Source organism: Nostoc sp., from assembly GCF_036919615.1.
Lineage (GTDB): Bacteria > Cyanobacteriota > Cyanobacteriia > Cyanobacteriales > Nostocaceae > Nostoc.
Genome location: NZ_JBALCN010000078.1, coordinates 57,672 through 115,342, shown reverse-complemented (window position 1 = coordinate 115,342; position 57,671 = coordinate 57,672). Strand labels below are relative to the sequence as shown.

Annotated in this window: 54 protein-coding genes, 1 tRNA gene and 1 pseudogene (1 of these 56 only partly in view); 32 read left to right on the top strand and 24 right to left on the bottom strand. The window is 41.3% G+C overall.

Annotated features, from left to right (window positions below; all coding sequences use genetic code 11):
- The first annotated feature begins 62 nt into the window (after positions 1-62).
- From V7K48_RS22120 to V7K48_RS22095, 6 genes are all read left to right on the top strand, one after another.
- Positions 63-135, top strand: a tRNA-His gene (locus V7K48_RS22120).
- A 402-nt stretch (positions 136-537) separates the two neighbouring features.
- Positions 538-816 carry a helix-turn-helix domain-containing protein gene (locus tag V7K48_RS22115; RefSeq protein ID WP_335075355.1) on the top strand — a complete coding sequence of 93 codons (279 nt, stop codon included), beginning with the start codon at positions 538-540 and terminating at the stop codon, positions 814-816.
- Positions 817-828: 12 nt separating this feature from the next.
- Complete coding sequence (locus V7K48_RS22110) at positions 829-2,475, top strand: response regulator (RefSeq protein WP_335075353.1); 1,647 nt, start codon at positions 829-831, stop codon at positions 2,473-2,475.
- Between the two features lie 13 nt (positions 2,476-2,488).
- Positions 2,489-2,791, top strand: a complete 303-nt coding sequence (locus V7K48_RS22105; protein WP_335075351.1) for a PAS domain-containing protein — start codon at positions 2,489-2,491, stop codon at positions 2,789-2,791.
- A 99-nt stretch (positions 2,792-2,890) separates the two neighbouring features.
- A complete protein-coding gene (locus tag V7K48_RS22100) occupies positions 2,891-4,906 on the top strand; it encodes an ATP-binding protein (protein ID WP_442949457.1) in 2,016 nt (671 codons plus the stop codon).
- Positions 4,907-5,304: 398 nt separating this feature from the next.
- Entirely contained in the window at positions 5,305-7,725 is a 2,421-nt protein-coding gene (locus V7K48_RS22095) for a sucrose synthase (RefSeq protein ID WP_335075349.1), read from the top strand.
- A gap of 547 nt (positions 7,726-8,272) precedes the next feature.
- Here V7K48_RS22095 and V7K48_RS22090 read toward each other — a convergent pair.
- Positions 8,273-8,827 carry a peptidoglycan-binding domain-containing protein gene (locus tag V7K48_RS22090; protein WP_335075347.1) on the bottom strand — a complete coding sequence of 185 codons (555 nt, stop codon included), beginning with the start codon at positions 8,825-8,827 and terminating at the stop codon, positions 8,273-8,275.
- A gap of 883 nt (positions 8,828-9,710) precedes the next feature.
- On the opposite strand from V7K48_RS22090, the gene V7K48_RS22085 reads away from it, so the two are divergent.
- The gene (locus V7K48_RS22085) at positions 9,711-9,938 is read left to right on the top strand and encodes a hypothetical protein (RefSeq protein ID WP_335075345.1); all 228 of its coding nucleotides are present in this window, start codon (positions 9,711-9,713) and stop codon (positions 9,936-9,938) included.
- A 414-nt stretch (positions 9,939-10,352) separates the two neighbouring features.
- Here the strand turns inward: V7K48_RS22085 and V7K48_RS22080 are convergent, their stop codons facing one another.
- On the bottom strand, positions 10,353-10,655 hold the full coding sequence (locus V7K48_RS22080) for an acylphosphatase (RefSeq protein WP_335075343.1): 303 nt from the start codon (positions 10,653-10,655) through the stop codon (positions 10,353-10,355).
- Between the two features lie 422 nt (positions 10,656-11,077).
- Here V7K48_RS22080 and V7K48_RS22075 point away from each other — a divergent pair.
- The 4 genes and pseudogenes from V7K48_RS22075 to V7K48_RS22060 all read left to right on the top strand — a co-directional run bounded on the left by V7K48_RS22075 (position 11,078) and on the right by V7K48_RS22060 (position 15,353).
- A pseudogene (locus V7K48_RS22075) lies at positions 11,078-11,455 on the top strand (DUF1823 family protein).
- Between the two features lie 355 nt (positions 11,456-11,810).
- Complete coding sequence (locus tag V7K48_RS22070) at positions 11,811-13,469, top strand: alpha-amylase family glycosyl hydrolase (RefSeq protein WP_335075340.1); 1,659 nt, start codon at positions 11,811-11,813, stop codon at positions 13,467-13,469.
- Positions 13,470-13,666: 197 nt separating this feature from the next.
- Positions 13,667-14,722, top strand: a complete 1,056-nt coding sequence (locus V7K48_RS22065) for a 3-deoxy-7-phosphoheptulonate synthase (RefSeq protein WP_335075338.1) — start codon at positions 13,667-13,669, stop codon at positions 14,720-14,722.
- Positions 14,723-14,882: 160 nt separating this feature from the next.
- Complete coding sequence (locus tag V7K48_RS22060; protein ID WP_334974277.1) at positions 14,883-15,353, top strand: cupin domain-containing protein; 471 nt, start codon at positions 14,883-14,885, stop codon at positions 15,351-15,353.
- Positions 15,354-15,491: 138 nt separating this feature from the next.
- On the opposite strand, the gene V7K48_RS22055 is transcribed toward V7K48_RS22060, so the two are convergent.
- Positions 15,492-15,995 (bottom strand): 2TM domain-containing protein, encoded by a 504-nt coding sequence (locus tag V7K48_RS22055; RefSeq protein WP_335075336.1) that lies wholly within the window; start codon positions 15,993-15,995, stop codon positions 15,492-15,494.
- 550 nt (positions 15,996-16,545) lie between these two features.
- On the opposite strand from V7K48_RS22055, the gene V7K48_RS22050 reads away from it, so the two are divergent.
- The gene (locus V7K48_RS22050) at positions 16,546-17,643 is read left to right on the top strand and encodes a serine hydrolase domain-containing protein (RefSeq protein ID WP_335075334.1); all 1,098 of its coding nucleotides are present in this window, start codon (positions 16,546-16,548) and stop codon (positions 17,641-17,643) included.
- 137 nt (positions 17,644-17,780) lie between these two features.
- A complete protein-coding gene (locus V7K48_RS22045; RefSeq protein ID WP_335075331.1) occupies positions 17,781-18,032 on the top strand; it encodes a helix-turn-helix domain-containing protein in 252 nt (83 codons plus the stop codon).
- A 184-nt stretch (positions 18,033-18,216) separates the two neighbouring features.
- Here V7K48_RS22045 and V7K48_RS22040 read toward each other — a convergent pair whose 3' ends face one another.
- Together V7K48_RS22040 and V7K48_RS22035 are read right to left on the bottom strand one after the other, a co-directional pair.
- A complete protein-coding gene (locus tag V7K48_RS22040; protein WP_335075329.1) occupies positions 18,217-19,203 on the bottom strand; it encodes a DNA cytosine methyltransferase in 987 nt (328 codons plus the stop codon).
- A 76-nt stretch (positions 19,204-19,279) separates the two neighbouring features.
- Positions 19,280-20,080, bottom strand: coding sequence for a M15 family metallopeptidase (locus V7K48_RS22035; protein ID WP_335075327.1), 801 nt, complete (start codon positions 20,078-20,080; stop codon positions 19,280-19,282).
- Between the two features lie 102 nt (positions 20,081-20,182).
- Here V7K48_RS22035 and V7K48_RS22030 point away from each other — a divergent pair, with 102 nt between their 5' ends.
- A complete protein-coding gene (locus V7K48_RS22030; protein ID WP_335075403.1) occupies positions 20,183-21,100 on the top strand; it encodes an AEC family transporter in 918 nt (305 codons plus the stop codon).
- Positions 21,101-21,154: 54 nt separating this feature from the next.
- Here V7K48_RS22030 and V7K48_RS22025 read toward each other — a convergent pair whose 3' ends face one another.
- The 3 genes from V7K48_RS22025 to V7K48_RS22015 all read right to left on the bottom strand — a co-directional run bounded on the left by V7K48_RS22025 (position 21,155) and on the right by V7K48_RS22015 (position 25,308).
- On the bottom strand, positions 21,155-21,604 hold the full coding sequence (locus V7K48_RS22025; RefSeq protein ID WP_335075325.1) for a hypothetical protein: 450 nt from the start codon (positions 21,602-21,604) through the stop codon (positions 21,155-21,157).
- Between the two features lie 415 nt (positions 21,605-22,019).
- Entirely contained in the window at positions 22,020-22,676 is a 657-nt protein-coding gene (gene tsaB, locus V7K48_RS22020; RefSeq protein ID WP_335075323.1) for a tRNA (adenosine(37)-N6)-threonylcarbamoyltransferase complex dimerization subunit type 1 TsaB, read from the bottom strand.
- Between the two features lie 643 nt (positions 22,677-23,319).
- A complete protein-coding gene (locus V7K48_RS22015; RefSeq protein WP_335075322.1) occupies positions 23,320-25,308 on the bottom strand; it encodes a S8 family serine peptidase in 1,989 nt (662 codons plus the stop codon).
- 950 nt (positions 25,309-26,258) lie between these two features.
- On the opposite strand from V7K48_RS22015, the gene V7K48_RS22010 reads away from it, so the two are divergent.
- The 3 genes from V7K48_RS22010 to V7K48_RS22000 all read left to right on the top strand — a co-directional run bounded on the left by V7K48_RS22010 (position 26,259) and on the right by V7K48_RS22000 (position 27,989).
- Positions 26,259-26,843: a hypothetical protein gene (locus V7K48_RS22010; protein WP_335075321.1), complete on the top strand. Its 585-nt coding sequence runs from the start codon at positions 26,259-26,261 to the stop codon at positions 26,841-26,843.
- 106 nt (positions 26,844-26,949) lie between these two features.
- Positions 26,950-27,291: a hypothetical protein gene (locus tag V7K48_RS22005; RefSeq protein ID WP_335075320.1), complete on the top strand. Its 342-nt coding sequence runs from the start codon at positions 26,950-26,952 to the stop codon at positions 27,289-27,291.
- Positions 27,291-27,989, top strand: coding sequence for a DUF6745 domain-containing protein (locus V7K48_RS22000; RefSeq protein ID WP_335075319.1), 699 nt, complete (start codon positions 27,291-27,293; stop codon positions 27,987-27,989). Before V7K48_RS22005 ends, V7K48_RS22000 begins: the two co-directional genes overlap by 1 nt.
- Positions 27,990-28,535: 546 nt before the next feature.
- On the opposite strand, the gene V7K48_RS21995 is transcribed toward V7K48_RS22000, so the two are convergent.
- From V7K48_RS21995 to V7K48_RS21980, 4 genes are all read right to left on the bottom strand, one after another.
- A complete protein-coding gene (locus V7K48_RS21995) occupies positions 28,536-29,261 on the bottom strand; it encodes a gamma-glutamylcyclotransferase (RefSeq protein ID WP_335075318.1) in 726 nt (241 codons plus the stop codon).
- A 290-nt stretch (positions 29,262-29,551) separates the two neighbouring features.
- A complete protein-coding gene (locus V7K48_RS21990; protein ID WP_335075401.1) occupies positions 29,552-30,271 on the bottom strand; it encodes an SDR family NAD(P)-dependent oxidoreductase in 720 nt (239 codons plus the stop codon).
- Positions 30,272-30,571: 300 nt separating this feature from the next.
- Complete coding sequence (locus V7K48_RS21985; protein ID WP_335075317.1) at positions 30,572-31,594, bottom strand: serine hydrolase; 1,023 nt, start codon at positions 31,592-31,594, stop codon at positions 30,572-30,574.
- Positions 31,595-32,191: 597 nt separating this feature from the next.
- Complete coding sequence (locus V7K48_RS21980) at positions 32,192-32,314, bottom strand: hypothetical protein (protein ID WP_335075316.1); 123 nt, start codon at positions 32,312-32,314, stop codon at positions 32,192-32,194.
- Between the two features lie 515 nt (positions 32,315-32,829).
- Between V7K48_RS21980 and V7K48_RS21975 the strand changes: the two genes are divergently transcribed.
- On the top strand, positions 32,830-33,480 hold the full coding sequence (locus V7K48_RS21975; protein ID WP_335075315.1) for a cysteine hydrolase: 651 nt from the start codon (positions 32,830-32,832) through the stop codon (positions 33,478-33,480).
- A gap of 324 nt (positions 33,481-33,804) precedes the next feature.
- On the top strand, positions 33,805-34,545 hold the full coding sequence (locus V7K48_RS21970) for a sulfatase-like hydrolase/transferase (protein WP_335075314.1): 741 nt from the start codon (positions 33,805-33,807) through the stop codon (positions 34,543-34,545).
- 273 nt (positions 34,546-34,818) lie between these two features.
- Here V7K48_RS21970 and V7K48_RS21965 read toward each other — a convergent pair whose 3' ends face one another.
- Complete coding sequence (locus V7K48_RS21965) at positions 34,819-35,034, bottom strand: hypothetical protein (protein WP_335075313.1); 216 nt, start codon at positions 35,032-35,034, stop codon at positions 34,819-34,821.
- Positions 35,035-36,078: 1,044 nt separating this feature from the next.
- On the bottom strand, positions 36,079-36,243 hold the full coding sequence (locus tag V7K48_RS21955; RefSeq protein WP_335075312.1) for a hypothetical protein: 165 nt from the start codon (positions 36,241-36,243) through the stop codon (positions 36,079-36,081).
- 450 nt (positions 36,244-36,693) lie between these two features.
- Here V7K48_RS21955 and V7K48_RS21950 point away from each other — a divergent pair, with 450 nt between their 5' ends.
- Positions 36,694-36,894 carry a heavy-metal-associated domain-containing protein gene (locus V7K48_RS21950; protein WP_300423736.1) on the top strand — a complete coding sequence of 67 codons (201 nt, stop codon included), beginning with the start codon at positions 36,694-36,696 and terminating at the stop codon, positions 36,892-36,894.
- A gap of 274 nt (positions 36,895-37,168) precedes the next feature.
- On the opposite strand, the gene V7K48_RS21945 is transcribed toward V7K48_RS21950, so the two are convergent.
- The gene (locus V7K48_RS21945; RefSeq protein ID WP_335075311.1) at positions 37,169-38,131 is read right to left on the bottom strand and encodes a hypothetical protein; all 963 of its coding nucleotides are present in this window, start codon (positions 38,129-38,131) and stop codon (positions 37,169-37,171) included.
- 481 nt (positions 38,132-38,612) lie between these two features.
- Positions 38,613-39,017, bottom strand: a complete 405-nt coding sequence (locus V7K48_RS21940; RefSeq protein ID WP_335075310.1) for a pentapeptide repeat-containing protein — start codon at positions 39,015-39,017, stop codon at positions 38,613-38,615.
- Between the two features lie 447 nt (positions 39,018-39,464).
- Here V7K48_RS21940 and V7K48_RS21935 point away from each other — a divergent pair, with 447 nt between their 5' ends.
- The gene (locus V7K48_RS21935) at positions 39,465-39,653 is read left to right on the top strand and encodes a hypothetical protein (protein WP_335075309.1); all 189 of its coding nucleotides are present in this window, start codon (positions 39,465-39,467) and stop codon (positions 39,651-39,653) included.
- A 265-nt stretch (positions 39,654-39,918) separates the two neighbouring features.
- On the opposite strand, the gene ileS is transcribed toward V7K48_RS21935, so the two are convergent.
- A complete protein-coding gene (gene ileS / locus V7K48_RS21930; protein WP_335075308.1) occupies positions 39,919-42,849 on the bottom strand; it encodes an isoleucine--tRNA ligase in 2,931 nt (976 codons plus the stop codon).
- Positions 42,850-42,965: 116 nt separating this feature from the next.
- On the bottom strand, positions 42,966-43,169 hold the full coding sequence (locus tag V7K48_RS21925; protein WP_335075307.1) for a hypothetical protein: 204 nt from the start codon (positions 43,167-43,169) through the stop codon (positions 42,966-42,968).
- An 80-nt stretch (positions 43,170-43,249) separates the two neighbouring features.
- On the opposite strand from V7K48_RS21925, the gene V7K48_RS21920 reads away from it, so the two are divergent.
- The gene (locus tag V7K48_RS21920; RefSeq protein ID WP_335075306.1) at positions 43,250-43,381 is read left to right on the top strand and encodes a hypothetical protein; all 132 of its coding nucleotides are present in this window, start codon (positions 43,250-43,252) and stop codon (positions 43,379-43,381) included.
- 18 nt (positions 43,382-43,399) lie between these two features.
- Here the strand turns inward: V7K48_RS21920 and V7K48_RS21915 are convergent, their stop codons facing one another.
- From V7K48_RS21915 to V7K48_RS21905, 3 genes are all read right to left on the bottom strand, one after another.
- The gene (locus V7K48_RS21915; protein WP_335075305.1) at positions 43,400-43,837 is read right to left on the bottom strand and encodes a hypothetical protein; all 438 of its coding nucleotides are present in this window, start codon (positions 43,835-43,837) and stop codon (positions 43,400-43,402) included.
- A gap of 130 nt (positions 43,838-43,967) precedes the next feature.
- Positions 43,968-44,252 carry a hypothetical protein gene (locus tag V7K48_RS21910; protein ID WP_335075304.1) on the bottom strand — a complete coding sequence of 95 codons (285 nt, stop codon included), beginning with the start codon at positions 44,250-44,252 and terminating at the stop codon, positions 43,968-43,970.
- A gap of 154 nt (positions 44,253-44,406) precedes the next feature.
- Positions 44,407-44,787 (bottom strand): endonuclease domain-containing protein, encoded by a 381-nt coding sequence (locus tag V7K48_RS21905; RefSeq protein WP_335075303.1) that lies wholly within the window; start codon positions 44,785-44,787, stop codon positions 44,407-44,409.
- 329 nt (positions 44,788-45,116) lie between these two features.
- On the opposite strand from V7K48_RS21905, the gene V7K48_RS21900 reads away from it, so the two are divergent.
- The 5 genes from V7K48_RS21900 to V7K48_RS21880 all read left to right on the top strand — a co-directional run bounded on the left by V7K48_RS21900 (position 45,117) and on the right by V7K48_RS21880 (position 52,186).
- Complete coding sequence (locus V7K48_RS21900; RefSeq protein ID WP_335075302.1) at positions 45,117-48,905, top strand: CHAT domain-containing tetratricopeptide repeat protein; 3,789 nt, start codon at positions 45,117-45,119, stop codon at positions 48,903-48,905.
- A 3-nt stretch (positions 48,906-48,908) separates the two neighbouring features.
- A complete protein-coding gene (locus tag V7K48_RS21895; RefSeq protein WP_335075301.1) occupies positions 48,909-49,280 on the top strand; it encodes a hypothetical protein in 372 nt (123 codons plus the stop codon).
- Entirely contained in the window at positions 49,280-50,647 is a 1,368-nt protein-coding gene (locus V7K48_RS21890) for a hypothetical protein (RefSeq protein WP_335075300.1), read from the top strand. The genes V7K48_RS21895 and V7K48_RS21890 overlap by 1 nt, the downstream gene beginning before the upstream one ends.
- 339 nt (positions 50,648-50,986) lie before the next feature.
- On the top strand, positions 50,987-51,352 hold the full coding sequence (locus tag V7K48_RS21885; RefSeq protein WP_335075299.1) for a Lin0512 family protein: 366 nt from the start codon (positions 50,987-50,989) through the stop codon (positions 51,350-51,352).
- A 39-nt stretch (positions 51,353-51,391) separates the two neighbouring features.
- A complete protein-coding gene (locus tag V7K48_RS21880; RefSeq protein ID WP_335075298.1) occupies positions 51,392-52,186 on the top strand; it encodes a DUF3598 family protein in 795 nt (264 codons plus the stop codon).
- 78 nt (positions 52,187-52,264) lie between these two features.
- Here V7K48_RS21880 and V7K48_RS21875 read toward each other — a convergent pair whose 3' ends face one another.
- Positions 52,265-52,600: a hypothetical protein gene (locus V7K48_RS21875; RefSeq protein ID WP_335075297.1), complete on the bottom strand. Its 336-nt coding sequence runs from the start codon at positions 52,598-52,600 to the stop codon at positions 52,265-52,267.
- A 227-nt stretch (positions 52,601-52,827) separates the two neighbouring features.
- On the opposite strand from V7K48_RS21875, the gene V7K48_RS21870 reads away from it, so the two are divergent.
- Entirely contained in the window at positions 52,828-53,193 is a 366-nt protein-coding gene (locus V7K48_RS21870) for a Lin0512 family protein (RefSeq protein WP_335075296.1), read from the top strand.
- Between the two features lie 53 nt (positions 53,194-53,246).
- On the opposite strand, the gene V7K48_RS21865 is transcribed toward V7K48_RS21870, so the two are convergent.
- On the bottom strand, positions 53,247-54,017 hold the full coding sequence (locus tag V7K48_RS21865) for an alpha/beta fold hydrolase (protein ID WP_335075295.1): 771 nt from the start codon (positions 54,015-54,017) through the stop codon (positions 53,247-53,249).
- Positions 54,018-54,033: 16 nt separating this feature from the next.
- Positions 54,034-54,192, bottom strand: coding sequence for a hypothetical protein (locus V7K48_RS21860; RefSeq protein WP_335075294.1), 159 nt, complete (start codon positions 54,190-54,192; stop codon positions 54,034-54,036).
- Positions 54,193-54,336: 144 nt separating this feature from the next.
- Here V7K48_RS21860 and V7K48_RS21855 point away from each other — a divergent pair, with 144 nt between their 5' ends.
- The 4 genes from V7K48_RS21855 to V7K48_RS21840 all read left to right on the top strand — a co-directional run.
- Positions 54,337-56,265 (top strand): S9 family peptidase, encoded by a 1,929-nt coding sequence (locus V7K48_RS21855; protein WP_335075293.1) that lies wholly within the window; start codon positions 54,337-54,339, stop codon positions 56,263-56,265.
- Positions 56,252-56,806 (top strand): hypothetical protein, encoded by a 555-nt coding sequence (locus tag V7K48_RS21850; RefSeq protein WP_335075292.1) that lies wholly within the window; start codon positions 56,252-56,254, stop codon positions 56,804-56,806. Before V7K48_RS21855 ends, V7K48_RS21850 begins: the two co-directional genes overlap by 14 nt.
- 172 nt (positions 56,807-56,978) lie before the next feature.
- Entirely contained in the window at positions 56,979-57,317 is a 339-nt protein-coding gene (locus V7K48_RS21845) for a hypothetical protein (protein ID WP_335075291.1), read from the top strand.
- A gap of 306 nt (positions 57,318-57,623) precedes the next feature.
- Positions 57,624-57,671: the beginning of an AbrB family transcriptional regulator gene (locus V7K48_RS21840; RefSeq protein WP_335075290.1), read on the top strand. The gene runs 1,137 nt beyond the window's last position; 48 of the gene's 1,185 nt are visible here — the first part of the coding sequence; the start codon lies at positions 57,624-57,626; its stop codon lies off the right edge, out of view.

The window sequence follows — 57,671 nt, the reverse complement described above, 5'->3', positions numbered from 1 at the left end:
TTCCTTGAACAAAAACTCTTGATCGCTTGCCAAATAATTGCTATAATTCAAATTGTTGAATGGCGAGCGTAGCCAAGTGGTTAAGGCAGTGGTTTGTGGTACCACCATTCGTGGGTTCAATTCCCATCGTTCGCCCTAGATAATTTCATATTGATACTTATACTCCTGTAAAAGGTGGATTATATGGTGTGAACACTTATAACCATCACTTTAACAATAATCTGTCATCTATAGCTTTATAGACTTGGAAGAATTACAAGCCCCCGATAATTCTTTAGCTTATCTTATTAGGACTTATACAAAAATTGCTCTTAAGCTTAATTTATGGAACTGCCCTTGGACTTGGTGCAGTTCCTCATGGGGGAAACCCCTAAAATCGAACTGCTTCACCAAGGCGCTTTCTCTAGGAGAAGAAGTCGTAGAGTCTGTGTAAGTTCTACTTATAAAAGATTTGATGCTGATTAAATGAACATCTGCGGCTTTTAATAGAGAATGGGTCATATGACTTATCACTCTTTAATCGAAAGGGAATCGATTATGGCAGGTAGACCAAACTTCTCAAGCAGTCGTCAGGTTGAGGCTCAGACGCTGGTTCGTCAGCTAAGGCAATTGCTAGGACTTACACAGGAGCAATTTGCGGCTGAGGTTGGGGTAACGCTGGTGACGATCAACCGTTGGGAAAATAATCGAGCTAAACCGCTACCTCTGGCAATCAAGCAAATTAAAGCCAAGCTTCATGAGATGGAGGATTCACCCATTGAAGCCTATCGAACTGGTGCTCAATCTCTACTGCTCGATTACTTTGGCGAAGCGTGATCAGGGGAACGGATGCTGAATTTTCAAACCTTATTTGAATCAATACCGGGATTATATATTGTCTACTCACTCGACTTTGTGATTCTCGGAGGAAGTGATGCTTACTTCTGGGCAATGAAGACAAAACGAGAAGAGGTCGTTGGTCATTTTTTGTTTGAGGTTTTTCCAGACAATCCTGATGATCCAAATGCGAACGGTGTTCAGAATTTACGTGCCTCGTTGTTAAGCGTGCTGAAGCATCGCCAGCCTCACACGATCGCACTACAGAAGTATGACATTCGCCGCCCCCAATTAGAAGGCGGTGGTTTTGAGGAGCGGTACTGGACGCTAACCAACTCGCCAGTCTTTGATGAAAACGGTGAGATGACATACATTATTCATCGAGCCGAAGATGTCACCGAGTTTGTGCAGGTACAGCAGCAGCGAAATGAGCAGCCTCTGCTAAATCAATCACTCCAGACTCGCATCGAGCAGATGGAGATGGAAATCTACCTCAGAGCGCAGGAGTTAAAGCAGGTCAACGAACAACTGCAAGCAGCGAATCAGGCACTGTCAGAACTTGGCAATATCTCGGATGAGTTTCGCACGCCTTTAACGCTGATGTTGAGTCCGATCGAAGACCATGTTAGCAGATCATCTGATTCTAGTAAAGCGATCGCTTCAAACTGGAGTTCGCCTTCACCAATCAAGCCATCTGCCTTATCCGCCCGAATTTTGCTGGCAGATGACAACACCGACATGCGCGATTATCTGCGGCGATTGTTGAGTCAACGGTATGAGGTTGAGGCAGTCGCCGATGGAACTGCGGCTCTGGCTGCGATCCAAGCACAGCGCCCGGATTTGATTCTTAGTGATCTGATCATGCCGGGGCTGGATGGGTTTGAGTTGCTGCGTCAACTGCGGGCTGACCCCCAAACCAGCGAATTGCCCGTGATTTTGCTGTCAGCGCAGGCGGGCGAAGAGTCATGTGTGTCAGGATTGGCAGCCGAAGCCGATGATTATTTAATCAAACCGTTTTCGGCTCGTGAACTACTAACTCGTGTTGAGTCAACCTTAAAACTGGCAGAGATCCGCAAACAAGCGGCTCAAGCACTGCAAGCCAGTGAACAGCAGCTTAAACTCGCCCTTAAGAGCAGCAAACTCGGCTCCTGGCAATTTGATCTTCAAACAAACCTTCTGTCTACTTCTGACCAGTGCAAAGTGAACTATGGTCTACCCATTGAGGCTGATTTCTCGCACCAAGTTCTGATGGAGCGGATTCATCCAGAGGATCGGACTTGGGTACAGGCGGCAATTCAAGACTCGATTACCAACCGCAGCAATTACGATGTGGAGTACCGGACTGTTTGGGACGATGGCAGCACTCACTGGGTAATCGTTCGGGGGCATCCGATTTACGACGAGGCGGGTAATCCTGAGCGGATGGTCGGGATATCACTCGATATTACCAATCGCAAACAAGCCGAAGTTGACTTACGGGAAGCCCATGTGCAATGGGAGTCTGCTTTAGCGGCAGGAGCTATTTACACATGGCGGTGGAAGATTGCCGATAATCTAGTGATCGTGAATGCAGCCTTTGCTCACTTGTTTGGCGTTGACCCTTTGAAGGCAGCGATCGGCTTACCGATTGAAGTGTTTATACAGGCAATATCACGATGAAGACCGCCCACAAGTGGTTGCTGCAATTAACCAGGCGATTGAAACTGGTAAAGATTTTATTAGTGAATACCGTGTTTATACTGAGGCAGGAGAGGAGCGATGGCTTGCCGCACGCGGTCGAGTTGAATATACTGCTGATGGCAGACCGATTGCTTTTCCTGGGGCACTGGCAGACATCACTGAACGCAAACAAGCTGAATCCGCTTGGCGACAGATTTCCACCGAACTCGAACGACAACTGCGAAAGTTCGACGCGATCGCCTCTTCCGTACCCGATTTTATTTACACATTCGATCTGTCTGGACGGTTTACCTGACTTTTCACGGGATGTGGAAAAGGTTATTTTGAGGGTTTCTCAAACCCTAACTTTTACGTTACCTATTTTCATTAACTTAGAGTTATTGAGAATTAGACTGTGGAAAAAGCCACGCTGTTTCGTGGTTTGAGGACTTACCGTGAAAAGTCAGGACGGTTTACTTACGTCAATCAGCCGTTGCTCGACCTTTTGCAAAAAACTTCGGCTGAAGCACTGGGCAAAAACTTTTTTGACCTGGATTATCCAACCGATTTAGCAACTACACTCCAAAAACAGATTCAGCAAGTCATTGAGACACACCAACCGCTCAAAGATGAAACGCCGTACACGAGCACATTTGGCATGCGTGCCTATGAATACATTTTCGTCCCGCTTTTGGGACTAAATGGCATGGTAGAAGCGGTGGCAGGTGTGACGCGAGACATCACTGATCGCAAGCAAATCGAAGCGACTGTGAAAGCCAGCAACGAACGGCTGAAGCTGCTTTCAGAAGTCGCCAACGATCTCTTGCTCAACGAAGATCCTAAGGTGTTTTTAGCCAGTTTGTTTGAAAAGGTTTCGACTTATTTAGGACTTGAAGTTTACTTCAATTACTTGTTTCAAGAAGACCAGCAACGCCTTCAGCTACATACTCATGGAGGCATCTCAGAAGACGTTGCTTTATCTGCTAAATTTTTGGAGTTAGGGCAGGGGGTGGGTGGTTATATAGTGCAACATCGCCAGCCAGCTATCGTTGAAAATGCGCTCTCAACGACTGATCCACTTGCTGTTTCACTTCAGTTAATCGGTATCAGAGCTTATGCTAGTCATCCGCTGATTGTAGGCGATCGCGTTTTAGGCACCCTTGGACTGGGAACTCGTCAACGCGATTACTTTAAGAGCGACGAACTCGACCTAATGCAAACGGTTGCCAATCAAGTTGCGGCTGCCTTAGAGCGATCGCGCCTGCTTGCAGAGCTACAGGCACGAGCTGAAGCGTTAGATCAAACTAATCGCATTAAAGATGAGTTTCTAGCGGTTCTTTCCCATGAATTGCGTACTCCCCTGAATCCAATTCTGGGATGGTCAAAATTGTTGCAGGGGGGAAAGCTTAATGCTGAAAAAACGAATATTGCGATCGCCACGATTGAGCGCAACGCCCAGATCCAGGTGCAATTGATTGATGACTTGTTAGACATTTCTCGGATTCTGAGCGGCAAAATGAGCTTATCAGCCTCACCCATAGACCTCAGTGCAGTAATCTGCGCCGCGCTGGCAACGGTTCGGTTAGCTGCAGAAGCTAAATTAATCCAAATTCATCCGACCGTTTCACCCGTTCTGGGAGTGGTGGTTGGGGATGCAGGGAGATTGCAGCAGGTCGTGTGGAATCTTTTGTCGAATGCGATTAAGTTTACTCCTATTGGGGGGCAAGTCACGATTGCGCTATCTCAAGCTGAAAATCATGCCCAAATTCAAATCACCGATACTGGAAAAGGGATTCGTGCCGACTTTCTGCCCTACGTGTTTGAGCATTTCCGGCAAGAAGATGGCGCAACCACGCGCAAATTTGGTGGGCTAGGGTTGGGACTGGCGATCGTCCGCCAAATTGTGGAAATGCACGGTGGAACGGTCACAGTAGTCAGTCCAGGTGTTGGGCTAGGAGCAACATTTACTGTTCAAATTCCGCTTACGCCTCAGTTAACTGAAGCACCAACCTTAGATCAATCACCCGTTAAAGATAGTGATTTGAGTGGTATTCACATTTTAGTCGTCGATGATCAAACTGACTCGCAGGAGTTCATCGCTTTTGTTCTAGAGCAACATGGGGCGATCATTACTGCTGTTGCATCTGGGACTGATGCACTGCAAGCGATCGCTCAATCCATTCCCAACATAATCATCAGTGACATTGGGATGCCAGAGATGGATGGCTACATGCTGATGCGACAAATTCGTGCCCTTGGGCTTGAACAAGGGGGACAAATTCCTGCTATTGCCTTAACAGCTTATGCCGGAGAACTCGATCAGCAGCAAGCGATCGCAGCCGGATTTCAACGTCACGTCACCAAACCCATTGATCCAGAGGTTTTGGTGGCGATCGTCGTCGAAATGCGGACTTGTATGCTATTCCCTTAGTCGAATATTGGTGGGTAAAATTATGGCAGATAAACAAATTGCTGCTGCTGACAACTATCAAAAAAATAAAAATTGTATTCCTTTAGTTAGAGCCAAAAATACTGAGTCATAGATACTTTTAGTAAAGTAGAACCTAATTTAAGTACCATCTGAAAATTTGATACTTATAAAGACACAGATAAATCTAATTTATCTGTGTTATTTCGTATTTATATGTGGTCTAACAAAAGGTGGAGACTTATACCAATTTAAAAAATGATTGTGACAGATGGATTTACACAAGCCAAACCTAGAAGGCTATTCCCAATTCCATTATCTAAAATCTAAAATCCAAAATGGTATTACTTGTCTCGCCTTGAAAGTCAACAATGCAAACATCGTCATCTAATGGAGTTGCCATGTCTAAATTGCTTCAAGCAGTCTTAGATAGTGAAGAAAAAAGTGATTTGCGTTCCTTTCTTAGTGAATTACGCCAACAAGAAAAAAAGTACTTGCTGCGGAACGATATACTCAATGTATATAGTGAGTATTGCTCAAAGTCCCAGAAATCTGAGGCATTTTACACATCCTCTGAGTTAGGCAAACTTATTTACTATACTCAGGAGATTATTCAGGAGGACTCAAACTTCTGTTTGATCATCCGTTCTAAGATTGCCAGCCAAGAAGTTTATTGGTTGACATCAGACTTGAGCATTGAGCCGATGACGGTGCAAGATTTGTTGGATGTGCGCGATCGCTTGGTGAACAAATTTCATCCTAACGAGGGCGGCCTACTAGAATTGGACTTCGGCCCGTTTTATGACTACTCTCCAACAATCCGCGACCCCAAAAATATTGGTAAGGGGGTGCAATTCCTCAACCGCTACCTTTCCAGCCAACTATTTCAAGACTCCAAAGAATTGCTGGATAGCTTATTTAATTTCTTGCGCCTGCACCAATACAACGGTGTTCAACTGCTGATTAACGATCGCATTCAATCACAGCAGCAACTTTCCCAGCAAGTTAAAAAAGCCATAACTTTTGTTAGCGATCGCCCCAATGATGAACCCTACGAACAATTCCGATTCCAATTGCAAACAATGGGTTTTGAGCCAGGTTGGGGTAACACCGCAGCGCGAGTGCAGGAAACTTTAAATATTCTCGATGAATTGATTGATTCTGCTGATCCCCAGACCCTAGAAGCCTTAATTTCTCGTGTTCCGATGATTTTTAAAATCGTCTTGGTGTCAGTTCACGGTTGGTTTGGGCAAGAGGGCGTTTTGGGGCGTCCCGATACCGGCGGTCAGGTAGTTTACGTTCTTGACCAGGCAAAGAGCCTAGAGAAGCAGCTACAAGAAGATGTCCTGCTTGCAGGTTTAGAGGGATTGAATGTCCAGCCAAAGGTGATTATTCTCACCCGCTTGATTCCCAATAGTGATGGCACCCTGTGTAATCAACGACTGGAAAAAGTCCTCGGTACTGAAAACGCCTGGATTTTGCGAGTCCCTTTACGGGAATTTAATCCTAACATGACTCAAAACTGGATTTCCCGGTTTGAGTTTTGGCCTTATCTAGAAACCTACGCTATTGACTCAGAAAGAGAACTGCGGGCAGAATTTCACGGCACACCTGACTTAATAGTTGGTAATTATTCTGATGGGAATTTAGTGGCATTTTTACTGGCGCGACGGTTGAAAGTTACCCAATGCAATGTTGCCCATGCTTTGGAAAAATCTAAATATTTATTCAGTAACCTTTACTGGCAAGATTTAGAGGATAAATATCATTTTTCCTTACAATTCACAGCTGATTTGATTGCGATGAATGCTGCCAATTTTGTGATCAGTAGTACCTACCAAGAAATTGTCGGCACACCGGATAGTGTGGGACAGTACGAGTCTTATAAATGCTTCACTATGCCGGAGTTGTATCATGTGACCAATGGGATTGAATTATTTAGTCCCAAATTTAATGTCGTACCGCCTGGAGTCAACAAAAATTACTATTTCCCCTACTCGCAGACTCAAGACCGAGTGGAGAGCGATCGCCAACGCCTTGCAGAAACACTCTTTACTCTGGAAGACCCCGCGCAAATCTTTGGCAAACTCGACGATCCTAACAAGCGTCCTCTCTTCTCAATGGCGCGTCTTGACCAGATCAAAAACCTCACAGGTTTAGCTGAATGCTTTGGTAAAAGTAAAGAATTGCAGGAGCATTGCAACTTAATTTTGGTGGCAGGTAAGTTACGTGTAGAGGAATCAGGCGACAACGAAGAACGTGACGAAATTATCAAACTCTACCAAATAATTGACCAGTACAATCTTCACGGGAAGATTCGTTGGCTGGGTGTGCGCCTTTCCAAACCTGATTCTGGTGAAATTTACCGAGTGATTGCCGATCATCAGGGAATTTTTGTGCAACCAGCTTTATTTGAAGCTTTTGGTTTGACAATTTTAGAGTCGATGGTTTCAGGATTACCGACTTTTGCCACACAGTTCGGTGGTCCATTGGAGATTATTCAAGATAAGGTTAATGGCTTTTACATTAACCCAACGAATTTAGATGAGACATCTGCAAAAATTGTGGATTTTATCACTAAATGTGAACATAATCCTAACTCTTGGGATGAAATTTCGCAGCGAGGAATTGACCGAGTTTTCAGCAGTTACACTTGGAAAATTCACACTACCAAGTTGTTATCATTAGCACGGATTTATGGCTTCTGGAACTTTACATCTAAGGAAAACCGGGAAGATTTGTTGCGCTATATTGAAGCTTTGTTCTATTTAATTTACAAGCCAAGAGCGCAACAGCTATTAGAGCAGCACAAGTACCGATAATAAGTTAGAAAGGATAAGCTACTCCATATTTAACTCAATACGCTTAGGTTAAGGATTTTTGATATGTAGAGATGTTGCAATGCAACGTCTCTACAAAGGATTTCACACTTAACCCAAGCGTATTGACATTTACCTTGCATCATTTCTGGGCTGGAACCTTTGGCTGGCTTAGAACGTTATGGAAAATTAGATGTAGTTCAGCTTACAATACGCTTGGGTTAAAGCCAAAAACCAAAACCAGCGTAGGTTGGGGAGCCACTGCACCCTTGCGGTTTCCTGACTTAAAGCAAGTGGCGTTTGAGGAACAAAACCCTACATTTTTCGTGATTTGTTAGGTTTCATTTCCCTATGGGACGCTGTTCGCATTCGTTCAACCCAAGCGTATTGGATCAGCTTAATCAGTTAATAATTAAGAGTTAAGAATGAGCATTTTCAGCATTATTACTAATTTACAAAAGTGATTTTTTCTTATATTTTTACAAATGAATCAGGAATTATGAATAATACGAAGTTTCATAACTCCTAATTCATAACTCCCAACTCCTAACTAATTTGTCAACACCCGCCAAGTTCGTTGACCAACTACTCCATCCACTCCTAAATTCCGCTGATTTTGAAAGGCTTTGACAGCAGTCTCTGTCAGTGCCCCAAAAATACCATCCACTTTAACAGCATAACCGTTAGACACTAACAGCTGTTGTAAGGCTCTGACAGCAACACCAGAGCTACCGAAATACAGAATTGGCATCGGTTGGCTACTAAACTTTTGGAACCGTCCTGTAGCCTTTGTACGGACTTTACCTCCAGACTGAGAATACTTTTTAGACTCACCTAAGTTAGAAGAAGCTAGAAACTGATTATTTTTGCTGATTTTCTTAAGTATGTGTTCTTTGTCTACTGCAATCGCACAGGGAGAAGCCTGAGAAACCCCATCTGTCTGCATAAATTCAGGTGGTGTGACTTGAGCAGTTAGAGATAACTGACTCTGTTTTGACTGGTTTACGTCATTTTCCATCTGAAATAATTGCTGCTGTGGCAAATTGGGCCTAGATACTTGTCTTACTGTTAACACGCCCGTCATCATCAGGCCAATTTCAGTCATTGTAGTTCATTTTACTTCAAGCAATATTTTTTAACCAACAACATTGCTGCTGTGCGGCATAGTGCATACTGACTAAATAAAAAAGTTATGTACTAATTTTTTCAGATAATATTGTCATGATCATATTTGCTCACCTCCTATTCCATCTAAATTCCATCTAATCAGACTAATATCATTAGCTTGGTGCTTTTTTTATCTTTAATCAAGCCATCAACTTGTAAGATATAGTATCTAAATCAACGGTTTAGACAATAACATACTATATGATCATATGGGAATACCATCAAACAAATTTGTTTAGTTATCTTTGGATCAGGCTTGTATACTGATGCTGCTTTTCTCTTGTTTCTACTGCCAGCAAAAATATTACTGAATTTATAGAGTCACTTTTTTTAAGTATTGATTAATGCAACATTTAGCAATAATGATAAACTCTTAATTCCAAACAATTTGTCCTCCCTGAGAGTGGGTTATAAAATTTTTATCAATCACTGTTGGGCTGTTCCACAAAAACCAAAGCATAATCAGGGCGCTCATGTTGCCCACCACACAATAGTTATGTTTAATTCGCTTATATGCAAATTAGATGTTTTTCAGCTTATCTTGTAAGATACATACCGCTGCACATAAGTCAAAAGTCAAAAGTCAAAAGTCAAAAGTCAAAAGTCAAAAGTCAAAAGTCAAAAGAATTGTATTCCTTGATCTTGCGCCATTTGTAGACGCAGAGCGGCTTACCGGAGGGTATGGTATGTTTATTTATGCTGTGATGTACTAGGCTGTAAAATCTTTATATGTTAAATTTTATATAATTGGCATTTGCGATTTTCGTCAGGATTGCAGCTTTGCATAGTTTACTTTCAGCTTCTAAGTAATAAAAATCTTTATGAGTAGCTTAGTCTTATTATTAATTGGTTTAGGGATTTTTTTCTTAGCTTTGAGGACTAAAGACGAAATTCATCACATTGCAGCTATGTTAGCTGGGACAATTTCTCTAGTTTGGGGATTTGCTCTAGCTCCTTTGTCATTTCAATTGCTATTTGAGATAATCTCAGTTTTAGCAGCTTTCTTTGTTTGTATGCGATGTTTGGGTTGTGGTTTAAACCAAGATTGATTTTGAACTTGATGACTTATTAGCTTTATAACTTATTTATGAGACAAATTTAGTAATTGAGGATTCATTTATTTTACCAGATAAACCTCAACAACTGGTAAGACAAAATCTAACTTTTTCAAAGCATAATTAGCAGTCATAACCTCAATCAAGCTAAATCATTGTTTGCTCGTTCTTAATTTCAGCTTTTATTACTTTCAAAGTTATGAAATTTACCTATATTTGTTTATTACGTTTCAGCTTTTTTGTTGAGGATATAATCCAAACTTTTGTGCGATCGCTACTTTTTTAAAATCCGAGACCAAAAGTCACTGGTACAATTTTTTGGCGCGACTCTGAGTGATCGCCTTTTAGTACTATAGCAATCCGATTTAATTGCGTGAAAAAATTAGTGATGGAAGAGCAATAATATCCTTACTCAATCCGCTTAACTTCAAATCTTCGCAACCCTTCCGGTACTTCATACTCAATCACAATATCTTTAACCACAGCAGCAGGTGGGCCAGAGTAACACCAGCGAACCATTTCATCTACAACCTCTCGCGCCCCTTCAAAGACTGCCTCTACTCGACTATCGGGGAGATTCCGCACCCAACCAGTTAATCCCAACTGGCTAGCTGTATCCACAGTGGCGTAACGATAGCCCACTCCTTGAACTCGGCCAGAAATGAATACATGGGCGCGGATAATTTTTGGCAGTGCTGTGGAATTCTGCATAGACTGGTCTAATCTTTACGATCCCAGTCTACCTAGTTTGTGTATACACAACCTGTTTTTAACTCCAACTCGCAAAATTAATCCTGGTCTTCGTCATCGTCACTGTGATGTCTGTACTGGCGATCGCAATTATCCCACTCTTGATCATGTCGTTTCTGCTTGCCACCAACTATATTTCTGAGCAGACCTCTATTCTCATAATGTTTTTCATGAGTTGGCGAATCTCCTTATTTAGGGTCACTTTAGTAGTTTGTCTAATGCTTGTGGCAGATAAATCTTCCCGCAGATGTACAAAAAAATAAAATTATTCCTATCTTTGAGAATGTAGCAGGGTAGTGATAAAGTATTTTTTACTACCTACTAATTGTTGTGAATTTAATTAATCAGTAATCAGTTTTTCAACTTGGACTTTTGAATTATTTATGTCTAATCTGCTACCACTCAATCCAGAAACAATTTGGGCAATTCTTGACGATAAACTTGATGATGTCACAGTCAACTAGTTGCTATGGCATTATTTAGGCTATCGCTATGATTCTTCAACTGCACAATGGGACACTAGCCTAGTTGCACCAGAATGGCAGGATGAGTATCCACAACCACCAGATTTCATTGAATCTCGCCCTGCAACAGTCAAGTTGACTCGTTCCATTCCGGCTGAAAATAAACAAATGCTAAAAGAAAAATTGGGCTTCAAAGGTTACAAAATTGGTGAATTCGGGCCTCGGCAAACTCGCAGGGCGACGGCGGCAAATTGGTTGTTAAGTTATCTGCAACAAACTAACGGCAAAATAGAGTAATCTTATCAGTAGATATTTGGCAAAAAATATCTTATTTTTACCGAATATCTGCTGTATTAGAAGTAAATGAAAATCTATTAATTTATTTGCTAAATTTGCTATCTGATGCAATTATATTTTCATTTTATTAGTATTAATGGCAAAATACGCTTCACAGTAAATCTTGATTTTTGTTAATCAACAAATACTATAAACAGTCAAATATCAAAAAAATACAGTTATTTTTATAAAACATTTATAAATTATTCCTGAAGATAGAAGCACTCCTTATCTAATTATTTCTCTAGAGCGATTTGCAAATTTAATTGAGCATCAGAGAATATTTCTATCAACCCTTGATATTACAAACACTTTTATGGCAAAGCCAATTGAATTTAATTTATTTGCACCTTACAACAAAGGAGCCGCATTAATTGGTTCTTTTTCTGATTGGCAAGAAATTCCAATGGAAAAAGGTGATGATGGTTATTTTCGTATAAGTGTTGAACTAGAAGACGACGTTTATAAATATAAATTTCGTGTCCAGTCAAATTCATGGTTTTTTGAACCAGAACAGTGGGTTGATGTCACAGACCCTTATGCAACTGATATAGATGAACAAAGTGGAAAAGATGATGGTGTTATTCGGGTCAAAGATGGCAAAAGGATTACTGATACCTATATTTGGCAACATGATGATAAACCTTTACCTGCTGACTATGAATTGGTAATTTATGAATTGCATGTCGGTGACTTTTCTGGTGGCGAGGATGATCCTTATGCACGAGGCAAGTATAAACACGTTGTTGAAAAGTTAGATTATCTATGTGAACTAGGAATCAATGCTATTGAGTTGATGCCACTTAAAGAATATCCTGGTGATTATAGTTGGGGTTATAATCCCCGCCACTTCTTTGCAACAGAATCTAGTTATGGTTCAACTGCTGAGTTAAAAAAATTGATTGATGAGTGTCATGCCAAAGGTATTCGTGTAATTCTTGACGGTATTTATAACCACTCAGAATCATCTGCTCCTTTAACACAAATTGACCACGATTATTGGTATCATCACTCTCCCCGTGACCCTGATAATAACTGGGGCCCTGAGTTTAATTATGAACATTATGACGAAAAATTAGATATTCATCCTGCGTGGAAATTTATTGGTGAGACAATCCGTTTTTGGATTGGGGAATATCATCTTGATGGTATTCGCTATGATGCAGCACGGCAAATTGCTAACTACGATTTCATGCACTGGATTGTTCAGGAAGCCAAAAAAACTGCTAGCATGAAGCCTTTTTACAACGTTGCCGAACACATTCCTGAAACTCCCAGCATTACCAATGTAGATGGGCCAATGGATGGTTGCTGGCATGACAGTTTCTATCACTGCATTTTAGAACATATCTGCGGTGATACATTTGATTTAGAGCGTCTCAAAGATGTCATTGACTGCAAGCGCCAAGGCTTCTTGGGTGCCACCAATGTCGTAAATTACCTCACCAACCACGACCATAACCATGTCATGGTTGAATTGGGAAACCGTGAAATTTTTGCTGAAGAAGCCTTTAGGCGGGCTAAATTAGGAGTAGCCATCCTGATGACTGCTGTTGGTGTACCTTTGATTTGGATGGGAGAGGAATTTGGCGAGTACAAACCTCAACAACCTGAATCAGCCAAAATTGATTGGACGCTGTTAGGTAATGATTTAAATCGTGGTTTATTTGAATTTTACAAAGGCTTAACCAACCTGCGTAAAAATAATCATGCCCTCTACACAGAAAATATTGATTTTATCCATGAAAATCCAGAAGCAAAAGTACTAGCTTATAGCCGTTGGAATGATGAAGGTTCTCGTGTAGTCGTGGTAGCTAATTTTTCAGAAAACTTTCTAGGTGACTATCATGTTCCTAACTTAGCAAGCAGTGGTACATGGCACGAGTGGACAGCCAATTATGATGTCGAAGCTGATGACGATGGCATCATAGCTGATTTGGGGCCATACGAAGCCAAAGTGTTTGTATGGCAGTAATGATATACACTACCGCTGAGTCAGTAGTCCAATAGCAAAGAAAAGGGGAAAGTATTTCCCCTTTTTCAGTTATTATCTTACTCACATACAGTCTAATTAGAAATTTGTCAAGCATAAAACAGGCTATTTTAAAATGTCATGGGTTTGTGTTACACTTTTGAGTTGAAGTGCGGATATAAAATTGCCAGAGCATCCCCATGCACAACAAATTATTAAATAGTAATATCGACAATGCTAACATTGAGAATGATCGCATTTTATTAACTCCCAATGAAGTCAAATCAAAATTACCTTTAACACAATTAGCTGAACAAAGAGTTTTAGCATATAGGCAGGAAATAGAAAATATCCTGGATTTTCAAGATCGCCGAAAATTTATAGTAGTTGGCCCATGCTCAATCCACGACCCAAAAGCAGCGCTTGAATATTCTCAGAGATTGAAAATATTGGCCGAGCGAGTCAAAGATAACCTGCTACTAATTATGCGAGTGTACTTTGAAAAACCAAGAACAACCGTAGGCTGGAAAGGGTTAATTAATGATCCAGATATGGATGATTCTTTCCATGTAGAAAATGGGTTATTAATTGCTCGGAACCTGTTATTAAAAATTACAGAGTTGGGATTACCTGCTGGTACAGAAGCACTAGATCCAATCATACCTCAATACATTAGTGAACTGATTACATGGTCTGCTATTGGAGCGCGTACGACCGAATCACAAACTCACCGCGAAATGGCAAGTGGACTTTCGATGCCTGTGGGTTTTAAAAACGGTACTGACGGCAATATTCAAGTAGCTTTGAATGCCCTACAATCAGCCAGAAACCCGCATAATTTTTTGGGAATTAATCAAAACGGACAGGTCAGCGTCTTTAAAACTAAAGGTAATGCCTACGGTCATGTAATTTTAAGGGGTGGTAGTCAACCCAACTTTGAAGCAGCAAATGTCAAACTGGTAGAAGAGAAATTAAAACAGGCAAATTTACCACCGAGAATTGTTATCGACTGTAGCCACGGAAATACCAATAAAGATTACAAATTACAAGGTGCTGTCTTAGAAAATATTATTCAGCAAATAGTGGATGGTAATACATCAATAGTTGGCATGATGCTGGAATCGAATTTGTATGAAGGTAGTCAGCCAATTACTGGGAAAGAAGAATTAAAATATGGTATTTCTGTAACTGACAAATGTATTAGCTGGGAAGAAACTGAAAAAATTATTTTGGCTATTCACCAAAAACTTAAATAAAGACCAAGAACAAATTAAGCTACGATCGCATATCTCAGCTACTATGTCTTAGTTAGTCAGTATCTTGTACTATGATTTTTGAGACTGATAGTGTCATGAATAAAAAATACCATCAATCTCTTCGCTTACCTGCGGCATCTAAGGAGAAACGTTAATTATCATGACTTTACCTGTTAAAGAGATTATATTAGCACCAGGAGAAGGTAATCACTTAACCATAAGTAATACAGAGGTAATATTTAAAGCAGTTGGTGCTGATACTCATGGTCATTTAGGTTTATTTGAATACTTAATACAACCAGGAGGAATTGCACCAGAACTACACCTTCACCGTCTGATGGAGGAAATGTTTTATGTTGTGGAGGGAGAAGTCGAAATCCAAGCTGGAGACCGGATTGTCCAAGGTCAACCAGGAACATTTGTACTTGTTCCTCGCAATACGCCACACACATTTGCTAACCGTGGAACAAAACCTGCAAAGTTACTGATTATGTTCTCTCCAGGTGGGGAACGCGAAAAGTATTTTCAGGGCTTGGCTTCCCTACTTCAGGATGGACAAAAACCAGACCGGGAAGCCTTGCGAGAATTGATGCGTCGATTTGACCAGGAGCCAGTAGAAAATTTACAATGACACGTTAGCAGGATGCCTAAGTACAGGTCATATCATATCCGGCTGATTAGTTGTCATTGCCAGCAAAGCGTGGCATCTCTAAATTCTTGCGATTGCTTCAGTCTTGTAGGGGTACACTTACGCAAACAAGCAAATCTACTAAGCCTGTAATACCTTAAACCACTTATTCAAAACTGTACTGATGGTTTTCTTAATCTGATGCTTACGACTCCACTTCTGGAATGCCATTTCATATTCTTCGCCTTTGATTTGAAAAGTATTCCAAACATCAAGCCCTACTGGCAATCCGCAGAATAGCAAAATGTACAGCGACCAAGAAATTCCGCCACCAGTGATTAAATCGATCAGTATCAAAAAACCATTGAAAATTGCATAATTGCCTAGACGTTTCTGAAATTTTCTGATGCGGTAGATGTCAAAAGCTTTTCGCTGTTGAACTTGACCCTGTTGTACTATCCAATCACGTTCTGCTAATTTTAAATAATCAGGTGAAATTTCTAACTCAGCAGCAATTTCTAATATCTGCTCATAAGAAAATTCTGTGTCTTTGTCATCAGCTTGACGAGCGATCGCTAAGTGCAGAATTTGTTGGACATCTTCTTGGCTATAAGAGCGGAGGCTCTTGGGTTCAAATGCCGTCATAATTCTTTCTCTTATATTACTTTTAATAGAAATTTGCTGCCCGATAGATTTTAAGCAGCTACACCACTACTATTTCCCTTATTCCTACATTAGCAAATCTAGATGCTGTCCCGCATCTAATGTATTGGATTTTTAACTTTGAGTAAAACGCGTCAATCCCTGCTCCACTTTTGATTGTCGAAGGGTCGAAGTGCGAGCTACGCTTAGAGGTTGTTTTAAAAGTGTTTACCTATAACTTTAGGCACCTTGAGATCCCCCCTAACCCCCCTTAAAAAGGGGGGGATCTGAGTCAAAGTTCCCCAATTTATCGGGGAGCCACTCTTGTTGCATGTGGCGTGGGTTTAGAGGGATCTAAAACTTTTGATACCAAAAAGAGAACTTTTCAAACATCCTCTTACGCTAATAACCAGGTAAGTATCAAAAACCTCTAAGCGTAGCCATCAGAAGCTAAAACTCAGAATTTAGGACATGTGACTGGAGACTAAGAGAAAGAAGAATTAAAATACATTTTGAATTTGAAATTATTTTGTCTCGCCATCGCCAAACAAAAATGAGGTCAATCGTGATTGACAACTATATTCGAGCCACAATGACTAAAAACCAGATTCCTGGACTTTCTGTTGTAGTGGTGCAGGAAGGTGAAGCTGTTTTAGTTAAGGGCTATGGACTGGCTAATGTTGAACACTCTGTTCCAGCAACTGAACACACAGTTTATGAAATTGCGTCTGTCGGTAAAACTTTCACCGCTACAGTCACAATGATGCTGGTGGAGCAAGGGATAATTTCGCTAGAAGAAGCGATCACAGACTATCTCGATCATTTACCCCTAACGTGGCAAAATGTCACAATCGAGCATATTCTGTCTCATCAGTCTGGAATTCCTAGCTATACTGATGCTCCAAACTACTGGGAAATTACCCATCTTGATTTATCTAAATCTGAAATTTTGGCTCTAGTTACTCACCTACCCCTCAAATTCCAACCGGGTGAGTTTAGCGCCTATGACAACACAGGTTACTATCTATTGGGTTTGATCCTAGAAAAGATAACTGGACAAGCTTATGGAGATTTGTTGCGCGATCGGATTTTTGCTCCTTTGGGAATGAATGCAACCGTGATGAATGATCCCAGTGACATAGTGCCACACCGGGCGGCTGGCTATCGGTTGCCAAACAGCAAACTCATTAACAAACCTTATTACAGTCCCTCAGTCACCTATTCTGCTGGAGGTCAACTCTCCAGTGTGGAAGATATGGTGAAGTGGGAACAGGCGCTTTGTGGTGCAACTTTGCTAAAGCAATCAACCCTTGAGAAAATGTGGACTCCTCATTTTCCCAATCATTGCCCTGATTGGGAAAAGTTGAGATATGTTGCAGGTTTAGGTTGGTGGGTATTGAACTATGGCGATCGCCGGGTAGTTGGTCATAATGGTTCAATATTAGGATTCGCAAGTAACATTACCCGCTTTATTGATCACAAAATTACCGTTATTTTACTTTGCAATCTAGATCAAATTTCCCGACCAGATGCGATCGCTAAAGAAATCGCGGGCTATTACTGTCCAGCCCTTAGGGAAATAGCGCTTCAGCCTCCATTAGAGGAGTTGGGGAAGATGGGAACAAAGGTGAAAATAATTAATGACAAATAACTCTTACCTCTAAATCAACTTTTTATTGAGGCACCTGAGCAGGTTTCAAATTTCGGACTTTGTAGAAGGTTTCCAAGCTAATTTTGAATACTTTAGTCTGTAGAACTTTTGTATTCAAAATTCTACGCTTTTTCTTCATGCAGCCCAGTAAATTAGACCAAATTTTAGGACTAGAACTACAACGTCGTCGCACAGAGAAAGGTTGGTCACAGGAGTATCTCGCAGAAGTGACAGGTCTGCACAGGACTTACATCAGCCAGCTTGAGCGAGGGCTAAAAAGTCCATCTGTTAGAGTTCTCAACCATATTACCAATGCTTTAGGTATAACAATGAGTGAGTTTTTACAACCTGTAGAGGAATCCCTGAGTGTTGACGGACAACGAAATTGAAAGATTAAGCCAAGCCATTATTGCTACCATTGCATCTCCACTCATCGGCTCGATAGAAGATTATACGTGGGAAGCAATTTTTCATTATGTTAAGGATATTCCTTTATCAGATCCCGCTTTGGGACGTAGCAAACTTCTCGATGATGCTGTTGATCTGGTGACTAAAACTGGTTGGTCACTCAAATCACTCCAACTGAATAGCCTCAACTTTACAAGTCCATTTTTGTTTGTCATTCAGAGAGCAGATGTCATTAAGAAGTCTATACAACTGGGTTTTCCTGGTCTCGCTGTAGTGTTTTTTAGGAGCTAATTCAGAAGGTAAGTCCCTAGCATCTTGTCCTTCACAAAGAGCGCGAACTCTCGAAAATTGAATTGGACTCAAAGCACGAGCAACATGATTAACAATTTTTATGCTTTCATGACGCATCATCGCTTGATATGTAGTTTGTGGAGGAGAGGGATAAACTTCAGCGTCATAGTCTTGTCCTGCATCTAGTGGTGGTAATTCTCCAATCGCATCTCTGACTGTGACAAGTGGAGAAATATTTGCCTCTAATAAATTAAGCTGATTACAAGATTTTGTGGTTCTATAGTCACTCCTAATATCACCAAAATGTGTTGGTTCAGGAAAATGAAGTGAGTGATCGAGGCTAGCTAGAAAAAAAGCTCTGGTTCTCGTTTGTGGTATTCCATAATATGCAGCATTTAATGATGAAGAGATAACTTTATAGCCCAATGATTCAAGTTTTTCTGTTATTTCTTCCCTAATTACGCCATTGTAAGCTTTCAAGATTTCAGGCACGTTCTCCATTACGACATAAAGGGGTCTAAACTCCTCTACGAATTCCAAAAACGTTCGATATAGCAGGTTACGGGAATCATTGAGGTAGCGATAACCAGCAGGAATATTTCTGGAAAATCCCTGACATGGAGGACCACCAATCAATAGTATTGGTGCTTCTCGCCGCAAGCCCAACGCTAATCGTAAGTCATCAGGACTAACCTGACGTATGTCCTGATGAATGATTTTAGTTTTTCGGTAATTGTGCTTGTAGGTCGCCAAGGCTTTTGCATTTATATCGATTGCACATAGAGATTCAAAGCCCGCCATCTGAAAGCCTTTTGTCAAGCCACCAGCACCAGCAAATAAGTCAATAATCTTGTGTGTCATTTATGAATACTATAGTATTCATAACCTATCGTCAAGCAACTCCTTTATAAAAAGATAGTAATTTTTAGATCAATTTTTATTGAGATATCTTAGCGGGTTTCAAGTTTCTGGCTTTGTAAAACATTTCTAAACTATCGCGATCGCCTACAAAACGCCAGTGCCAAGGCTCATAACTCACACCTTGAAGATTATCTTTAGGAAATGACATTTCAAAGCTGAAACGCGCTGCATTTGCTTGCAGCCACCGATAAGCCTTGGTATTGTCAAAGTTAGTTTGGAGATTAGTTGCTGGTACTGCTCCGTCTCCAATATCTACAGCATAACCTGTGTGATGTTCGCTATGACCAGGAGGAGCGCTGAGGGCAGCTCGTTGTGCTGGCGTCTGATTTCGCTGGGCACTGACAGCAAAAAACAACTGCTCCTGATCTTTGACTGAGCGAAAGCCAGAAATTGGTACTAAAATTACACCTGCACTCCGCGCTGCTGTTACCATTTCCTCAAACTTTTGAGCGGCAGCTTTTCGCATTCTAATGCCCCTATTTGCGGAGATGGTTATTAGTTCTGACTCAGGGGCTTCTGGGTATAGAAAATGCCCTAACACAGTATTGACATTACCAGATTCTGTAGTCGGTGTAGGTACAGAACTAGTGACCGAGGGTTGAAAATCGGCGGTTTTTTTGGGTGCAGTGACGAAAAACAAAAAACCGCTAATTAAAGCTAGCAGGACAAATCCCGTTACTCCCCCAATCAGCACAATTCGGGGTTGCAACCAGATTTTAGATGTTGCATCAGGGGTATCGCGTACAGCCACTGGAATATCATCACCAAGGTCATTCGATGAGTTTTGCGGTTTTCCAGAAAACCCAGCCTTATTCAAGGGTAAACTCCTGTTTTTGTGGGATAGCCATAACAGATTTTGCACTGGACAAAAGTAGACGTAACAGGTAGCATTTTACATCTGTGGTTCTTAGGCGCAATCTTGACAAACCTTTTAGAACTATACGTCAAGCTGGGAGGATTAGTCCTGGTAGGTTTTATTCTGGGACGCAAACTACCTGTGACAGTTCCTACACATTTAGGACAGTTTCTTTTTTGGGTGGGAGTACCCATCAGCATAGTATCGTTTTTGCGTCAATCTAGCTTGTCGGGGCAAATTTGGATTGCACCTGCCTTCGCTTACCTAGCCATTTTACTAGGAGCATTTTTAGCTTGGTTAGCGATTAAAGCACAAGCCTATTTTAAAAATACTTTCACCCAACCACCAACTCAGGCTAGCTTGATATTAGCGGCAATGCTGGGTAACACAGGTTATCTTGGCTTTCCCATTACCTTAGCAATAGTAGGTAAGGAATACTTTGCTTGGGCGCTATTTTACGATTTGTTAGGTTCATTCCCAGGAACTTATGGCTTGGGTGTGTTACTAGCAGCGCGTTTTGGCGGTGGTATCCATAATCATTGGCAGATTGCTAGGGCCATCTTAATTAATCCTGCCCTGTGGGGTTTCGGATTTGGCTTGCTGTTTCGGCAGGTGACAATTCCCACAGTAGCGGAATTCTGCCTAGAGAAATTTGCTTGGAGTGTCGTAGCTTTATCTTTGATCTTAATTGGAATACGACTAGCGCTGCTGAACTCTTGGCGTAGCCTACCACAAGCAGGGATGAGCTTAGGAATCAAAATGCTGCTAGTTCCCTTGATATTGGGCAGCATTTTACCACTGTTTGGATTAACTGGGCCGATCGCAAAGATCATCGTCCTACAAATGGCCATGCCTCCAGCTTTCGCCACACTGGTAATTGCTGAGACATTCAATCTTGATCGCGAGCTGGCAGTGACTGCCTTAGCTGCTGGGGCTATAGTATTGCTGGTTACTCTGCCAGTTTGGCTATGGCTGTTTTGATTTTAGATTCATCCACTGTGATGCGATCGCATAAAACCCCAGCAAAAATGCATATTATCGTTCTAATTTAAGCGCGTTTAGAACATGCTTTTGAAATTCTACTAATCCGCCTCGGCTCCCCCAATGTTCGTTGAATGTAGGGGTTTCCAACTTCATCACTTTACCGCCTTCAAGATGGACATCATAACCAAATATCATTTTTTGTTTTGGAGGTACACTCCAATAATCTGCTATCCAAACTACTTCAACGAGACGAGAGATACCAAATTCTCCATGATCTTCATCCAAAGTATTGTTCAGAAGTTTGACAATATGCGTTACTTTGGTACGCTGTCTTAAAAGAATGAGTTCGCTTTCCTGTGGTTTAAGGGCGTTCTTTGCTTGTTCTTTTTTCCAATTTAATTGAAAAATGTTTAAAACCGGGCCAACATTTTGATAAGCCCAATATTTATCATCACCCTGATGATTTACATTTTTAGTCCATTTTAGTTGTGTCAAATCCATAACTTTAATCTCTATTAGAACAAAAAACTTTATATATCAATTATTTCCCACATCGTATTCTCTACAAACTATTGCTGTCATTTGAAGAAAACGAGGATTTCTGAAAAATAACATTAGGTCTTTTCAGAAAATTTACTGAAGGATTATCATTGAGAAGTTGTAATTTTTTCAACGAGTTTCATGGAATTTACCATCCCTCTATAGGTCAATACGGTTCACTTAAGAAGAATCGTAGGTTGGGTTAAGCGCAGCGCAAGCCAACAAAATCTTGAGAATGTTGGGTTTCGTTCCTCAACCCAACCTACGTCAGTTTTAGTTTTTAGCCTTAACTGAACTGTATTGCTCTATAGGTAAGTTATTTCTGCGCGATTCCTTAGCATTATTAGAGCGTGGCAAAGGAATCGACGTATATCAGTTAAACTTCTACTGGATGCTGCCCATAATATGGCAAAGCCTCTGACCAATTAGGACACTTGCCCTCTTGCCAATCGAGATTAGCTAGTTCTAAAATACTGGTTACTGTCGCTGCTAACCCAGATTGGGCTTGAATTAGCTGATAATCAGTATTCCAATTCGCTAAGGTTTTCTGCCATACTTCTGGTGTCAACACTCTATCTGACAAACACACTCTTAGTTTAGAAGTATCTGGCTCAAACTGATAAATAGCAGCAAAAATTTGACCTCGTTGTGCTGGCATTTCCACAGCAAGAATTTTTGGATTTTGACTTTTACCTGCTTCTGACCAAGCTACAGCAGCCAAAGTTGAAATCGCAAATACAGGAATATCTAACTGTTGCCCTAAAGTCCGAGCAGTAACAACACCAATCCGAGTTCCTGTAAAGCCACCAGGCCCTTTTGCAACTGCGATAAACGACAAATCTGCCCAAGTTTGCGGTTTGATAAATTCAATTAAATATTGATGTATTAGGCTAGATAAATCACGCCCCAAATTCCAAACTTGAGCGCGAGTCTCACTAGCAAAATTACTAATTGCCAAACCCAATTCGGGAGTGGTGGTGTGTAATGCCAAGGCGGATTTATTTATTGCAAGGTGTTCTAGTTCTGTTGTCAAAGTTACTTAAAATATCTATTTTTATAGAGTTAACGTGATTTATTCAAGCATATAACATAGAGGTTCTTAATTGAATAGACTATACTTCTTTTCTTGTACTATGGACAGAAGTCTCAGAGGATGTTTGAAAAGTATTAGGCGAATAGAATGAGACTGTTGGCGAATTGATAAAGGGTCAGCCCTTTTGGGGAAGTCAAAAGCCAAAAGTCAAAAGTCAAAATTAAGATTAAGAACCACCAAAATAAATTTAGTTGCTCTGAGTCAACTGACGTAGTATTTCTTGTACTACGTATCTCAAAATACATTTTTTTATTTTCCATAAAGAAATTTAGGGGCTTGTACCTTTTTCTTTCTGGTCACATCAAGGGCAGGGGAAGCAGGGGAGCGTCTCAGCTTATCTGCTTTGTTGGGTTGAGGAACGAAACCCAACATTTACTTCTTGTTAATATTGGGTTTCACTGGCGTACCCCTACGGGGAAGCAAGCTACAACCCAACCTACATTGATAGATTTTATTATAAGTAATCACCCGAATATGATACAAGAGGTTTTACTACGCAAAACCTGTCCCTCTCCGTCGGGCGAGAGGGACAGAGTTGAACTTTAGTTCAAGGCAGGGAGAGGTTTATCGAACTCACGTTGCCTTAAAATCCAATTTCAATGGTCAAGCTCCGAATCTTTCCTGTATCTGCGTCAGCTTTATCTGCAACTTGAAGAGTCCAGGTTCCTTGGGGACTTTTACCCTTAAAGGCAGCAAGTTTAAGGGTATTTACCTCATCATAGGTTGTTTTAATATTATCTGTAGCTCCGCCCTGGCGATCGTGCAGAATTATCGGAAGTATGCCTATTTGCACTGGGGGGAGGAGAGTAACTACAAGGTCACCAATATAAGTATGCTCGATGTCTACATTAACTTTGATGGATTTCATCAGGCTGGTATTAGCGATCGCCAATGACAATGTTGATATTTGCAAGTCGTTAATTGGGATATCTTGCACTGCCTTGAAAATGCTGATGGGCGATGTTTGAGCTGGCTTGGCCAATTCTACAGCTTTGAGAGCATTGATTCGACCGTAACCGTAGAAGGGGCTGCGACCATTAGCATCATATTTACCTCCAGCTTGATCAATGCGATCGCTGGAGCGTTTAATAATGTCTCGCACTTCGTCCCAACGCAGATTTGGGTTTCTGGCAATAATCAGGGCTACTACACCAGCTGCACCCGGACAAGAACTGGAAGTTCCGCCAAATTCATTCGTGTAGTTGCCTCCGGCATCACCCAGACTTAGATTAAGCGAATTATAGCCAACTACACCAGAGCGATCGGTTGTCCAAATTCCAGAGGTTTGAGAACTATCACCATTGTTACTGGGGAAGGCGCACCAAACCGCCTGACCAAAGTCGCTGTAAGCGCTTCTCCTGCCAAAGTCGTTACAAGCTGCCACAGCAATCACCTTTTGGTAGCTGGCGTAGCCGTCGTTATCCACGCTTTCGTTACCATTGCCAGCCGCGAATAAAATTACACATCCCTTGCCGTTGCGTCCTTTATTGATTGCAAAATCCATAGCAAGTCGTGTGGAGTCAGGCAGAGGTACTTTTTGGTTGTGTACAGGATCGTTTGGCTCAAACCAAGTACCATCTGCTGGCCCCCAGCTACAAGAAATGACATCAGCACCATTTTGAGCCGCCCAAATAAAAGCATCTGCTTCATCCTGTGACCCCAGCGCCGAAGCTAAACGAATCGGCATGAGCTTTGCACCCGGTGCCACTCCAGATGCACCAAAGTTGCCGTTTGCACAAGCTACTCCAGCACAGGCTGTACCGTGGTTATTGTCGTTTCCCGGTCTGGGATTGTTAGTTTTACGTGTAACATCACGCGGGGCAACAATTTTTCCAGAGGAACGGAACTCTTCATGATCGAGATCCACACCGTCGTCGATAATTGCAATAATCGTCCCTGTGCCATCGCTCAACTTCCAAGCTGCCTCAACGTTGGCATGGGCGTTAATTACCTTACCATTAATTGTTGTTTGCTTTAAATGCCACTGCTGCGGGAAAACCTGACGTTGGCGTGATTCACGCGCTAGTTCAGGATGGCACAGTTCTACTGATTGCTCATTCAGAAGTCTCTCGGCGATGTCAAAGACGGCTATACCAGTATTTGTTGGTGCATTGACAAAGTAAGCATTTCGTGCATATTCAAGTTGGCGTTTAATTGTTAAGCCGTAACGTCCTAATACTTCTTGGCAGACCCTTGACTCTTCTTCGTTATCGAATTTAACGAAGAGGTTTTCGGTGTAGACTACAGGTTGTTTGGATACTGGATCGACAAGAACACGTCCGGCAAATTGGACTTCAGACTCTTTGTTGAGAATTTCACGGGCGTGATCGCGCAAAGCGACACTCTGAGTCGGAACCTTCGTTCGCAGAATTTCTACACCCGCTTGCCGAAACCGCGTCACTAACTCGAATTGATTGAGGATACTACGAGCTGTGGGTGACATTGGTGCGACTTCAAATGGTCTTGCACCGACAAGAGTACTGCGGCTTTCAGTACGCACTACAACGTGTTCGTTACTGATAGCAAGTTCATACTGTTGACCGTTCTGTCCACCATAGCGAACCTGAACCATAGTTTAATCTCCTGGGATATTAAATGTCTTGAAAATTGGGTATTAGGCACTTATACTGAGCATCTCAACTTCTCTACGAGACGCTCTTGCGTTCGCTCGATGGAGCCGTTGCCGTAAAGCCTGCGGCATAGCTACGCTTAGGGCGCAGCCTAAGAAGAGAAGTATTGGGCATTAGGCATTGGGATGAGAAAAACCGCATCATGTGTTGTGTTCCCGCAGCGTGCGCTTTGCGCTTACGTTTAGTTTATAGATGCTTCTTATTTAATGTGTTATGTGTGACGGCAATTAAAAAGATACAGCTTAAACAGAATATAATCTCTCTAATATAAGTACAGTTTTGCCTAAAAGCGTAACGTTTTTAATGTAAACTGACACATTCACAATGCAGCCGACGCATTCACAATGTAAACTGACGCATTCACAATATAAACTGACGCATTCACAATGTAGCCGATGCATTCACAATGTAAACTGACGCATTCACAATGTAGCCAATGCATTCACAATGTAAGCTGACGCATTCACAATGTAGCCGACGCATTGGCATTGTAGGGTATTGCCAAATTTAATTTGCTACAAATGAATGAAATACTGTACTAATACCAGTTCTGTATTAAGATGCGCCAAATTATATGAGGAACGAACCGCAAAGGACGCATACCCCTACGGGGAAGCAAGCTACGCGTAGCGTCTCCTTGGCGCAGCCTCTCGTAGAGAAGAGTTGGACACAAAGAAAGAAATAAGAAGCCAAGAAAATTTGGCGCAGCTTCACAAATAAATGGTATAAGTTCATACAAGCGTTCGATTCGTCTTTCTAGAAAAAAGGGATTCAAAGTCAGGTTGCTTTAAAAATCTTCACTATCAATAGGGGCGTATAGCTTGCATCCCAATGAAAGATTTGTATTCCATACCACTGAAAAACGCTATAACATCATTAGAACTTGAGAAAGATGTTTGATTTTCCGGCTGAGTATTTTCTACAGGTGTACTCTTTACCCCTGATTGCTGAAGTGAGATTTCAAAAAGACTACTTTTCTGAGTATCCTGAACAAATTCGCGTTGGCAGCGAGCGCACTGCTGTATTCTACACTCGTAAGCCTGGATACTATGCAGTCCACTACAATCAACCCAACACCGTGACATCAGGAGCAATTTTACAACTTAACGAGGGTGCGATGTCTACGACGGGCGTGGGTGCGGCAGTTTTTCCAGGCGAACCCAATCAATCAGAACAGGGAACACTAAGTCCAATTTACACACTAGAACCCAATGGTTCGGTAGCAGTACCAACTGGACTGGTTTTCATCCGCTTTGCTGAAGGCGTTGATGTGGAGTCCCAGCGTCAGGTAATTAATCGAGCGGGTTACGAAGTAGCGCAAAGCCTTGACTATGCACCTCACGCCGCTTGGTTGCGGGCCCAATCAGGTAATATTGCTGATGCGATCGCTGGCATTCCTCAGTTAGAAGCGATACCTAAAGTTGAGAATATCGAACCTCAGATGCTTATGGAAAGAGGTTTGAGACTAGGGCGTTGATTTAGTTGCATATTTACTGTGTTGAGTATTAGACATGGCTGAAAAGCCAAAAAGTAGTATAGTACATATGTATATATGATGCCTAAGTTTTAGTTATGATCAAAAGATGTTTAACCACACCAATAACTCCCAAGCTAACCAAGCTAGTGTTCTCTACAGACATGGCGACGTTCTGATCAAACGTATTGCCAGTTTACCTGTCGGTGCTCAGAGGCGTGTAGGTGCTACTCTGGCTCATGGTGAAATCACAGGACACAGCCATCGCATTCAGCAATCCACTGCTGTTCAGTTGTGGGTACATGGTAGTGACCTTTTTCTTGAAGTTAAAGAACCAAGTGCCACTTTAGTTCATGAAGAACATCGGGCGATTGAATTACCCCAAGGGCTTTATCGCGTCTGGAGACAACGTGAATATCGACCTGATACTGACGTGGAGGTAATGGACTAATGCTGAAGATAATGTCGAAGGGACGTGTGCCGAAGAAACCAATTAAGCAGCGCCCAAACGAAAGCCATGAGCCTGTATCAGCTGAACATGCTCAAAAACTCATCCTTGAGCATCGCGCCTGGGATGGTATCCGCGTTTTAGGTCATCTGGATTTAAGCGGTGCGTTGGATCTTTACAATCTACCTGAAAATCTAACCTGTGAAAGTATTGATATCAGCGACTGTGTAAATCTCACTACCCTTCCCCAAGGACTCCACGTCACTTATTGGATCGAGTTGGCCGGAAGTGGGATTACCAGCTTATCTGCGGGGCATGGTTTTGTCTTGCGCTGGCGAGGCGTGCAGGTGAACGAGCGGATTGCCTTTGAATCTCAGTCGATAACGGGGCAGGATATCCTCAATATAGAGAATGTTGAATTGCGCCGCGTGCTGATTGAACGTCTGGGATACGAGACATTTTTGCAGCAAGTGGGAGGGTTGATCCGCGATCGCGATCGAGATGTTGGTGGGGAACGTCAACTAGTCTACATTCCTTTTGAAGATGACGAGCCGCTGATGGTTTTGAAAGTTACCTGTCCATCCACAGGACATATTCATATCTTGCGCGTTCCCCCGAACATGGGAAATTGCCATCAGGCAGCCGCCTGGATTGCAGGCTTTAATAACCCAGATGATTATAACCCTGCGATCGAGGCGTAATTTGATATCCTGACTGGACTAAAGCCCTGACTTTTCACAAGATGTGGAAAAGGGAGATTGGTTCGCGTATATTATTCACGAATCACTATGACTTTTTATATTTAGAAGTTTCCTCAACCAAATCTTTTAAACCCTGATTGAGAATTTCAATGGCACGATCTAACTATAGTAACTGAGTAATTATGAGCCAAAATCTCTTGCTGAATACTAGAAATTTGAAATATTCTTACAACACTTGCATTAAGCATTTTTTATTGCTCCAACTCCAAATTTTATCTTAGATACTATTTGCACATAAATTCTAAAAAGAAATTACCTTAGCGATTGAAGGGCCCGGCTAGTTACTACAAAACTTTCAGGAACAATGGAATGAGCTAGATCGCTGCGATCGCCTTTTATACCAATTTTTTGTGAAGCTGCACAAAATCAACCTTGGTAAGATTTAAGACTTAAGCCCTTGTTCTATGCAACCTCACAGATAATCGGCATTAGAAGCGATTCGTTGGTTAGAAACTGAACCCTCTATATTGGGGATGAGCGCTCACATCATGGCTGTTGCCCGTAAATAGGCGGTAAAGCAGAGCGATCGCTATTAACTAAAAGCGCTTGTTGTTTTGCCAGCACTTGTTTGCGTAACAAGAGTAATTGTCTATCTTTAATGCCTTCTGCGATTAATCCATCGACAGTTCTGATGAGATAATCAGCGCAGGAACCCAATTTTCCAGATGCGCTGGCAATACTATTAACAGTGGTTGTTAATGGGATCTGATGAACGTACCTGGGATGTTGACGATTGGCAACAAAGGCGATCGCTCGGAATTTCTGCGTACCGTCAAACACCTTTACCCAATGAGCAACGTAGACACCACCCAACATCTCCCGTCGCCAAATCAGCAGTAATTCGGATGCTACATCAGCAGCAGCAATGCGATAAATAATCCCACGACAACTACCACCCCGATCAAGTCCTAAGAGTAATCCAGGATTCTCTGGAGTTCCCCGACCGAGGATCATCCATGTACAGAAGCGCCGATGCCAACCATAAATGATCCCAGCACGGCGCTCGATGTATGTGATTAAAGGATTCCAAATCAGCGAACCGTAGGCAAATATCCAGATATCAGAATTTGGTGGTTGCTGTTGTAGTGTTTCATCGAGCGATCGCTGTAACTCATCTTCGCTCAAGGTAGTTAGCTTGATTCCAGAGTGTGATGCTTCTAATAGTCTCGTCTGTTGATTTCCAGCTTCGAGGTCGCTACGACTGAGTGACATAATCTAGATTATTTCCTTTTCTGTAAATATTCAGTAATTTCACTATTTATTTACCGGGTTCAAAATGTTTGACTTTTGATATCAAGTCCGGTTAATCACTTATGATTACCGGATCTGTGCAAAAATCGGAAAAGTCTCTTTCCCCCAGCTAAGAGCCCCCAGCAAGAACTGCGGTCTAAATGATAAGTCTTTGACCGAACATGATATGACTTCCCCGAACGCAAGAGCGTCTCCTTGGCGCAGCCTCTCGTAGAGAAGAGTTGGGGCTGACTCTTGGACTTTATGCTTGTTTAGAGTTCTTGTCCCGTTGGTCGGATGAGGATTTCGTTGACATTAACATGCGGTGGTTGGGTGAGAGCGTAAACGATCGCAGCAGCAATGTCTTCGCTTTGCAGAGGTGTAATTGACTTGCGTCGTTCTTCCATGCGTTGTTTGGCAACGAGATCAGTAATTTGGTTGTCAATTTCTGTATCTACCATACCTGCTTCAATAATAGTGACGCGGATGTTGTCCTTGTAGACTTCTTGGCGCAATGCTTCCGAGAGGGCATTCACACCCCATTTGGTAGCATTATAAACACCGATACCAGCCCGCGCTGTTCTACCAGCCACTGAGGAGATATTGACTATATGCCCGGATTTTTGCGCCTTCAAGAGAGGCAAAACAGCATGAGTAGCATATAGCAGTCCTAGTACGTTGAGGTCAAATGATCGCCGCCAATCTGAGCTATTCCCAGCTTCAATGGTGCCTAGTAAGGCAATCCCTGCATTATTCACAAGGATATCGACCCTTCCCAATTCTGTATTTGCCTTTGCCACCAAGTTATTTACCTGGGTTTCGTCAGTCATATCAGTAACAATAGGCAATGCCTTGCCACCACTAGCTTCGATGCGTTCTGCTAATGCCTGAATGCGATCGCCACGCCTAGCAGCGAGTACTACTGTTGCTCCAATTGAAGCCAAGGCGATCGCAGTTGCTTCTCCAATTCCCGCTGAAGCGCCAGTGACAATTGCTACTTTTCCTTCTAATTTACCTGTTATCTGATTATCTAGCTCCTTAGTAGTGGAAATATTCTCAAGTAATTTTTCCTGATTGGGATTATCTACTTTGGCAGATTTTTAAAAAAATAAATTCACTAGCAATGAACTAACAAATTTTAAAGTCGGTAAATAAAATTAGGGATAGCTTTTTCACAACTTACTCCCAAATATGCTATTAAACTACATAACTTTAACACCCTTAATTATCAATGTCAGTCTATTATTTTCATAAAATTTCAACTTGATTTTTTTCTAGATAAACGTCAATAATTAAGGTAGATGGCTGACTTTTGGTTGCTCGAAGTAGCCATACACCATCTGAGAAACTTGACGAATAAAAGCTGTTGCTCTCTCGTCATTATTCGGTCTTCGCACGAAAATTCCTGCCAAATAACGCTTACCTGATGGTGTTTCAATGATACCCGCATCGCCCAGTACAAACCTCAGAGTGCCTGTTTTATGAGCAATACTTGCCCCATAACCCAAACCAGACGGGAGTAAGCTTCTATTATGGCAACGAATCATGATACCTAAAACTTGAGAGCGACTTTGATCAGAAATTAACTGATTATTTGTAATCAAAGCTGACAATCGTACTAAGTCTTTTGCACTAGTTTTATTAGTTCCGTTAAAGTCTCCTAACATATTGTGAATCACAGTACTTTGCAATCCCCAAGTGCGAAACCGCTGATTTAAATTTGCCTTACCACCTAAACGGTCAATAATCATATTTGTAGCGGTGTTATCACTAATAGTCATCATTTTAGTTACAGTTTCCAAAAGACTAATCTTAGTTCCTACCCGCCGATACTGCATATCTCCAGAACCACCAGTAACATGTTTACGTTGCATCACCAATATTTCATTTAGTTTGATTCTCCCTGTATCTATTCCCTGAAACAAAGCAATCAAAATCGGATACTTAATTGTGCTTGCGGCGGAGAAAGCTTGACCACCATTGATATTTAAATAATCCCCTGTTTGTAAGTCCATAAAAAAGATTCCAGGAGTCAGGAATCTGTAGTGAGCCATTAATGCTTTAATTGGAGTTTGTAGTTCTGATATTTCTCGTCCTACAGGAACTATACCAGTGTATTTATGAGTATCTATTGGCTTAATAAAATCGCTTGAGGGAGTTGGGGGAATGAATTTCAGTTCTGGTAGTTGTAAATCTGATTGATTTCCACTCCCGCCATCTGCACTGTCAACTTGATTTGTGTTAATATTCGCTTTTACTGGCGACGACAATAGAAGAATACTTGTAAGACTAAGTAATAACCAGCGTAGTTTCATGTAGTGCTGTGAGGATAGAGGTGGATTTATTTACAGAGATTTTCCGGATAAGTAGAGGAAATCCGGATTGATTGACATAATATTCACTATAATTTTCCATGTCCAAATATTATAGATAACATAATTACCTGCAAGTTGGATAAAAAAAACTAGGAACTAAAAGTAAAATATAAGTATATAATTTTTACATATATTACATCAGCTAACTATATATAGGATTCCTATTTGATTTTTGAACAAAATTAGGTATTTTAGAGTGCGTTAGGATGAAATCCGTAACGCACCACTCGTAAGGATTTGGTGTGTTGTATCATATTCGCTTGATTCGTTATTATTCCGGGCATTTATGCAAAAATCTTAAAACCCTCTTTCCCCAGCTAAGAGCCCCCTACCCCCTGCGCTCTTAATGATAAGTCTTTTACCGAACATGATATTACTGGCGTGGCAAGACTAAAATAGTGTAATACCTAAAGGCTCATAGTAGCGATTTAGCCCCAAAAGACCATAAATATAATGCACAAATTTAACCTTACCACGCTACTACGTGTCTTTGAAAAAATCAAATAGTAGTCCTATATTTATACAAATAGTCAGAGGTTAAGATTGCAGTTTTAGTTTTACTAGCAGTGATTTATACATGGCGACATAAATGAAGAAAGCACCTGCAATTGAACCGATTAAAAAGCGAAAGCTAAAGACCAAAAAATGACCAATGTTCATAGGTAGTGGTTCCCAATACCCGTAATGGAAAACAGCCAAAATAATATTTGTCAAATTTCTCAAGAATATAAACAATAAATAATCAATTATTCCCTAATATTAACTTATCCTGTAAGATTATTGCTAATTATTAGCGTTAAGCTTACAATCACTGCCAGCCATGACCTTGGGTACTTTAGTTATTGCGCCTGCCTCGGCGCAGCGTTAAATACAAAACTAAATTAAGGATGTGATACGGAAAATTCTTGATAATACCAAGAGATATACGGAAAAATTATTTATAATCCTCCCGTAAAGGGTGGTTATATGGAAAAATTCGGTATAATACGCAAATAAGAATGTAAAAAAGAAGTTTTCCGTATATTCAGACAGGAGTTCGTTGTAATGCTTGATATATTAGGATTGAGAAAAAGATTGTACGGAAAATTTCCGTATAATAAATAGTTAGCCTGACTTGAACCTGTCTATGACTAACCTGCTACCCTCTATAATGTAAGGCTCAGGAGTTAAGAAAAATGGAAAAGGCATTTGGGCTAGAAGTTCCTGAAAATTTAGAGGATGCCTGCGAACTTAATCGAACAGCTTTGATCGTTTATGATATGCAAATAGGCATTTTTAGCCAGTTAAATGACGGCTCTAATATAAAAACCCAGGTCATAAAAGTTCTTCAAGCAGCGCGAGAAGTTGGTTTGCGCATATTTTTTATGCGTCACATGTCATTACCCAAAGAATTGTCGGGTGTCTTTCAACTGAAGACAGCTAAGGCATGGCAAAGAGTAACCTCAGTTGATGATGTAAAGCCTTGGTTTCTTCCTGACTCGCCCGGATTTCAATTAATTCCTGAAGTAACTCCACTTCCTTCCGAAGGAATTTTTGACAAAATCACGATGTCTGCATTTGAGGGAACGCCTCTCGACATTGCCTTACGCGATTGTGGGATTCAAACTGTAATTATAGTAGGTGTAGCAACTGAAATCGGGATTGAGCCGACAATTCGCCATGCTGCCGATCTTGGCTATATCCCAGTCATGGTCACTGATGCTTGTGGAGCAGGTAATGAAGAGGCTGGTCAGCGAGCCGTTGCTAGCCTTAAATTTATGGGAGATGCCTTCTTGACAACTGTAGAGGAAATATGCTTAATACTTCGCAAGAAAGCTAAAATCTAAAGCGATTTCAGGCACAATCATAATGCATAGTCTAACAAACGTGTTGCAGCTGAACTTATCAGCCTGCTTCGTTGAGTTGCAAAGGTGATCCGCCTCCGTTGAACACAATCGTTACGGAGGGACATCATGCAGGAATCCAGCGTTTATCGTTCGATCTGGAGAGAGGCTGAGAAAAAAAGACACGGCCGATCGCTATCAATCTCTTGCGTAGAGGAGTGGCGATCGACATTATTGCTCCTTCCACAGGCTTATCAATTGAGGAAGTCCAACAACTTCAGCAGCAACTAAACGAGTCTCGATAAAATTAGCCTGAATATTGATAAATTGGTAGCTAACGGACTGCGGTTTAACAACCTCACAACGCATCAGCTTTGTTCTCTCACAAGAGCATCTTTATTGACGGGATTAAATGCCCACTCTGCGGGTGTTGGTTGGGTTGCTGAGGGAAACCCTGGTTTTCCTGGTTATGCAGGTGAAATTCAGAGCAATGTTGTGACTCTGGCAGAAATTTTACGTAGCAATGGCTATTCTACCCTGCTGACAGGTAAGTGGCATTTGACTCAGACTTACGATCGCACCGCCACCGCTTCATTAAATTCCTGGCCGTTACAACGGGGGTTTGAACATTTATTTGGCTTCTTAGATGGATTAGAACATCCCCAGACACCCCATATTCTCTACGAAGACAATACGCCGATTTCAGTTGATCGCTATCCTAAGAATTTCCTCACCACCGATTACTGGACAGAAAAAGCGATCGCATTGCTCAAACAAGCAAAAACCAAGTCAAAAGACAAGCCATTTTTCTTGTATTTTGCCAACAATGCTGTTCACTCACCGTTTAATATTCATTCAGCAGACCTTGCCAAATACAAAGGCAAGTTTGATGTCGGCTGGGACGTACTACGCCAACAACGGTACCAGAAGCAACTTACATCAAAGCTAATTCCTGCCGACACTCAACTACCACCCCCAAATCCAGGCGTTAAAGCTTGGAATACACTATCAGCTGAGGATAAAAAGCTATTTGCTCTACCCTCCTGGAATTTATTAAGGAGAAAGTGAAACCGAAGACATTCCATACAGGTGAGTTGGTACTGGAACTAGACATTTTGCCCTTGGTGAGCGATCGCGATTACACCATCCAGGTGAAGGCTCAGTATAAAGCTCAGTAAAGATGCCCGTAGTCCGGTGTCATGGGATCTCTACAAAAAATATGGGGTCTTTAAATACACTGGTGCGATTGAGCAAGTCAAATACATACCGGGTTCACCCGCACCTGATGCCCAAGGGGAGTAGGGAGTAGAGAAGAGATATTTTTATACTTCGTTATGAACTTCATTCATCGCGTCTGTTGGATAAATATCTTTTTGTTTCAGTCTGCAAATAAAGCTGGTGTTGGCGTGATTGTGCTTCGTTGTAGTGCTTTTGATGATAGTCAATTAAAGGATGCGATCGCCATTTAAGATGATCCGCTGACTTTTTAACACATTTAGCTGACGTGGTATAAGGAATAAATACCCAACCGTTGATGAAAGCCTGAATGGCTTTCATCACCTAAATCCTCTAAGAGGATGTTTGAAAAATATTAGGCGAATAGAATGAGACTGTTGGCAAATTGATAAGGGGTCTAACCCCTCAGTCTGAATCTATCTTAATCTCTTTAATTTTCAGTGCGTTTCAACGCACTTTAGCTATTAGCCCGCAATTTATTGCAGGGCGGGAAAGCAACGCCAAACCAAGGTTTTAGTGGTGAGGGGTCTAATCCATCCTGGATTGACCAACAGTCTCATAGAATTCGCTACTAGACAAGTGTTCGCGTAGTGTCCCGTAAGGAAAGTCCACGGAGGTGGACTAATACAAAATGAAGGGTTTTCTAACCCACGGAGGTGGGTTTTGTCTGTGTAGCCGCGACTTCTAGTCACCAAGGCTAGTAATAAATTAGACTTTTCAAACAACCTCTAAGACTTAATCTACGTGAATACCTATTTTGTGCTGATATACTTTAATATCCTTTTTACATTCTATTCACAATTCTTAGACCCAAAATAGTTAAACTTCATACTCTAGAATATACTTTATCTATTAACTACAGAGTAAGAAACTATAGTATTTTTCTTCATAGCTTCTTGAATTTAATCTCATTAATTCTATCATTGTAGAATCAGCTTAAATGATTGATATTAAAGGAGTAGTTTCAAAACATAGTTGCATAAGACGTGAATAAGAAATGGGCTGTTAAACGACTTACAATCAATCTCACATCAGGTGAGGCTCAGAAGCTTGAAAAGTACTGTTCAATGACTGGAAGACCAGCAACTGATATAATTCGAGAGTTAATTCGCTCTCTGACAACCGAAATAACACAAAAACAAGATTGAGCAGTTCAACATATGCTAACTAAACTAACCAGAATAATTATTAATTCATAATTTTGGTTAAAAGCCCCTCGAAGTTTGGAGCGTGGGAAGTCAGCGCTCTAACTTCTCTCTTAATTTATTAATGGAGAAAATAAATTTATCACTCAATCAAGAAAGTGTGTTTATGTATGGGATTTTAATGATGAGTTAGTAATTATTAATTAGGAATTGTTTTGCATCAGCCCTTTTGTTCTGGGAGAATGTTATATTTTTGTACTTCATCCACAAGCGTCAGCGTTGTGCAGTCCATTACCGTAGGCGAGTCTTGTTCTTTCTCTGACACGCCTTCCACAGCGTCACTGAATATTTTTGGTGCGAAGCCCAAAGCATATCTATGCCACAAGATAGCTGCTTTTTGGATGTATATATGCTCTGAAAGTTGGGCATAAGTATCTGAAGCATAACAATAAGTTGAAAACTACAGATAAAAAGGTTTTGTGACTTACGTATAGACGCTTGTATGTTCAGGCAACGCTATGAGAACAACTGTATCAAACAAGAACGCCTATAGGAGAATCTGCAATGTCTAGTGGAATCTTCAGAACAAATGAAAAAAGCGGCTTTTTGGAAGTTAGTAGTACTAGGTGTATTTTCAGAAATTATTTTATATATTTTGGCATACTAATTTGTTTTATTGCCAGCAAACTCTGTTAACAAAGATTGATGTACAGCTATTATTTAATACTATCACTGTCATTCCCAATTACCTTACTTCAGTAAGATGTAAACTGACTATCTGAAGCGATATTATATTTATTAAATGGAAATTCTAATTGACGTAATGAGGTAAGTAATGGCAACTAAATTGAAAGTAACAAATATTAAAGGTGATGACTGCGTCCAAAAAATAACTAAATCTATTCAGACTATGGTATCTGATGCCAAAGTAGATGTGGATGTCAATGCAAAAACCATAACTGTAGATGGTTCGGCTTCTGAAGAGACAATTAAACAGATAGTTCAATCTGCTGGTTATACTATAGAGGGTTATTAATTATATTTCTAAATTTCTCAGGAGATTTAGAAATGTAATTTAGCTAGCACAAGTCTTTGATCATAATATATTCGCCCGTTTTGCGGGCGGAATATTATTAACACATTACTCTATTTGCTCAAGAATATTTTCCTTCTCTGACAGACTTGAAATAGTTAACTTATTTCGTTCCTGATTAGCTGTAACAAATACAGCTAAAGAGCGTAGGATTTTAAAAGTATTGCTGTATATTTATTTGATTTGACAAAACTGTTAAATTTTCCGGTACTCATTTTCAAAAACGAATTAACATTGGGTCATAAATTTGACACTCTTGAACCCCATAATTGTCCAGAATAGAACTAGCTTGATCAAGCTCATTGTCTGTGCCACTAACGATAAGTAGGTAATTGCCTTGATCAATTTGCTCGTTATAAAAGCGTGCCCACTCATCTGCTATTCCTAGCCTCATCGCGTCAAAACGCTCACTTAAATTAACGCCTGTTGACCCAATCAATTGAGAAAAGTCTTTGCAAATTAAGGAAATCTGGTTTACTGGAAAACCTGCGACAGACATATCGTTAATTGCCGCATCAACATTATCTATATGATTAAAGTAACTAATAGCATACTTAGATAAAATCCCACTTTTATTAGGAATTGCAGTAGCAGAAGTTGTTGTGGTCAGATAATTTGTAGGTAACTGCTCATTATTGAGATACTCGTAAATGCCAAACTCTTCAATACCCCAACGCTGTAGAATTGCTTCTACTTTAGTAATTTCAACAGATGTACAATCCACGATTATTAAATAGTGTCCATCCTCTACTCGCTCGTTATATGCTCTAGCTTGCTCTTCCGACATTCCCCAACCAACTAATGCACCAGCAAAAGTCCCAGTAGCAGCGCCAATACCTGCCCCTACAAGGGTTGTAACCAAGGCAGTTGCTGCTGCGCCAGCCAGCATTATTGGCCCAACTCCAGGGATTGCTAAAGTACCAAGACCTACTAATAAACCAGTCAACCCACCAACAGCACCCCCTGAAAGCCCTCCTACTGTTGCACCTTCGTCAGCTTTATCACCAGTGCGCTCTTTAATTTGATCATCGGCGATTTCATGATTGCGGTCTGCATTCTGTACAACTACAGATACTTTCTCCATTGCCAAACCAGAATCTCTTAACTCATGTAGCGCCTGTTCTACATCTCGACGATGAGTAAATACGCCTACAGCACGTTGATATTGTTTTAAAACCATTATTACTCCTTGGTCGCAGGCGAAAATTGACATCTCGACTCCGCTCAATATTAAAGCCGAGCGGAGTCGTTCGCGTAGCGTTCGCACCAGAGGCTTTAACTTTCCATAAGTTTAGTATTTTACTACTTATAATCTCAAATACGAGTTTGTTTAACTGAAAATTATCTTAAGTAATAAAATATATTTGCTCTTTGCTGCAATCACTACCCCTAAGACTCGAATGGTACGAAGATAAGGTAGTCCGGCTTGAGGCAGTCGGCAGAAGGAAAAGATAAAAAAGCCTGAAAAGCTCTTGCAGCACAAGATTTTAAAACTCTAGCAAGACTGCCTTACCCCAACAAATAACTAAACAAGCATGCCATTTGCTATAGAAATATTACGCTACAGTTTGTAATCGGTAATCTTATCGTCCTACTCACACTGGACAACTGCTCATTTACGTTGAGCGCAGAGTCAAATCAATGTTTAGTAACTAGACGGCTCAGTACAGTATAACTTTTTTGAGATCAACCCCAGTCAATACAGCACCCTCCAAGTTAGCATTATCAAGCTTGGCATTAGTCAGCTTGGCATTTGTTAAGTTAGTAGCGCTTAAGTCAATATCACTTGCAAATACTTGGCTCAAGTTGGCACCAGTCAGATTAGCACTGGTCAGATCAGCACCTTCTAAATTAGCTCCCTTGAAGTTAGCTCCCTTTAAATTTGCATTTCTTAAATCAGCACCGATTAAATGAGCTGAACGCAGGTCTGCTCCTGCCAATTCACACCCGGGACATTTACCTGTTTTCAGTAACTGTCTAATATGGACAGGATTTGCAGCTTGCACCGGAACAGCAGAAAAGATCGTACTTACTAATGCTGCGGTAGCTAAAATCTTCAGTTTCATCTTCCTTACCTCAAAACGGTTAGATACTATTAATCGAAATTTTTGACTGAATAGGTTAACAATATCTATAAACAGATTGACTCAATTGATAGGCTTTTGCCATTACACCGCAGGCTTAGTCAAAGGGTGAAATTCGTTCTTGTATTGTTTAAGCAGTCTTGCCAAACTTCCCTCTATGGTTGCAGTTTTAAGATTAAATCACTCTGTAATCAGTAATAAATTTGGTATTTTTTCCCATTCGACTCAACTAATTTCCCATTCCCCATCTTTGATCGCAATCCTCCATTGTGGAAATTTTGCAAGCAGTTTGTTAACGATTATCTGCTGAGAGCAGGATCATCCCCGCAGTACTCCACAAGAAACTTAAAGCCTGAATTTTGCTTCAGTATCCCGGCCATTTTAGGCATTTACAAGTAATAAAATTCCCAGTCGTCGATAAAAGCTTTCTTGGCTGCCGCGCCAAATTCTCGTGGTTTTGGCAATAATATCCTTGAAACCCAACAAGCCCAAGGTAGAGAAGAGGCTGCGCTATACGCGGCATCGTCTCTCCAACTCTACAAGACGTTACACCAAGGTAGAAGACCGCACTGGCTAGGCTACAGAGGGGCGGACTTCATGAAGTTAAAAAGCATTTAGTCTATTAAGCTACAGCTTTGTGTGTGAGTTCGTGACTTCTAGTACACCACGGCGTAAATAGAGCAACCATTTAAAAACTTTAAAAATCCTATTCCATAATACTTTTGACTTTTGATCCTTCTCTACCTTGGGTGCGCCAACGCTTAAGGCGCACCCAAGGTAGAAAAGCTATGCCGCAGGCTTTACGACTGCGCTCAGAGTCAACTTTTGGCTTTTGACTTCCGCCTTGCAGTACTAGTTTGTTAACGCCGTGGGATTTTTGCTTTTAGAACTCTCCAGCTAAGGCTGCAACACATCGTTCGCAAATTAGCGGATGTTCTGCTGATTCTCCCACGTAAGTAGAGTAGTTCCAACAGCGATCGCATTTTTCCCCATCTGCTTTCACTACCCCAATTCCCCAATCTTCCGTCTGCGCTGTATATTCTAATCCTTGCAATCCCTCAGCAGAATCTAATAATTCCACCTGGGAAGTTAGCAATAAATACCGCAGTTCGTCAATACCATTACCATTAGCTGGGTTAAAGGCTTTGATAGCATCGCCTAACTGTTTGTGAGGTATATGAATCAAAGCTTTCGCTTCCAGGGAAGAACCAATCATTTTTTCTATCCTGGCTTGTTCTAACACCTTATTAACATCGGTGCAGAGTTGTCGCAGTTTTTTCCAGATGTCCTCTCGCCACATCATTTCATATATTTCCGGAGGTTCTGCTTCGTTTCGGTATGTCCAGCGTTCATCCAACTGCACCCAACCAGATTCAAACACTGATTTTGGGAAGTTAGGATTTTTATCTTTGTAGGGGAGATATTGCCAGATATCTTCGGCGGTGTGGCATAATACTGGAGCGATCGCTCGTGCTAAATTTTCCAAAGCTATCTTCAGCACTGTTTGACAACTGCGACGGCGGAAAGCATCGGTTGCACTGATGTACAACCTATCTTTGGCAACATCTAAATAAAAGTTGGATAAATCCACCACACAGAAATTCTGCACCGTTTGGAAAAAGCGGAAGAATTGGAAACTCTCAAAGGCAACGGTTACTTCTTCAAACACCTCGGTGATCCGGTGCAGCATATAACGGTCAAGTTCTGGCAATTCCTCGAAGGGGACTGCATCTTTTTCCGGGTCAAAATCATCCAAGCTACCCAACAAAAACCGCGCTGTATTGCGAATTTTGCCTCTGACATCGTTCAGTTGCTTAATAATGTTTTTACCAATGCGGACATCGCTGGAGTAGTCTACTGATGATACCCACAATCTCAATACATCTACACCATAAGGCGGTTCTACTTTTTGATTTTTCCCGCCTTCAATGATTGTATTTGGGTCAACCACATTTCCTTCTGACTTACTCATCTTCCGCCCTTGTTCGTCCAAAGCAAAGCCATGAGTTAGTACAGTTTTGTAAGGCGCAATGTCATTCACCGCTACACTGGTAAGCAAGCTTGACTGAAACCAGCCGCGATGTTGGTCGGAACCTTCCAAATACATATCAGCGGGGTAGCGTAACTCTGGACGCTGTTGGACGACAGATGCCCAAGATGAGCCAGAATCAAACCATACATCCATTGTGTCTGTACCTTTGCGGTAAGACTTACCATTTTGGCGATAGGATTCTGGTAATAACTCTTCAACTGATAATTCCCACCAAGCATCAGAACCAATTTCTGCGATAATTCCTTGGACGTGGTTGATAATTTCCTGATTTAGCAGTGGTTCTCCGGTGGCTTCATCGTAGAAAACGGGAATGGGTACGCCCCAACTCCGCTGACGGGAGATACACCAATCGGAACGTTCCGCCACCATTGGCGTGATCCGATTTTCACCTTGGGCTGGAATCCATTTTACTGTTGCGATCGCTTTTAGCGCTTCTTCTCGAAATCCTTCCACGGAAGCAAACCATTGTTCAGTTGCACGGAAAATCGTCGGCTTCTTCGTCCGCCAATCATAAGGATACTTGTGAGGGTATGCTTCTTCCTTTAACAAGGAACCAGCCGCTGTTAAGGCATCAATTACCGCTTGATTACCATCACCCAGCACATTCAACCCTGCAAATTCTCCCGCTTCTTCGGTAAAATTGCCATTGTCATCCACTGGTGCAAGGATAGGCAAACCGTAGTGCTGACCAACAATGTAGTCTTCTTGACCATGACCCGGTGCAGTATGTACCAATCCAGTACCTGACTCAATAGTAATGTAATCACCACCGACTACAATCGGACTTTCACGGTCGAATAGAGGATGACGGTAAGTAGTATGTTCTAAATCATTTCCCTTAAACGTGGCTTTGAGAGTTAACTCAACTCCCAACGTCGAAGATAAACGTTCCACTAAATCAGCAGCAACGATGAGATATTTAAAATTACTCTGCGCCTCCACCTCTGGACGTGAAACTTCTACCACTGCATAGTTCAAATCTGCATTCACCGCCACAGCCAAATTCGCCGGAATTGTCCAAGGTGTAGTTGTCCAGATAGCCACACCCAAATCTGACTGATATTCCGCCAACAGTGGTTTTACAGCTTCTGCCAAACTTGTGACTGGAAAAGCTGCATAGATACTGCGAGAAATGTGACCTTCTGGATATTCCAACTCAGCTTCAGCCAAAGCAGTGTGAGAACTCGGACTCCAGTGAACTGGCTTCAAACCGCGATAGATGTAGCCTTTCAAGAACATCTGACCAAACACGCCAATTTGAGCCGCTTCATATTCCGGCTTCAGAGTTAGATAAGGGTTATCCCAATCACCCCAAATACCGTAGCGTTTAAAACTTTTACACTGGTTATCTATGGTAGTTAGGGCAAATTCCTTCGCTTTTAAGCGCAGTTGTAAAGGTGTTAAATTTTGCCGTTCTGCTGACTTCATATTCTGCAAAACTTTCAACTCAATTGGCAACCCGTGACAATCCCAACCAGGGACGTAGCGAACTTTACGCCCTTGCAGCAGTTGGTAGCGATTAATAATATCTTTAAGAATTTTATTTAAAGCATGACCAATATGGAGTGAGCCATTAGCGTAGGGAGGCCCATCGTGCAGTATAAATAATTCGCCGGGGTTATTTTTAGAGAGGCGATCGTAAATTTTATTTTCTTCCCAAAATTTTTGGATTTCAGGCTCACGCTTGATGGCGTTTGCCCGCATATCAAAGTTAGTCTTGGGTAGGTTTACAGTATCTTTGTAACTTCCTGGTTCGGTCACAGTCTCATGCCTAGAATTAGGTGTGCAGGTTCTATTAATTATAGAAGATAGCCTAAAAACCAAAATTTGCTTTTTGAACGCGAGTTTGATAAACCTCTCCCTACCTTGAATTTTCGTTAATAAAGTTGCAAATAAAAGATAGGATTCCACAAGGGCGACGCCGATAGCGTTCGCGCAGCGTCTCGTAGAGAAGCGGTAGCGAGTCTTCGTTCGCGCAGCGTCTCGTAGAGAGCGTCATAGCCCGTCGTAGACATCGCTACTATAAAATTCAGATGGATTAAAGGTAGGTTAGGTTGACGTAAGGAAACCCAACTTAACATTTAATAATGCACAAATTTAGCCCTGATATTATGTCCGGCAAATTACTTGTAATATCTCATTGCAAGTGCAACGAAGTGAAATGAAGCAATCACAAGGGTTTGGAGATTGCTTCTCTACGAGACGCTACCGCGAACACTTCGTACCCTTCGGGAACGCCAAGGGCGAACGCAATAACAATTGTTCAACCGGACATGATATGACACGGCACTAGATTTATGCAAGAAGTGGATTATTGCAGCAAAGGAGTTGTGCGGTTACCGTTAATTGACGCATTCGCAATTGCAGCTTGAGCAGGTTGACTGGCCAGAACCGCTACAATTGGAGCAGCTTTTGAACTAGATTGTTTATTTCTTTTTCCATTAGAGCCGCCAGCCTTGGAATACTGTATACTGTTTCTGCCGTAGACAGTTGCAACTCCACTTAGCATTCGTTCAGACATTTCGGAGAGGGCTTTATCCATCTGGATTATTGTTTTACGCGATTCTTCAAGATTGGACACAAGCGTGTTATGAGCTTCTAAGGTCACACGGGTAGTGTTGATGAGGTGGTTGTAGGCTTCAATGGTTAATCCATGTCCTAAATCCAGATTTTCATCAACGGATTTAAGCAAGGCGAGACGAAGTTGGGCTTTCTCAACAGCAGCAGAACCACGAGTTCTTAAAGACATGAGATATCCTTTTTTTTAAGAATTCCTTTTTCAACATAGTGGAGTATCCTTTTGCCTGAGATGGGTAGTTTTGTGTATTTATTTCATTAAAAGTTCAACGAAATAATTACAAGTTTGTCTGTATTTTTACTCATTTTTCAGATCGATTTTTTGTTTGAGAATAAGTGCAATCAACAAATGCGTAGGCGTAGCCAGCCGTAGGCATCGCCGAATCAACAAATGCGATCGCTAAATCAACAAATGCGAACACCAAATCAACAAATGCGATCGCTAAATTAACAAATGCGAACACCAAATCAACAAATACGATCGCCGAATCAACAAATGCGATCACTAAATCAACAAATGCGATCGCTGAATCAACAAATGCGATCGCTAAATCAACAAATGCGTAGGCGTAGCTAACCGCAGGCATCGTCAAAATAACATTATAAAGAGGAAACTAGAACATCTAATTCCCTCCCCTTTATAAGCTACGGTGTACACACAAGTCGGATTACCCCCCTTAATCCCCCCTTGTAAAGGGGGGAAAAAAGAAATCTAGTTCCCTCCCCTTTATAAGGGGAGGGTTAGGGTGGGGTAACTTCCCTCAACCTACAAATAACTTCTCTAATCTGCTCCACCACACCATCAATATCTTGATAAACTTCTTGATTTGTAAATCTCAAAATACTTGTACCTTTTGATTCCAAAAATGCTTGGCGATCGCGGTCATATTCTGGAACTCCATCTTGATAGTGACTATCACCATCAATTTCTATGGCAAGTCTCAATTCCGAAGAATAAAAATCTACTACAAATCTGTCAATACTGTATTGTCTGCGAAATTTACAGCTTTCAATTTGTTGATTTCTAAGTTTTGCCCAAACTATTTTTTCAGATGGGGGTATATTGTTTCTGAGAGTTTGCCGTTTTTGCTTTTCTGAGGTTTGGTTATACAGTTTTGTCATCAGCGTTTTCATATTCCTGGACTGTGCTTATTATTCCCAGGATTACCCCCCTTAATCCCCCCTTGGAAAGGGGGGAAAATAAATCTAGTTCCCTCCCCTTGTAAAGGGGAGGGTTAGGGTGGGGTAATTCGAGGACTGGTAGTGATTCGATAACTTGTGTGTACACCCTAGCTAATACATCGGGGAGGGTTAGGAAGGAATAATTCAATAACTTGCGTGTACACCGTAGCCTTTTTAAGGAGGATCTAAAACTTTTTACCCCTCATTTTCAGAAATTGAGGATAATACTGTTGGAGCTTTATCAAGATGCGTCTAACTCACACCTGCTCATGAACGAACAGCGTTTACAAGCTTATTATCAGCTAATTCAAACCCTGCTAGAGTGCCCTAGCGGGGAAGAACCAGAGATATTATCAGCGAATACAGAATTGCTAGATGCTGACTTTGTGCAGGTTGTTGTAGCAGCAGCAGAGCATTTTGCCCAGCAGGGAGAGGAAAATACTGCCGAGTGGTTGAGAAACTTAGCAACATATCTCACTACCCCAGAAACTACCCCCATGACTGAAGAAGATGTAGAGATTTACGAGCAATTTATACTAGAAATACTGCAAGCAACAGCAGAGAACAACGGCGATGGTGAAGTAATTTACCCATTGCTGGCAGCAAATACCAATAAACTCAATCATATTTTTGCAGAATTATTGCGACGTTGGGCAACAAATACACTGGTAGAAGCGGAACCAGATACAGCAACATACATCGCCGCAGTGATTGGTAATTTTAGTGTTCTGATTAGCAATTTTCCCTTGGGTAGCAAAGCCAGCAACATGGAAATTGCTATTACTGGCTACGAAATTGCCTTAACTGTTTATACCCGCAGGACCTTTCCTGTTGATTGGGCAACGGCACAAAATAATCTAGGGCTTGCTTACAGTAACAGAATATTAGGAGAGAGGGCGGAGAATATTGAACATGCGATCGCTGCATATTCTGCTGCATTGGAAGTCAGAACCCGCATTGCGTTACCCCAACAATGGGCAACAACGCAAAATAATCTGGGGAATGCTTACTCTGAGAGAATATTAGGAGAAAGAGCAAAAAATGTTGAAAGTGCGATCGCTGCATATTTTGCCGCACTGAAAGTCAGAATCCGCAGTGTCTTTCCTGTTGATTGGGCAATGACGGAAAATAATCTGGGGACTGCTTACACTAACAGAATATTAGGAGAACGAAAGGAAAATATTGAAAGTGCGATCGCTGCTTATACCGCCGCACTAGAAGTATTAACCCGCAATACTTTTCCTGGTGATTGGGCAACCGCGCAAAATAATCTGGGGAATGCTTACATCAACAGAATATTAGGAGAGAAAGCCAAAAATATTGAAAGCGCGATCGCTGCTTATTCTGCTGCACTGGAAGTATATACTCACAACACCTTTCCTGCTGATTGGGGAACAACGCAAAATAATCTGGGGAATGCTTACATCAATAGAATATTAGGAGAGAGAGCGGAGAATATTGAAAGTGCGATCGCTGCTTATACTAACGCACTCGAAGTCAGAATCCGCACTGCCTTTCCTGTTGATTGGGCAATGACGCAAAATAATCTAGGGAATGCTTACGGTAATAGAATATTAGGAGAGAGAGCGAAAAATATTGAAAGTGCGGTCGCTGCTTTTACTGCCGCACTAGAAGTATATACCCGTAGCACCTTTCCCGAACAATGGGCGATGATGCAAAATAATCTGGGGCTTGCTTACTCTGACAGAATATTAGGAGAGAGAGCCAAAAATATTGAAAGTGCGATCACTGCATATTCTGCCGCCCTGCAAGTGTTAACCCGTAGCGCCTTTCCTGTTAATTGGGCAGCCGTGCAAAATAATCTGGGGAGTGCTTACAGTTGTAGAATATTAGGAAAGAGAGCCGAGAATATTGAAAGTGCAATCGCTGCTTATACTAACGCACTCGAAGTCAGAACCCGCAGTACCTTTCCTGTTGATTGGGCAATGACGCAAAATAATTTGGGGCGTGCTTACTTTGACAGAGACATTGCTAAATCATGGGATAATGTTGCCCAATCTGGAACGAATTTTCAATGGTTTGAACCACCAATTTATTCCGCATTTATTCAACGCTCTAACAAAATATTAGGAGAGAGGGCCAAGAATATTGAAAATGCGATTGCTGCTTATTCTGCCGCCCTACAAGTATTAACCCACAGTGCTTTTCCACAATTATGGGCATCTGTGCAAATGAATCTAGGGAATGCTTACCGTTACAGAATATTCGGAGAACAAGCCAAGAATATTGAAAGTGCGATTGCTGCTTATACTGCCGCTCTACAAGTATATACCTGTAGCGCTTTTCCCCAAAACTATGCAGAAACTTTGTTCAATCTTGGCAGTTTATATCAAGGCGAAAAACAATTTCGTTTAGCTTACAATATTTTTGCCGATGCGGTAGAAACAGTAGAATATTTGCGAGGAGAAATTATTTCTGGTGATGAAAATAAACGTAAACAAGCAGAAGAGTGGAATAAACTTTATCTTGGCATGGTAGAAACTTGCTTAGAACTAAGCAACATCATCGCAGCTATTGAATACATTGAACGCAGCAAAACCCGAAACTTAGTTGAACTTATCCTGCTTCGTGACAGCAAAACTATTTTCTCTCCAGAAGTTATTACTCTACTAGAACAACTTCGAGACAAAATAACTAGCGAGCAGTATCAACTCCAGAATGGCAAAGCTGAAAACGCAACAGCCTTAGCTCAACATCTCCAACAACTACGACAGCAGCGCCAAAAACTACAAGATAGCTATTTACCGATTGGTTCTGGCTTCAAGTTTGACCAATTTAAAGTAATTTTAGATGACAGTACAGTAATTATAGAATGGTATATCACAACAGATAAAATTATAGCTTTTGTTATTAAGTCCCAAGGGCAAAAAATAATAGTTGTTCCATCCCAAACACAAGATTTAAAGAGCCTAATTTATTGGACAAATGAATATCTAAGTGACTACTACAACTCAAAATACCAATATAAAGTTAAATGGCAGAATCAGTTAGAAGAACGGCTGAAAAAATTAGCAGAAATCCTACACCTTGAGGAAATATTAACCCACATCCCCAAACACTATGACAGATTAATTCTCATTCCCCATCGCTTCTTACACCTCTTCCCTCTCCATGCTTTACCTGTAAAGGAATCGTACTTAATTGACTTATTCTCCAATGGCGTAAGCTATGCACCTAGTTGTCAAATATTGCAACAAGTGCAACTGCGTCAACATCCTGATTTTAAATCTCTGTTTGCCATACAAACTCCAACAACAGACTTATATGAAAAAGATTTAGGAGCAGTTGCAGCCATCAAGAAACAGTTTGCCGATTCTTATATTTTGAAGCAAGACCAAGCCAAAAAATCAGCAATTATCAGCTTTGATGAAAATCCTCACAGTGTCGCACTACATGAAAAATTGCTCAAAGCTAACTGTGCCTTTGTCTTCTGCCACGGGTACTTTAACCGTAATTCTCCCCTAGATTCTGGGCTACTATTTGCAGATAGTTTTGTTTCTTCAGAGTTAGTTAAGGTAGACTCCAAACGTTATATACCTGTACCTGAAGAAGATGATAAAGCAGTGGATTTGACTAAATGCCTAACTTTGGCAGATATTATTACTCACGTCAAATTAGAACACTGTCGCCTAGTCACTCTCTCTGCTTGCGAAACTGGTGTTATAGATTCCAGAAACACTAGTGATGAATACATTGGTTTACCCAGTGGTTTCTTGTTAGCTGGTAGCACCAATGTAGTCAGTAGCCTCTGGAGTGTAGATGCAACTGCTACAGCTTTATTAATGATTAAATTTTACGAAGAACTACAGCAGCAAAGTAATATTGTATTAGCTTTAAATACAGCACAACGTTGGTTAAGAAATACATCAGTGCAGGAATTTAGGGCTTGGCTAAGAAAATCAAACCTAGATGAAGATTGGCAAGATGAACTAGATGAACAATTTTTGCAAATACAACAACAGCAAGGAAGTACAACTAAAATATTTGAATCACCTTTTTATTGGTCAGCTTTTTGTGCAATTGGTAAAGGAGTTTAACAAATGTCGGTTTCTGAAAGAACAATAAAAGCTTTTATTCAAATCATTGAAACTCAATCCATTTTATTTTCTACTAAAGACTGGGCAGATTTACATGAACTAGCCAGTAATTTACCAGAAGATACAGAAGAAATATCTACAATAATCCGAAATTGGTTAAAACTAGAACAACGTAATCAAATTCAAGAAGCTTTTGAAATTCAAAGGAAAAATATATCTTCTTCATTTTCCTTTTCCAATCAGCAATTGGGAATTGCTAATAGTAAATCACCCACGCCAGTCGATCAACCTAGCGAATCATCTAAGAAACTCATAGAAAATGCTGTAAAAAACAACTCTCCTTTGTCTGAAAACACGAAACCCGACAAAAAATAGTGAAGAATTTCAGCCTCAGCCTCTATGCTTTTCATCTCCACCACACCCTAACTGAACTTCCCGGTGAAGTTGTAAGAGATGCTAATCTCTTGTGGGAAAATCTCGTGAAAGTGGGTGAAGGTTCGCTTCCCTTTGTTGGGTTGAAAAATTTACGCTCAAAATTAATTTGTTATCAAAATGGTAAATACGACCCGAAGCGGGAAATAGGAAGAATACCAGAACGGTTAATTGATGCTCAAGATTTAGATTTGGGTAGTCTCCCCACAATAGAAGGCTTTAAAATTAATGCTAATCTTCAGCCTTTCTTGCTTAACGATACCTACGCAGTTGATTTAACTCTCGTTGCAGAATCACTAAATATCCCCATAGATATATCACAACTGCAACATTTTAAACCAAGTTCCCTACTACCATCTAATATTCAAGCATCTTTAGGACAAACATTATCGATTTATGGAGAAGTAGAGCCAAGTGAAAACTGTGATACACTAGCTGAAAAATTAGCCATAGCGTTAGTAGCTGGCACAAATTTAAATCCGGTACGATCGCAACAAGGAAAACTGTTTGGTAGTCTTTTATTTGAATACCAAGCACTTGACCCGAATGAACCAGATAATCCTGCCAAACAATGTCATATTTTAATAATTATTAATAATAGTCAAGTTACAACAGCAACACTTGCAGCAGAAGCCTATGACTGGTTGCTAAATTTACTTTGTAGCTACCATAAAATACGTTACATTTATCAATTAGCTCGTCAACGCTATCGAGAAGTGAGAACAATTTATAGTGAGCTAGAAAATAAAATCCAAATATTTAATAGCTTGATATCTAAAAATCAAACACAATTATCTGGCTTAAAAAGCTTAATGGGAGAAATACCTCAAAAAAACTTTGATTACATTAGATGCTTGCAAGATTTACAAATACACCACACAGCAATCACTACTAATATTACTAATTACAGAATTTGTTTAGAGAAGATTCAAACTATTGATAGCGGGAATAGCCCCCAATCATGGCAAGATTTTCTTAATAAAGACTGTAAAAAATGGCAAGAACAAATCCAAACAGATATTAACTATCTGACTCCCGGTCAAGAATTGTTTGGAAAATTCGTTGATACAATTCGCGGTATAGTAGAAATAAAACAAACTGAGAGCGATCGCTCCCTAGAAAACAAAATCCAAGTACTAGGTATAGGCTTTGGCGGTGGTGCGATCGCCTCTGGCATATTCACAACACACATTGATAAAATTAATCTTCCGTTAATACCAAAACATCCCCTTTACGCATCGTTAACTTTAAGCATCATTGCTACCTTGATATTTATCGCTTTAGGTTGGCTGTTTACCAAAGGTAAATAAAGTAAATTCTTCGGAGAAACTATGCAAATAAAAGACATTATTCTTCCCTGGATTACCCCCCTTAATCCCCCCTTGTAAAGGGGGGAAACAAGAGATTCTCGTTCCCTCTCTTCACAAATTGACAACTCGATTGGTACGAGAAATCTTGTAAAGGGGGGAAAAAGAAATCTAGTTCCCTCCCCTTATAAAGGGGAGGGTTAGGGAGGGGTAATTCGAGGACTGGTAGTGATTCGATAACTTGTATGTACACCGTAGGCTTAATAAAGTTCCGGTTAGGCTGGGTAAAACCTTGGTTAATCAGCTATTTCAGACTTGTGTATACACCGTAGGGAGGTAGCAATGGCGCGTAAACGGTTGATTATCGAGATGGGGATGGGAATAGATCAGCATGGACAAGAACCAACTGTAGCAGCATCTAGGGCGGTACGGAATGCGATCGCTCACAATGCTTTACCTGGTGTTTGGGAAGTTGCAGGTTTAAGTCACCCGAATGAAATGATTATAGAAGTTCAGGTAGCAGTGCCATATCCAGAACAAGTTAGAGAAGAAGAGGTATTAGCTGTCCTACCATTTGGGAGAAAAACTTTGATCGTAGAATCTGGGGGGATGATAGTTCAAGGGCGGGCGATTCCCGAACTCAACGATAAAAATGACGAAATGTTGATTGCGATCGCTGCTGTTACAGTTCTGATCGAAAATCAGTAAGTGAGGTCAAAGCTACAACATTTACTTATACTTAAAAAAATGACGCATCTCCAAGAGCAACACTGGAAAAAATTATTTGGATACCTCCCCACAGAAGGCCAGTCTAAGTATGGTACATGGACTTTTTACTCCCCAGAAAAAGAAGTCATCAAGTCTTCTCAAGGTATCAGAAATTTACGTCCCAATGGCGATAAAACGGTAATTACTCACACAAATCAGTTCCCTTCACCAGACGGGAGTACGTTAGAAAAACAATGGCAAATTGAGAAAGAAACTTGTAATCAGCCTGATGGATTATTGCATCCAGCAGACCCATCTAAAAGGGGATTAGCTCTTGTTGATTATGGTTCCAGTGCTTGGGTTGCCAGAAAACTGGAATCGGGACGTAGTTTCTCAGTTGAGTTATTTTTAAAGCATAAAGATTGGAATACTAGCATAGCTAGTATCTATACAGAAAATGGAGATTTAGAGAAAATTCTATATCTGCGCGAACATTTAAATAGTTTTCTTGACAGCAGAACAAGCGAGGAAATAACCAGTCTGTCAGGAAGTTGGATTGGCACAAAAGAATCTATCACCTCTGATTTAAAAGTTTCAGATGCAGAAGAAATTCGCGAGATTATTTTAGACCCTACTAATGGGAAAAATGACACTTTCTACTTACCCGATGGTGTCGTTGTGAATATTCCTAAAAAGTTGCGTGTGGGAGAGGAGTTTGAGATAGTAGCCGGAAAACTGGTTGCCGAAAATGAGTATAAACGCCTTACTGCTAAATATGATCATTCAGGTGCATTTATATTGTTGATTTCTGAAATATTTCGGTTACAAAATTAGCAGTTACAGTTGAGTGATAATTACCAGTTTTGACATTTTTCTGACATATTTGGCGCTCCCAACTACAGAACTTCTATTTCACCAAGCAAGGAGCGATCGCCTGTGGTGGCGGTAGCCCATCGCAGGCATTATGCTTACAAGTGCTTTAAATCTTGTATAACTAGTTGCTACTCTTGCTGCCGCTGCATTATCAATTATCAGCCATGCTTCATAGATAGTCTGCTGTCTACGCTCTCGACTTTCTAATAAATATAAGCATGGGGCAGCTGCGATCGCGAAACTTCTTTGCCCGGTTGTGGCTGTTGCCCCTAATGACCAATACGCTTGGGTTAGTGTCAAAAACCATAAACCGCGTAGGTTGGGTTGAACGAACGCGAACAGCGTCCCGTAGGGAAGTGAAACCCAACAAACCACTGAAAATGTTGGGTTTCGTTCCTCAACCCAACCTACGATTCTCTTAAAGGTGATGAAAAGTTACTCAGAACGTCTGAGTCGCTTGCAGCATCTGCTGTGAAGGAGGCAGGAGGAAAAAGGGTTTGAGTCTTGTTTACTTTTATTCACATATTTTGATTTTATTGTGCCAGCTTACTTATTGCCTAAGAAAGATAAAGTGAAAGGTGCAGGATTTACCGAAGGTAGTAATGGCACGTAAACGATTGATTATCGAAATGGGAATGGGAATAGATCAGCATGGACAAGAACCGACAGTAGCAGCATCTAGGGCAGTACGGAATGCGATCGCTCACAATGCTTTACCTGGTGTTTGGAAAGTTGCAGGTTTAAGTCACCCGAATGAAATGATTATAGAAGTTCAGGTAGCAGTGCCATATCCAGAACAAGTTAGGGAAGAAGAGGTACTAGCCGTATTACCATTTGGGAGAAAAACTCTGATCGTAGAATCTGGGGGGATGATAGTTCAAGGGCGGGCGATTCCCGAACTCAACGATAAAAATGACGAAATGTTGATTGCGATCGCTACTGTTACAGTTCTGATCGAAAATGAGTAGCTGAGGTCAATCCTTCACTTTCTTTACGAGGGTTGAAGTGCAGAATCTGGGTACTAAGATTGCAGGTATTTTAGCAAGGTTTCGGCGTAAGGTTTGGGATCGCGCACATACATTAGGGGACCGCCGTGTAGAATCTTGGTGGTAGAATGCGGAACAAGTCTGGCAGTGTCCTCAATAAAAGGCGCAAACATGGTGTCTTCCATTGCCCACATTAGTAAAGTCGGAACCGAGAGCAGTGGTAAACGGCTTGCTTCATCGTACCTCAAGACTGCTTCCATCCCCTCATAGGTGCGTTCCTGTCGAGACATTACTTCTTGGAAATAGATTTCAAAGCATTCAGGGGGTTCACCAACATATAGTGATTTTATTCGTTGCCAATTGGCGCTGTAGTGGCTGCCATCCTCTTTTATCTGTGGTGGTCCATACAATATTGGTGATTGGCGTAAATCTTGACGTGCTGCTTCGTCTTTCCAACGAGGCAGTCCAAAAAGTACTAGCTTTTTAATTCTACTTGGACAAATAATTGCTGCTTCGCAAGCAATTGCAGCTCCGACGCCATTGCCCACCAGATAAAAATCTTCAACTTTAAGTGTGTCCAGTACCTCAAATAAATCTGTAGCATACTGCGAAATAGTCCACTGAGTGGGTGGATTTTCTGACTCGCCTTGACCGGGAGTATCCAGCACAATTACCCGAAAATCACGAGCCAATAGCGGCATAACTCTGAGCAAACTACGAGAAGAAAAGTAAGTTTTGTGGGTGAGTACCAGTGCCGAACCATTGCCTGCTGTCCGGTAATGCACTTGACCCCAAGACCGATCCACAAAGCCTCTTTTAATTTTAATTGCCTGTTGTTGAATCATCTTCTATTGTGTACACAGCAACCCTAGAATAATTATCCGGTGCAACAGACGTATTTTTGGATTTTGTGTAGAAATATTTGACTGTAGGGTGCGATCGCCTGTGCTGGCGGTAGCCGATCGCAGGTGTTATGCTCACAAGTGCCCTCAAGCCTGCCAATCGCTTGTAGTAAAGGTTTGGGGCAGCTGCAATATAATATTATGAATTAGTATAAGTGGGTGTGCCTGAGTTTTGCCTCTACACACAATGCATAATTCTTGGAAGCAGGGAGCAGAATAGAGCGTGATTAAACCAGAGGTAGTATCTTACGGATCTTGGCGATCGCCCATCACAACAGACTTAATTACCGCACGCACAATTGGGTTGGGACAAATTGCTCTCGATGGCGAAGATATTTACTGGAGCGAGCTGCGACCATCAGAGCAAGGGAGAAATGTCGTAGTCCGCCGAGATGCAAATGGTGAAATTTCTGATATCACACCTACTCCCTTTAACGTGCGTACCCGTGTGCATGAATATGGTGGCAGTTCTTTTCTTGTGGTAGATGGCACTGTTTACTTTTCTAATTTTATTGACCAACGCCTATATCGTCAGGATACTGATACACAGCCGCAAGCCATTACCCCGTCAGCCGCCACACGCTATGCAGATGGTATTTTTGACCGCCAACACAACCGAATTATTTGCGTGTACGAAGATCACACTGATGCTGCAAATGAGGCGATCAATACTCTAGTCGGCGTGGAACTAGACGGACACAAAATCCAACAATTAGTATCTGGAAATGACTTTTATGCTTCGCCTCGCCTTAGCCCTGATGGTTTGCGATTAGCTTGGCTGACTTGGAACCATCCTAATATGCCTTGGGATAGCACTGAACTATGGGTTGGGGAATTAAAAGCAGATGGTTGTTTGGGAAATATTCAAAAAATTGCTGGCGATTTAGATGAATCTATCTTTCAGCCAGAGTGGTCGCCGGATGGCAAATTGTACTTTGTTTCTGACCGTACAGGTTGGTGGAATATATATCGTTGGCAAGATGAAAATGTAGAAGCGCTAACTCAAATCAAAGCAGAGTTTGGTCAGCCGCAATGGAATTTTGGGATGTCCACTTATGCTTTTGAGTCTGCTAACCGGATTATTTGTACTTATACCCAGCAAGGTATTTGGTATTTAGCTAGCCTTGACACAGTAACAGGTCAACTAGAATTAATAAATACGCCCTACACAGCTATTAGTTCTCTGCACACCACCTCTAACCAGGTGGTTTTTCGCGGAAGTTCTCCAACTGAGTTGGCAGCTATTATCCGTCTGGATTTGACAACCAAAAAGCTGGAAATACTACGGCGTTCCAGCGATGTAACTATTGATGCTGGTTATCTTTCTCTGCCTGAAGCCATTGAGTACGAAACAGCTGATGGTAAAACAGCACACGCCCTTTTCTACTCACCTCAAAACCTTGATTATACTGCTCCTACGGGCGAAAAACCGCCTTTGATTGTCAACAGCCACGGTGGCCCCACCGCAGCAACTTCTAGTAGCCTCAGTTTTGGCGTTCAGTATTGGACTAGCCGAGGTATAGCGGTTCTAGATGTAAATTATGGTGGTAGTACAGGTTACGGGCGCGAGTATCGGCAACGACTGGATGGACAGTGGGGAATTGTAGATGTAGATGATTGTGTTTTTGGTGCGCGTTACTTGGTGGAACGGGGAGATGTAGACGGCGATCGCCTGGCAATTTCTGGTGGTAGTGCAGGTGGTTACACAACGCTTTGTGCCTTGACTTTCCGAGATACTTTTAAAGCAGGAGCCAGCTATTATGGTGTCAGCGACTTGGAAGCTTTAGTCCGGGATACACATAAATTTGAATCGCGGTACTTGGATCGTCTGGTTGGCGCTTACCCACAACAGCGTCAGATTTATCAACAGCGATCGCCAATTAACTTTAGCGATCGTCTAGCCTGTCCAGTGATTTTTTTCCAAGGATTAGAAGATCGAGTGGTTCCGCCCAACCAAACCGAAGCAATGGTTACAGCACTGCGAACTAAAGGTGTACCTGTGGCTTATCTTCCTTTTGAGGCTGAAGAACATGGCTTCCGCAAAGCTCCAAATATCAAACGTTCTTTGTCCGCAGAACTCTACTTTTACTCGCGAATTTTCGACTTTGAAATTGCTGAATCAGTCGAACCTGTAGTCATTGAAAACTTTTAGCTCCGTAGCCGTTAACATCTTTAGCCAAAAAATCAAGCTGATACCTCCCTGGTTTGATCACATTTTGATCCGAAACAAAATCTTAGAAGGTGATTTGCAATTAGTCGTTGAACAAAAGGCCCAAATTGAGCGTTTGGGACAAAATCTCAAAGAAGTGTATTTACCGCTGAAAACATCTGATCCTCTTGTGGTTGAGTATCGCAAATGGCTAGATAAATTTGGGTCATATTTGCCGTTTTATCAAGGTTATTCCACTTCAAAAAATGTTGGTAGTAGCGAGTCTGATCAAAAGTTGATCACGTTAGACCGATTCTCACAACATACACTTATTTGTAATTCTTGCAATCGAGCTTATCAAGTGACAAATAGGCTCAAACAAAGCTGTATAGGGGTAGCGATCGCTCTAGCTGCTGTAGCAATACTTGCAGATGATTCTAGAATCCGAATAGGAGCAATATCGGTTTTTATAGTAGCAGTTGTAATGTCTGCTATAGCTCATACACTCAAAACTCACTTTCAGCATTCCTACATTCGTCACTAAAATAGGAACTAGGGGTTGGGGGCTGGAATCAGAATTCTTCACAACACTTAATCCCTAATCTACAACCTTAGTCATGATCAAGTTAGCGGCTTTGCGCTAAAGTAAAAATATTGGGATAAAAATCTCTGGCAGTAAGTTCAATACACCAATAATCTTTACCACTGCGGCGATAATGTCTCAAGAGTATAACGAATCACTCCAAATTCAGGAGATCACCAAACTCAAACCGAAACACTTTGCTGATTTAGTCAGATCAGCACAATTGATTTTTGACCCCACAGCGGGAGTTTCGGGAAAAAATATCAAAGTTGACTGGGAACAATTCGGAATTCCCCATGATGTAGCAGACAATCTCAGATTACTTGGTCAGCAGTACCAATATGCATCTCCTCACATCCCTGTTGAAGTCATTTGGAGTAAATTAACTCCAGAAACTCGTATTTGGTTCCTTGAAAATAAAGATAGGTTGTGGGAGCTTGAAGAAGCTTTCCCAGCCCAAGACGAAGATTAAACGGCTAAACCATTAAAAGGAATATAAATTATTTGTAGGGGCATAATAATCATTGTGCCCCTATCCTCTCTCTATAGACATTCTTGTTTGAATGGAACACGCGGGAAATTTAGACCTAGTAGAGCATGGCTTAAATCCAGCTACCATCTAAAACCAAAGAAGGGTCTTAACCAGTTGCTCTGAGCAACTGGTTAAAGGTAGGCAAACTGACGCCACTACTAGTTATTTTGGGCGATGCCTGCGGCTGGCTACGCCTACGCATTAGCTTGAGTACATAAGTTAAATTAATAATAAAAGCTTGTATCGATGAATCAAAGCCTAAGTGTTGCTCCCAGCTTGGAAGAACACACTGAT

Bases quoted from the DNA above. Each gene is read 5' to 3' on its own strand.
- V7K48_RS21950 (WP_300423736.1), top strand. From the start codon at position 36,694: ATGGCAACTAAATTGAAAGTAACAAATATTAAAGGTGATGACTGCGTC.
- V7K48_RS21995 (WP_335075318.1), bottom strand. From the start codon at position 29,261: ATGTCACTCAGTCGTAGCGACCTCGAAGCTGGAAATCAACAGACGAGA.
- V7K48_RS21915 (WP_335075305.1), bottom strand. From the start codon at position 43,837: ATGTCTTTAAGAACTCGTGGTTCTGCTGCTGTTGAGAAAGCCCAACTT.
- V7K48_RS21910 (WP_335075304.1), bottom strand. From the start codon at position 44,252: ATGCCTGCGGTTAGCTACGCCTACGCATTTGTTGATTTAGCGATCGCA.
- V7K48_RS21880 (WP_335075298.1), top strand. From the start codon at position 51,392: ATGACGCATCTCCAAGAGCAACACTGGAAAAAATTATTTGGATACCTC.
- V7K48_RS22000 (WP_335075319.1), top strand. From the start codon at position 27,291: ATGCTGAAGATAATGTCGAAGGGACGTGTGCCGAAGAAACCAATTAAG.
- V7K48_RS22115 (WP_335075355.1), top strand. From the start codon at position 538: ATGGCAGGTAGACCAAACTTCTCAAGCAGTCGTCAGGTTGAGGCTCAG.
- V7K48_RS22110 (WP_335075353.1), top strand. From the start codon at position 829: ATGCTGAATTTTCAAACCTTATTTGAATCAATACCGGGATTATATATT.
- V7K48_RS21965 (WP_335075313.1), bottom strand. From the start codon at position 35,034: ATGAAAGCCATTCAGGCTTTCATCAACGGTTGGGTATTTATTCCTTAT.
- V7K48_RS22070 (WP_335075340.1), top strand. From the start codon at position 11,811: ATGGCAAAGCCAATTGAATTTAATTTATTTGCACCTTACAACAAAGGA.
- V7K48_RS22045 (WP_335075331.1), top strand. From the start codon at position 17,781: ATGCAGCCCAGTAAATTAGACCAAATTTTAGGACTAGAACTACAACGT.
- V7K48_RS22005 (WP_335075320.1), top strand. From the start codon at position 26,950: ATGTTTAACCACACCAATAACTCCCAAGCTAACCAAGCTAGTGTTCTC.
- V7K48_RS21905 (WP_335075303.1), bottom strand. From the start codon at position 44,787: ATGACAAAACTGTATAACCAAACCTCAGAAAAGCAAAAACGGCAAACT.
- V7K48_RS21945 (WP_335075311.1), bottom strand. From the start codon at position 38,131: ATGGTTTTAAAACAATATCAACGTGCTGTAGGCGTATTTACTCATCGT.
- V7K48_RS22065 (WP_335075338.1), top strand. From the start codon at position 13,667: ATGCACAACAAATTATTAAATAGTAATATCGACAATGCTAACATTGAG.
- V7K48_RS21920 (WP_335075306.1), top strand. From the start codon at position 43,250: ATGAAGCAATCACAAGGGTTTGGAGATTGCTTCTCTACGAGACGCTAC.
- V7K48_RS22040 (WP_335075329.1), bottom strand. From the start codon at position 19,203: ATGACACACAAGATTATTGACTTATTTGCTGGTGCTGGTGGCTTGACA.
- V7K48_RS21975 (WP_335075315.1), top strand. From the start codon at position 32,830: ATGGAAAAGGCATTTGGGCTAGAAGTTCCTGAAAATTTAGAGGATGCC.
- V7K48_RS22060 (WP_334974277.1), top strand. From the start codon at position 14,883: ATGACTTTACCTGTTAAAGAGATTATATTAGCACCAGGAGAAGGTAAT.
- V7K48_RS22055 (WP_335075336.1), bottom strand. From the start codon at position 15,995: ATGACGGCATTTGAACCCAAGAGCCTCCGCTCTTATAGCCAAGAAGAT.
- V7K48_RS21895 (WP_335075301.1), top strand. From the start codon at position 48,909: ATGTCGGTTTCTGAAAGAACAATAAAAGCTTTTATTCAAATCATTGAA.
- V7K48_RS21940 (WP_335075310.1), bottom strand. From the start codon at position 39,017: ATGAAACTGAAGATTTTAGCTACCGCAGCATTAGTAAGTACGATCTTT.
- V7K48_RS22080 (WP_335075343.1), bottom strand. From the start codon at position 10,655: ATGCAGAATTCCACAGCACTGCCAAAAATTATCCGCGCCCATGTATTC.
- V7K48_RS22090 (WP_335075347.1), bottom strand. From the start codon at position 8,827: ATGACTGAAATTGGCCTGATGATGACGGGCGTGTTAACAGTAAGACAA.
- V7K48_RS21845 (WP_335075291.1), top strand. From the start codon at position 56,979: ATGTCTCAAGAGTATAACGAATCACTCCAAATTCAGGAGATCACCAAA.
- V7K48_RS21980 (WP_335075316.1), bottom strand. From the start codon at position 32,314: ATGAACATTGGTCATTTTTTGGTCTTTAGCTTTCGCTTTTTAATCGGT.
- V7K48_RS21885 (WP_335075299.1), top strand. From the start codon at position 50,987: ATGGCGCGTAAACGGTTGATTATCGAGATGGGGATGGGAATAGATCAG.
- V7K48_RS22095 (WP_335075349.1), top strand. From the start codon at position 5,305: ATGTCTAAATTGCTTCAAGCAGTCTTAGATAGTGAAGAAAAAAGTGAT.
- V7K48_RS21870 (WP_335075296.1), top strand. From the start codon at position 52,828: ATGGCACGTAAACGATTGATTATCGAAATGGGAATGGGAATAGATCAG.
- V7K48_RS21925 (WP_335075307.1), bottom strand. From the start codon at position 43,169: ATGTTAAGTTGGGTTTCCTTACGTCAACCTAACCTACCTTTAATCCAT.
- V7K48_RS21985 (WP_335075317.1), bottom strand. From the start codon at position 31,594: ATGAAACTACGCTGGTTATTACTTAGTCTTACAAGTATTCTTCTATTG.
- V7K48_RS22025 (WP_335075325.1), bottom strand. From the start codon at position 21,604: ATGGATTTGACACAACTAAAATGGACTAAAAATGTAAATCATCAGGGT.
- V7K48_RS22015 (WP_335075322.1), bottom strand. From the start codon at position 25,308: ATGGTTCAGGTTCGCTATGGTGGACAGAACGGTCAACAGTATGAACTT.
- V7K48_RS21900 (WP_335075302.1), top strand. From the start codon at position 45,117: ATGAACGAACAGCGTTTACAAGCTTATTATCAGCTAATTCAAACCCTG.
- V7K48_RS22050 (WP_335075334.1), top strand. From the start codon at position 16,546: ATGAGGTCAATCGTGATTGACAACTATATTCGAGCCACAATGACTAAA.
- V7K48_RS22010 (WP_335075321.1), top strand. From the start codon at position 26,259: ATGTTTGATTTTCCGGCTGAGTATTTTCTACAGGTGTACTCTTTACCC.
- V7K48_RS22085 (WP_335075345.1), top strand. From the start codon at position 9,711: ATGAGTAGCTTAGTCTTATTATTAATTGGTTTAGGGATTTTTTTCTTA.